At 61.6% G+C, this 54,768-nt stretch carries 62 protein-coding genes and 2 pseudogenes (1 of these 64 only partly in view); 27 read left to right on the top strand and 37 right to left on the bottom strand.

The window, feature by feature from the left end; all coding sequences use genetic code 11:
- Nucleotides 1–140, bottom strand: the beginning of a protein-coding gene (locus tag D8Z78_RS22505) for a hypothetical protein (protein WP_121632252.1). It extends 346 nt beyond the left edge of the window; only the first 140 of its 486 coding nucleotides appear in the window; the start codon lies at nt 138–140; its stop codon lies off the left edge, out of view.
- Nucleotides 141–477: 337 nt separating this feature from the next.
- Here D8Z78_RS22505 and D8Z78_RS22500 point away from each other — a divergent pair, with 337 nt between their 5' ends.
- Nucleotides 478–774 carry a hypothetical protein gene (locus tag D8Z78_RS22500; protein WP_043872243.1) on the top strand — a complete coding sequence of 99 codons (297 nt, stop codon included), beginning with the start codon at nt 478–480 and terminating at the stop codon, nt 772–774.
- A gap of 28 nt (nt 775–802) precedes the next feature.
- On the opposite strand, the gene D8Z78_RS22495 is transcribed toward D8Z78_RS22500, so the two are convergent.
- The 9 genes from D8Z78_RS22495 to D8Z78_RS22455 all read right to left on the bottom strand — a co-directional run bounded on the left by D8Z78_RS22495 (nt 803) and on the right by D8Z78_RS22455 (nt 9,625).
- Nucleotides 803–1,093: a hypothetical protein gene (locus D8Z78_RS22495; RefSeq protein ID WP_240672230.1), complete on the bottom strand. Its 291-nt coding sequence runs from the start codon at nt 1,091–1,093 to the stop codon at nt 803–805.
- A gap of 5 nt (nt 1,094–1,098) precedes the next feature.
- Complete coding sequence (locus tag D8Z78_RS22490; protein WP_043872242.1) at nt 1,099–1,800, bottom strand: VIT1/CCC1 transporter family protein; 702 nt, start codon at nt 1,798–1,800, stop codon at nt 1,099–1,101.
- Entirely contained in the window at nt 1,797–3,704 is a 1,908-nt protein-coding gene (locus D8Z78_RS22485; protein WP_121632254.1) for a heavy metal translocating P-type ATPase, read from the bottom strand. The genes D8Z78_RS22490 and D8Z78_RS22485 overlap by 4 nt, the downstream gene beginning before the upstream one ends.
- A 5-nt stretch (nt 3,705–3,709) precedes the next feature.
- On the bottom strand, nt 3,710–4,690 hold the full coding sequence (locus D8Z78_RS22480) for an FAD:protein FMN transferase (RefSeq protein WP_121632255.1): 981 nt from the start codon (nt 4,688–4,690) through the stop codon (nt 3,710–3,712).
- Nucleotides 4,671–6,878, bottom strand: a complete 2,208-nt coding sequence (locus D8Z78_RS22475) for a PepSY domain-containing protein (RefSeq protein WP_121632257.1) — start codon at nt 6,876–6,878, stop codon at nt 4,671–4,673. Before D8Z78_RS22475 ends, D8Z78_RS22480 begins: the two co-directional genes overlap by 20 nt.
- Nucleotides 6,879–6,889: 11 nt before the next feature.
- Entirely contained in the window at nt 6,890–7,360 is a 471-nt protein-coding gene (locus tag D8Z78_RS22470) for a DUF2271 domain-containing protein (protein ID WP_121632270.1), read from the bottom strand.
- Between the two features lie 44 nt (nt 7,361–7,404).
- Nucleotides 7,405–7,785, bottom strand: a complete 381-nt coding sequence (locus tag D8Z78_RS22465; protein ID WP_121632259.1) for a PepSY domain-containing protein — start codon at nt 7,783–7,785, stop codon at nt 7,405–7,407.
- Nucleotides 7,786–7,965: 180 nt separating this feature from the next.
- Entirely contained in the window at nt 7,966–9,351 is a 1,386-nt protein-coding gene (locus tag D8Z78_RS22460) for a ferredoxin reductase family protein (protein WP_121632260.1), read from the bottom strand.
- Entirely contained in the window at nt 9,308–9,625 is a 318-nt protein-coding gene (locus D8Z78_RS22455) for a PepSY domain-containing protein (RefSeq protein WP_113913009.1), read from the bottom strand. Before D8Z78_RS22455 ends, D8Z78_RS22460 begins: the two co-directional genes overlap by 44 nt.
- A 145-nt stretch (nt 9,626–9,770) precedes the next feature.
- Between D8Z78_RS22455 and D8Z78_RS22450 the strand changes: the two genes are divergently transcribed.
- Together D8Z78_RS22450 and D8Z78_RS22445 are read left to right on the top strand one after the other, a co-directional pair.
- Complete coding sequence (locus D8Z78_RS22450) at nt 9,771–10,430, top strand: response regulator transcription factor (protein ID WP_009503873.1); 660 nt, start codon at nt 9,771–9,773, stop codon at nt 10,428–10,430.
- On the top strand, nt 10,427–11,794 hold the full coding sequence (locus D8Z78_RS22445; protein WP_113913010.1) for a sensor histidine kinase: 1,368 nt from the start codon (nt 10,427–10,429) through the stop codon (nt 11,792–11,794). The genes D8Z78_RS22450 and D8Z78_RS22445 overlap by 4 nt, the downstream gene beginning before the upstream one ends.
- Nucleotides 11,795–11,950: 156 nt before the next feature.
- Here the strand turns inward: D8Z78_RS22445 and D8Z78_RS25395 are convergent, their stop codons facing one another.
- The 5 genes and pseudogenes from D8Z78_RS25395 to repA form a co-directional block, all read right to left on the bottom strand.
- Nucleotides 11,951–12,091: a hypothetical protein gene (locus D8Z78_RS25395; RefSeq protein WP_420824337.1), complete on the bottom strand. Its 141-nt coding sequence runs from the start codon at nt 12,089–12,091 to the stop codon at nt 11,951–11,953.
- A 13-nt stretch (nt 12,092–12,104) separates the two neighbouring features.
- Nucleotides 12,105–13,713: pseudogene (locus D8Z78_RS22440) on the bottom strand (ParB/RepB/Spo0J family partition protein); the annotation flags it as partial.
- 168 nt (nt 13,714–13,881) lie between these two features.
- Nucleotides 13,882–15,093: a plasmid replication protein RepC gene (gene repC, locus D8Z78_RS22435; RefSeq protein WP_121632262.1), complete on the bottom strand. Its 1,212-nt coding sequence runs from the start codon at nt 15,091–15,093 to the stop codon at nt 13,882–13,884.
- A 213-nt stretch (nt 15,094–15,306) separates the two neighbouring features.
- Nucleotides 15,307–16,239 carry a plasmid partitioning protein RepB gene (repB, locus tag D8Z78_RS22430; protein ID WP_093744212.1) on the bottom strand — a complete coding sequence of 311 codons (933 nt, stop codon included), beginning with the start codon at nt 16,237–16,239 and terminating at the stop codon, nt 15,307–15,309.
- Nucleotides 16,223–17,416 (bottom strand): plasmid partitioning protein RepA, encoded by a 1,194-nt coding sequence (gene repA / locus D8Z78_RS22425; RefSeq protein ID WP_009503867.1) that lies wholly within the window; start codon nt 17,414–17,416, stop codon nt 16,223–16,225. The genes repB and repA overlap by 17 nt, the downstream gene beginning before the upstream one ends.
- Before the next feature lie 208 nt (nt 17,417–17,624).
- Here repA and D8Z78_RS22420 point away from each other — a divergent pair, with 208 nt between their 5' ends.
- The gene (locus D8Z78_RS22420) at nt 17,625–17,852 is read left to right on the top strand and encodes an AbrB/MazE/SpoVT family DNA-binding domain-containing protein (protein ID WP_009503866.1); all 228 of its coding nucleotides are present in this window, start codon (nt 17,625–17,627) and stop codon (nt 17,850–17,852) included.
- On the top strand, nt 17,842–18,237 hold the full coding sequence (locus D8Z78_RS22415; protein ID WP_093744213.1) for a PIN domain-containing protein: 396 nt from the start codon (nt 17,842–17,844) through the stop codon (nt 18,235–18,237). The genes D8Z78_RS22420 and D8Z78_RS22415 overlap by 11 nt, the downstream gene beginning before the upstream one ends.
- 78 nt (nt 18,238–18,315) lie before the next feature.
- On the opposite strand, the gene D8Z78_RS22410 is transcribed toward D8Z78_RS22415, so the two are convergent.
- Nucleotides 18,316–19,200: a recombinase family protein gene (locus D8Z78_RS22410; RefSeq protein ID WP_093744214.1), complete on the bottom strand. Its 885-nt coding sequence runs from the start codon at nt 19,198–19,200 to the stop codon at nt 18,316–18,318.
- A gap of 226 nt (nt 19,201–19,426) precedes the next feature.
- Here D8Z78_RS22410 and D8Z78_RS22405 point away from each other — a divergent pair, with 226 nt between their 5' ends.
- Together D8Z78_RS22405 and D8Z78_RS22400 are read left to right on the top strand one after the other, a co-directional pair.
- Entirely contained in the window at nt 19,427–20,494 is a 1,068-nt protein-coding gene (locus D8Z78_RS22405) for a hypothetical protein (RefSeq protein WP_050686115.1), read from the top strand.
- A 202-nt stretch (nt 20,495–20,696) separates the two neighbouring features.
- The gene (locus D8Z78_RS22400) at nt 20,697–21,362 is read left to right on the top strand and encodes a L,D-transpeptidase (RefSeq protein ID WP_043872284.1); all 666 of its coding nucleotides are present in this window, start codon (nt 20,697–20,699) and stop codon (nt 21,360–21,362) included.
- Between the two features lie 39 nt (nt 21,363–21,401).
- Here D8Z78_RS22400 and D8Z78_RS22395 read toward each other — a convergent pair whose 3' ends face one another.
- On the bottom strand, nt 21,402–21,671 hold the full coding sequence (locus D8Z78_RS22395; RefSeq protein ID WP_050686128.1) for a hypothetical protein: 270 nt from the start codon (nt 21,669–21,671) through the stop codon (nt 21,402–21,404).
- A gap of 169 nt (nt 21,672–21,840) precedes the next feature.
- Between D8Z78_RS22395 and D8Z78_RS22385 the strand changes: the two genes are divergently transcribed.
- Both D8Z78_RS22385 and D8Z78_RS22380 read left to right on the top strand, forming a co-directional pair.
- A complete protein-coding gene (locus tag D8Z78_RS22385; RefSeq protein WP_240672229.1) occupies nt 21,841–24,237 on the top strand; it encodes a heavy metal translocating P-type ATPase in 2,397 nt (798 codons plus the stop codon).
- A 99-nt stretch (nt 24,238–24,336) separates the two neighbouring features.
- The gene (locus tag D8Z78_RS22380; protein ID WP_043872282.1) at nt 24,337–24,813 is read left to right on the top strand and encodes a L,D-transpeptidase family protein; all 477 of its coding nucleotides are present in this window, start codon (nt 24,337–24,339) and stop codon (nt 24,811–24,813) included.
- Nucleotides 24,814–24,816: 3 nt separating this feature from the next.
- Here D8Z78_RS22380 and phnE read toward each other — a convergent pair whose 3' ends face one another.
- The 4 genes from phnE to D8Z78_RS22360 are packed head-to-tail and all read right to left on the bottom strand — an operon-like array spanning nt 24,817 to nt 29,109.
- Nucleotides 24,817–25,575: a phosphonate ABC transporter, permease protein PhnE gene (gene phnE, locus D8Z78_RS22375; RefSeq protein ID WP_009820129.1), complete on the bottom strand. Its 759-nt coding sequence runs from the start codon at nt 25,573–25,575 to the stop codon at nt 24,817–24,819.
- Nucleotides 25,575–26,357: a phosphonate ABC transporter ATP-binding protein gene (locus tag D8Z78_RS22370; protein WP_052453653.1), complete on the bottom strand. Its 783-nt coding sequence runs from the start codon at nt 26,355–26,357 to the stop codon at nt 25,575–25,577. Before D8Z78_RS22370 ends, phnE begins: the two co-directional genes overlap by 1 nt.
- Entirely contained in the window at nt 26,354–27,217 is an 864-nt protein-coding gene (locus D8Z78_RS22365) for a phosphate/phosphite/phosphonate ABC transporter substrate-binding protein (RefSeq protein WP_240672228.1), read from the bottom strand. The genes D8Z78_RS22370 and D8Z78_RS22365 overlap by 4 nt, the downstream gene beginning before the upstream one ends.
- An 11-nt stretch (nt 27,218–27,228) precedes the next feature.
- Nucleotides 27,229–29,109: a cytochrome c peroxidase gene (locus tag D8Z78_RS22360; RefSeq protein WP_052453654.1), complete on the bottom strand. Its 1,881-nt coding sequence runs from the start codon at nt 29,107–29,109 to the stop codon at nt 27,229–27,231.
- 94 nt (nt 29,110–29,203) lie between these two features.
- On the opposite strand from D8Z78_RS22360, the gene mntR reads away from it, so the two are divergent.
- Nucleotides 29,204–29,674 (top strand): manganese-binding transcriptional regulator MntR, encoded by a 471-nt coding sequence (gene mntR / locus D8Z78_RS22355; RefSeq protein ID WP_009820125.1) that lies wholly within the window; start codon nt 29,204–29,206, stop codon nt 29,672–29,674.
- Between the two features lie 243 nt (nt 29,675–29,917).
- On the opposite strand, the gene D8Z78_RS22350 is transcribed toward mntR, so the two are convergent.
- The 13 genes from D8Z78_RS22350 to D8Z78_RS22295 are packed head-to-tail and all read right to left on the bottom strand — an operon-like array spanning nt 29,918 to nt 40,473.
- Entirely contained in the window at nt 29,918–30,910 is a 993-nt protein-coding gene (locus D8Z78_RS22350; RefSeq protein WP_040652273.1) for a cytochrome c oxidase assembly protein, read from the bottom strand.
- Nucleotides 30,907–32,826 carry a penicillin acylase family protein gene (locus D8Z78_RS22345; RefSeq protein WP_043872280.1) on the bottom strand — a complete coding sequence of 640 codons (1,920 nt, stop codon included), beginning with the start codon at nt 32,824–32,826 and terminating at the stop codon, nt 30,907–30,909. The genes D8Z78_RS22350 and D8Z78_RS22345 overlap by 4 nt, the downstream gene beginning before the upstream one ends.
- Before the next feature lie 24 nt (nt 32,827–32,850).
- A complete protein-coding gene (locus tag D8Z78_RS24775; protein ID WP_043872279.1) occupies nt 32,851–33,018 on the bottom strand; it encodes a hypothetical protein in 168 nt (55 codons plus the stop codon).
- A complete protein-coding gene (lnt, locus tag D8Z78_RS22340) occupies nt 33,018–34,589 on the bottom strand; it encodes an apolipoprotein N-acyltransferase (protein WP_052453652.1) in 1,572 nt (523 codons plus the stop codon). Before lnt ends, D8Z78_RS24775 begins: the two co-directional genes overlap by 1 nt.
- The gene (gene lspA / locus D8Z78_RS22335; protein WP_009820121.1) at nt 34,586–35,080 is read right to left on the bottom strand and encodes a signal peptidase II; all 495 of its coding nucleotides are present in this window, start codon (nt 35,078–35,080) and stop codon (nt 34,586–34,588) included. Before lspA ends, lnt begins: the two co-directional genes overlap by 4 nt.
- Complete coding sequence (locus D8Z78_RS22330) at nt 35,061–35,846, bottom strand: ZIP family metal transporter (protein ID WP_040652270.1); 786 nt, start codon at nt 35,844–35,846, stop codon at nt 35,061–35,063. The genes lspA and D8Z78_RS22330 overlap by 20 nt, the downstream gene beginning before the upstream one ends.
- A gap of 22 nt (nt 35,847–35,868) precedes the next feature.
- Entirely contained in the window at nt 35,869–36,327 is a 459-nt protein-coding gene (locus D8Z78_RS22325) for a DUF411 domain-containing protein (RefSeq protein ID WP_009820119.1), read from the bottom strand.
- A 3-nt stretch (nt 36,328–36,330) separates the two neighbouring features.
- A complete protein-coding gene (locus D8Z78_RS22320; protein ID WP_043872277.1) occupies nt 36,331–37,704 on the bottom strand; it encodes a M23 family metallopeptidase in 1,374 nt (457 codons plus the stop codon).
- A complete protein-coding gene (locus tag D8Z78_RS22315; RefSeq protein ID WP_043872276.1) occupies nt 37,701–38,327 on the bottom strand; it encodes an SCO family protein in 627 nt (208 codons plus the stop codon). The genes D8Z78_RS22320 and D8Z78_RS22315 overlap by 4 nt, the downstream gene beginning before the upstream one ends.
- Nucleotides 38,327–38,794 (bottom strand): copper chaperone PCu(A)C, encoded by a 468-nt coding sequence (locus tag D8Z78_RS22310; protein ID WP_040652268.1) that lies wholly within the window; start codon nt 38,792–38,794, stop codon nt 38,327–38,329. The genes D8Z78_RS22315 and D8Z78_RS22310 overlap by 1 nt, the downstream gene beginning before the upstream one ends.
- 28 nt (nt 38,795–38,822) lie before the next feature.
- A complete protein-coding gene (locus tag D8Z78_RS22305) occupies nt 38,823–39,482 on the bottom strand; it encodes a DsbA family protein (RefSeq protein WP_009820115.1) in 660 nt (219 codons plus the stop codon).
- Entirely contained in the window at nt 39,479–39,901 is a 423-nt protein-coding gene (locus D8Z78_RS22300; RefSeq protein ID WP_009820114.1) for a disulfide bond formation protein B, read from the bottom strand. Before D8Z78_RS22300 ends, D8Z78_RS22305 begins: the two co-directional genes overlap by 4 nt.
- 5 nt (nt 39,902–39,906) lie before the next feature.
- Nucleotides 39,907–40,473 (bottom strand): SCO family protein, encoded by a 567-nt coding sequence (locus D8Z78_RS22295; protein ID WP_043872275.1) that lies wholly within the window; start codon nt 40,471–40,473, stop codon nt 39,907–39,909.
- A 213-nt stretch (nt 40,474–40,686) separates the two neighbouring features.
- Between D8Z78_RS22295 and D8Z78_RS22290 the strand changes: the two genes are divergently transcribed.
- The 6 genes from D8Z78_RS22290 (at nt 40,687) to D8Z78_RS22265 (ending at nt 45,244) form a co-directional block, all read left to right on the top strand.
- Nucleotides 40,687–41,115, top strand: a complete 429-nt coding sequence (locus D8Z78_RS22290; protein WP_037239845.1) for a MerR family transcriptional regulator — start codon at nt 40,687–40,689, stop codon at nt 41,113–41,115.
- A 1-nt stretch (nt 41,116) separates the two neighbouring features.
- A complete protein-coding gene (locus tag D8Z78_RS22285; RefSeq protein ID WP_043872274.1) occupies nt 41,117–41,443 on the top strand; it encodes a YnfA family protein in 327 nt (108 codons plus the stop codon).
- A gap of 78 nt (nt 41,444–41,521) precedes the next feature.
- On the top strand, nt 41,522–42,256 hold the full coding sequence (locus D8Z78_RS22280) for a cytochrome c biogenesis CcdA family protein (RefSeq protein WP_121632266.1): 735 nt from the start codon (nt 41,522–41,524) through the stop codon (nt 42,254–42,256).
- A 93-nt stretch (nt 42,257–42,349) separates the two neighbouring features.
- Nucleotides 42,350–43,120, top strand: coding sequence for a transglutaminase-like domain-containing protein (locus D8Z78_RS22275; protein ID WP_008282972.1), 771 nt, complete (start codon nt 42,350–42,352; stop codon nt 43,118–43,120).
- Nucleotides 43,110–44,054: a cation diffusion facilitator family transporter gene (locus tag D8Z78_RS22270; RefSeq protein WP_008282971.1), complete on the top strand. Its 945-nt coding sequence runs from the start codon at nt 43,110–43,112 to the stop codon at nt 44,052–44,054. The genes D8Z78_RS22275 and D8Z78_RS22270 overlap by 11 nt, the downstream gene beginning before the upstream one ends.
- Before the next feature lie 434 nt (nt 44,055–44,488).
- Nucleotides 44,489–45,244 carry a hypothetical protein gene (locus tag D8Z78_RS22265; RefSeq protein ID WP_085976983.1) on the top strand — a complete coding sequence of 252 codons (756 nt, stop codon included), beginning with the start codon at nt 44,489–44,491 and terminating at the stop codon, nt 45,242–45,244.
- 103 nt (nt 45,245–45,347) lie between these two features.
- Here the strand turns inward: D8Z78_RS22265 and D8Z78_RS22260 are convergent, their stop codons facing one another.
- The 3 genes from D8Z78_RS22260 to D8Z78_RS22250 form a co-directional block, all read right to left on the bottom strand.
- Nucleotides 45,348–45,572 (bottom strand): hypothetical protein, encoded by a 225-nt coding sequence (locus D8Z78_RS22260; RefSeq protein ID WP_121632267.1) that lies wholly within the window; start codon nt 45,570–45,572, stop codon nt 45,348–45,350.
- Nucleotides 45,573–45,738: 166 nt separating this feature from the next.
- Nucleotides 45,739–45,996, bottom strand: a complete 258-nt coding sequence (locus D8Z78_RS22255; RefSeq protein ID WP_037275519.1) for a helix-turn-helix domain-containing protein — start codon at nt 45,994–45,996, stop codon at nt 45,739–45,741.
- A gap of 124 nt (nt 45,997–46,120) precedes the next feature.
- Entirely contained in the window at nt 46,121–46,372 is a 252-nt protein-coding gene (locus D8Z78_RS22250; RefSeq protein WP_037275520.1) for a hypothetical protein, read from the bottom strand.
- Nucleotides 46,373–46,582: 210 nt separating this feature from the next.
- Here D8Z78_RS22250 and D8Z78_RS22245 point away from each other — a divergent pair, with 210 nt between their 5' ends.
- The 11 genes and pseudogenes from D8Z78_RS22245 to D8Z78_RS22200 form a co-directional block, all read left to right on the top strand.
- Nucleotides 46,583–46,951 carry a hypothetical protein gene (locus tag D8Z78_RS22245; RefSeq protein ID WP_009807505.1) on the top strand — a complete coding sequence of 123 codons (369 nt, stop codon included), beginning with the start codon at nt 46,583–46,585 and terminating at the stop codon, nt 46,949–46,951.
- A gap of 43 nt (nt 46,952–46,994) precedes the next feature.
- Nucleotides 46,995–47,615 carry a lytic transglycosylase domain-containing protein gene (locus D8Z78_RS22240; protein WP_043872273.1) on the top strand — a complete coding sequence of 207 codons (621 nt, stop codon included), beginning with the start codon at nt 46,995–46,997 and terminating at the stop codon, nt 47,613–47,615.
- On the top strand, nt 47,612–47,905 hold the full coding sequence (locus tag D8Z78_RS22235; RefSeq protein WP_043872272.1) for a TrbC/VirB2 family protein: 294 nt from the start codon (nt 47,612–47,614) through the stop codon (nt 47,903–47,905). The genes D8Z78_RS22240 and D8Z78_RS22235 overlap by 4 nt, the downstream gene beginning before the upstream one ends.
- Nucleotides 47,898–48,176, top strand: coding sequence for a VirB3 family type IV secretion system protein (locus D8Z78_RS22230; RefSeq protein ID WP_040104433.1), 279 nt, complete (start codon nt 47,898–47,900; stop codon nt 48,174–48,176). Before D8Z78_RS22235 ends, D8Z78_RS22230 begins: the two co-directional genes overlap by 8 nt.
- Nucleotides 48,166–50,541 (top strand): VirB4 family type IV secretion/conjugal transfer ATPase, encoded by a 2,376-nt coding sequence (locus D8Z78_RS22225; protein ID WP_043872271.1) that lies wholly within the window; start codon nt 48,166–48,168, stop codon nt 50,539–50,541. Before D8Z78_RS22230 ends, D8Z78_RS22225 begins: the two co-directional genes overlap by 11 nt.
- Nucleotides 50,538–50,705 (top strand): hypothetical protein, encoded by a 168-nt coding sequence (locus D8Z78_RS24770; RefSeq protein WP_162841715.1) that lies wholly within the window; start codon nt 50,538–50,540, stop codon nt 50,703–50,705. The genes D8Z78_RS22225 and D8Z78_RS24770 overlap by 4 nt, the downstream gene beginning before the upstream one ends.
- Before the next feature lie 55 nt (nt 50,706–50,760).
- Entirely contained in the window at nt 50,761–51,849 is a 1,089-nt protein-coding gene (locus D8Z78_RS22220; RefSeq protein WP_043872270.1) for a lytic transglycosylase domain-containing protein, read from the top strand.
- Entirely contained in the window at nt 51,849–52,658 is an 810-nt protein-coding gene (locus D8Z78_RS22215) for a type IV secretion system protein (protein ID WP_043872294.1), read from the top strand. The genes D8Z78_RS22220 and D8Z78_RS22215 overlap by 1 nt, the downstream gene beginning before the upstream one ends.
- Before the next feature lie 14 nt (nt 52,659–52,672).
- The gene (locus D8Z78_RS22210) at nt 52,673–53,329 is read left to right on the top strand and encodes a VirB8 family type IV secretion system protein (RefSeq protein WP_036783978.1); all 657 of its coding nucleotides are present in this window, start codon (nt 52,673–52,675) and stop codon (nt 53,327–53,329) included.
- 28 nt (nt 53,330–53,357) lie between these two features.
- Nucleotides 53,358–54,026 (top strand): TrbG/VirB9 family P-type conjugative transfer protein, encoded by a 669-nt coding sequence (locus tag D8Z78_RS22205; protein WP_052453651.1) that lies wholly within the window; start codon nt 53,358–53,360, stop codon nt 54,024–54,026.
- Nucleotides 54,023–54,691 (top strand): annotated as a pseudogene (locus D8Z78_RS22200) (TrbI/VirB10 family protein); the annotation flags it as partial. The gene D8Z78_RS22205 and the pseudogene D8Z78_RS22200, both read left to right, overlap by 4 nt.
- Nucleotides 54,692–54,768 lie beyond the last annotated feature (77 nt).

The following is a 54,768-nucleotide window of genomic DNA, read 5'->3' as shown; positions in this document are numbered from 1 at the left end:
TCACGCAGGACGGTCTCGCGCTCGAGCCGCTGTGCCTGCCCCGTCTGGCCGGATCGGCGTAGTTCCTTGTGTCGCCACCACGAGGCAGCGGTCGCGCGCAACACGCGCAAGACACCTGTTTGCATGGGAATGCCCTTCATCAGGAACAGCAGACCGGAATCCGGCCCGGACCCATCTGAGGGACCCCAAAGGCCCTCATCCGTCAGTCACAAAACCCGAAGAACACTTTCACTCTTTAGGGATCTGATGCCGGAGAATGTTAAATGCGAAGCTCATGAGAACCTAGGATCCTGCACTTTCCGGCATCAGACCCCATTGAAGAACAGGGGCAGGCCCGGACACGCTCTTTCGGGCACCTCAAAGGCCTGATCCTCCCCGACCCTCCTCTTCCTCTCAAACCCCATGATTTGCGCAGGCGGCTTGCTTTTGTTCCTGTTATGTTCTATTCTGAAACCAAGCTATGAAGGGAGAGCCCCGATGGAAAGCACCACTTACGCCCTGCCCGCGACGCCAAAGCAGATCGCCTATGCGCGCGCGCTGGCATTGCGCAACCAGACGCTTTTGCCGTGGGAGGTTCAGCAGGACCGCCGGTCCCTGAGCGCCTGGATCGACGCACAAGCCAAGCTCACATCCGCGACAGCGCTGAACAGCCTGCCCTCGTCCAAACAGGTCGCCTTCGCCGAACGCCTCGCCCGGATCAAACGCCGCGCCGTGCCGGATGAGTGTTTCCGCGACAAGGGGCTGATGTCGAAGTGGATCGACGGGAACAAATGAAGCTGGGCTGACCCTGCGGTGATCGAGACTACTTCAGCCGATCAACAACCGATGCCCCGCCCGACTTGGCAAGCGCGATCAGGCTGGACTGGATCCTGGATGTGAAGGCGGAACTGAACGTGCCGATGGGCGTGCGGTCCTCCCAGACATAGGACCGCTCCAGAATATCGGTGTTGATCTCGTCCAGCATGACCCATTTGCGGACATGGATTTCTAACCCCACGCGCTGCGACTCGATCTTTGGCACCTCGATGATCAGCACGATGTTGACGAGCGTTGCCGCAACAAGCAGCCGGAGCGGGGTTCGGGTACACCCCATTGACTCTAGCCTACGGCGACCCCGAACAGCGCACCGACCCCGGCTGTCGCGGCCATGGCAAGCGCGCCCCATAGCGTGACCCTTGCGGCCCCACGAACGATGCCTGCGCCGCCGGCGGAAGCACCCAATCCGCCAAGAACCGCAAGGCCAAGGATCGTCGATCCCGCCACCAGGGGAGCGATCTGCGCCTCCGGGACCAGCATTACGACGATCAGGGGCAGCACCGCCCCAACGGCGAAGGTCAGTGCGGACACCAGAGCGGCCTGAATAGGGCGGGCGGCAACGGTTTCCGAAATGCCAAGTTCGTCGCGCGCATGCGATCCGAGCGCGTCGCGTTCAGTCAGTTGCACGGCAACCTTTTCCGCTAGGTCGCGGTCCAATCCCCTTTCAACATAAATCCGGGTCAGTTCCTCCAGCTCGGCCTCGGGCGTTTCCTCGAGTTCACGGCTCTCTCGGGCGAGGTCCGCCTGTTCGGCGTCGGTTTGCGAGCTGACCGAGACATACTCCCCCGCCGCCATGGACATCGCGCCAGCCATAAGCCCGGCCAGCCCGGCGATCATGACCTCGGGCTTGCCGGAGCCCGCTGCGGCGACGCCGACGACGAGGCTCGCGGTCGAGACAAGACCGTCGTTGGCGCCGAGAACGGCGGCCCGCAGCCAGCCGATGCGATGCACCATATGGATTTCAGAATGTGATAGACGGCTCATGGCGTGGCTCCTTGAACGATGTCAGCTTGCTCTGACGTGATGGCCTGTGGTTTGCCCGTAGCTGGCTCCTGCGGCGCGATGCGCAGCGCGCGCAGAGCGTTCAGGATCACGGCAACGTCGATCACTTCTTGCAGGAGCGCGCCCTGGACCGGCGTGAGGTAGCCGAAAGCGGCCGCGATCATGCCCATGACAGACAGGCCGATCCCGGCGACAACGCTTTCGACCGCTATCCGCCGCGAGGCCCGCGCGATCTCGATGCCGGGCCCCAGCCGATCGATCCGGTCGACGAGCAGCACCACGTCGGCGGCCTCGGCCGAGGCCGCGGCGCCCCGTGCCCCCATTGCCACGCCTACATCGGCTGCGGCCAGGGCGGGCGCGTCGTTGACACCATCACCCACCATCATCACCGGCCCGTGTTTACGCTCAGAGAGCACCAGCAACACCTTTTGATCCGGCGTCAGACCGGCCCGCAGCCCGTCGAGGCCCAGCCCCTCGGTCACGCGCTCGGCCACGTCCGCGCGGTCGCCAGTAGCTAGAAGGATGCGCGCGATCCCTTGACGGCGCAGACCGTCCAGCATGGCACCCGCTCCCTCGCGCAGCGGGTCGGACATGACGAGGTGCCCGGCCATGTGACCGTCAACTGCCACTGCGACAAGGACCGATCCGGCGCCCTTGGCGGGGTGATCGCCCACCATCCGCCCGACACGGGACGCCACGAAGCCGTCGCCGCCGACGATCACCTCGCGGTCCTCCACACGACCCAAGACCCCTTCGCCCGGGATCTCAGCCACTTCTGTCGGAACGGGCAGTGTGAAGCCCCGCGCCTTTGCGGCAGCGACGATGGCCTGCGCCACGGGGTGTTTCGATGCCTGATCGAGCGCGGCGGCGAGGCGGAGGATGTCGTCCTCGGTCATGCCATCGTGGCTGTCGATCGAGATGATCTGCGGACGGCCATCCGTCAGCGTCCCCGTTTTGTCGAGGATCAGCGTGCGGATCCGCGCCATCGTCTCGAGCGGCCCTGCGCCCTTGATCAGCACGCCAAAATGCGCCGCACGCGACAGGCCGGCGACCAGTGCGACCGGCACGGCAAGGATCAGCGGACAGGGCGTGGCGACCACCAGCACGGCGACCGCGCGGATCGGATCACCGGTGAACCACCACGCCGCGAAGGCGATACTGACGGTGACGACCAGAAAGCCCAGCGACCAGCGGTCGGCCAGCCGGGACATCGGCGCTTTGGACGCCTGCGCTTCCTCGACCAGGCGAACGATCCCGGCATAGGTGCTGTCCTTGGCCTCGCGCACAGCCGTCAGGTCGAAGGCCTCGCCCACGTTGGTCGAACCGCTCATGGCATCAGCCCCGCGCGCCAGCCGCACCGGCAGAGACTCACCCGTCAGCGCCGCGGTGTCGAGGAAGGCGGTGTTGGACGCCACCGTGCCGTCCACGGGAACGACATCACCCTGCCGGATCAGCAGGCGATCGCCCGGTGCGATCTCCTCGAGAGGCACATCCTCAAGACCGCCGTTCAGGTGCCGCGTCGCGGTCCGGGGTACGCGAGATAGAAGATCCTTCATCGAACGACGTGCACGGCCCTCAGCGAAGGCTTCGAGGAAGGTGCCTCCAGAATACATGACTGCGACGACAGCCGCAGCCAAGGTCTCGCCGAAGACAAGCGCCGCCGACATCGACAGCGCGGCAACGATATCGAGGCCCACCTCGCCGCGCCCAATGCTCCGGACGATTTCGACCACAAGCGCTGCCAGCGCGGGAACAACTCCTGCAATCCAGATCAGGTTCGCAATCTCTGGTTGGCCCGCAAGGTAGAATGCGAGTCCCACGATCAGCCCGGTTACGGCCATCAGCAGGAGTGCGGTCTTGAAGCGATCGGTACGGGTCTGTTCCATGCGGCTCATCTTCCCCCGGCTGAGGCGATTGCCGCTGGTTCTTCGGAAAAAAGACGCCCGACTCCCACGCCCATTGCATTCCCTTCATCATCGCGCAGAAGAAAGAGGGCGTCGAGTCCACGTTGTCTCGCGAGGTCCGCACCCCTCTCCGCACCGAGCACCATCAGCGCCGTCGCCCAGGCGTCGGCCTCGGCACAGGTGCGGGCCACCACGGTGACGGAGGCCGGCGAGGCGATCAGCGGCGCGCCACGTCTCGGATCCATGGTATGCGACAGGCGGCGCCCCTGAACCTCGACCCAATGGCGGTAGTCACCGGAGGTCGCCACGGCGGCGTCCTGCAGCGCCAGAACCGAATGCGGCGTCCGGCGATCAGGGTCCGGCGCTTCTACCGCGATGATCCATGCCTCGCCATCGGGGCGCAGGCCCATAGCACGCATCTCACCGTCGATGCCGACAAGGGCGTCGGCAATCCCATGATCGCGCAAGGTCTCGGCGAGCCGGTCGACGCCATAGCCCTTGGCGATGCCGTTCAGATCCAGCGCAATGGGCGCGGTCTTGCGCAACTGCATCCCCTCGATCTCCAGCACCTCCTGCGCCGGGCGGCGGGGGGCGTCCATCGAGGCGCGGATACCCTCGGGCGCGGCGGCCCCGGGCCCGAAACCCCAGGCCGTCACCGCATCGCCCATGCCGATATCGAAGGCCCCGCCCGAGGCGCGCCCGATCTCGAGCCCGAGGCGCAGGACCGCCCGCAGTTGCTCCGGCACCACCACCCAATCGCCCACCGGCGCCGCATTGATCCGCATGAGCGCGCTCTCCGCGTTCCACGTCGACATCTGCGTGTCCACCTCGTCGACAGCCGCCTGAAGGGCGGCACGGATTGCATCCGTGTCGCGGCCCCGATCCGCGAAGAACAGCGCCGACCAGCGCGTGCCCATGGTGGGGCCGTTCAGGGCGATGCGCGCGCGCTCAGTAGACATCTTCGACATACCGCCCCTCTGCCTTTAGGACTGCGGGCGTAAGCCCGGCAGGTGCGAGGATCTCGGCCAACGCATCGCTCACGCCCGTGGCCATGTCGCGCCCGCCGCAGACCATCACACGCGCCCCGTCGCAGATAAGTCGGGCCACCTGCGCCGCGTCGGCGCGCAAGGCGTCCTGCACATAACTGCGCCGCGCGCCGCGCGAGACGGCGGTGACAAGCCGGGTCAACCGCCCCTCAGCCTGCCAGCCGGGCATCTCTTCGCCATAGAAGAAATCGCTGTCCGCATGCCGCATGCCAAAGAACAAGTGCACGGGCCTGTGCCGCGCATTGCCGCGGATGAAGCCCGCCAGCGGCCCGAGGCCGGTGCCCGCCCCGATCAGGATCAGCGGGGTGCGACCGCGACCGGCATGAAAGCCGGGATTGCGCCGCAGGAAGGCCCGGACCGTATCGCCCGGTTCCAGCGCGGTCAGCTGGCCCGAGGCCAGACCGCCCGGATGCTTGCGCACCACGATCTCGACGAACCCGTCGCGCCGGCCCGAGGCAAGCGAGTAGAGACGTGGCACGGCGCTGCCCTGCGGCAGGACGCCGATCAGGTCGCCCGCCTGGAACCGTGCGAAGCCCGCGCCCGTCAGCCGCTGCCACGGCGTTGCGCTCGGCAGGGCAAAGCGCAGGATCGCGGCCCCCGCCTGCATCTCAGCCCCGTAGTTGCGCCGCGAGACGAGGGTCAATTGTTCGGTGCGCGGCAAGACGGGTTGGTGCGCAAGGTCAAGGGGTATGCCAAGCATCTCGCCAAGCGCGCGGCCCCAGCGCGCGAAATCCTGCGGCGATTGCCGGTCGATCGTGTCGAGCGGCAGAAGCTCGGGCCAACCTTTTGCCTTTGCCGCTGCCGTGACGTCCTTGGCGAAAGCGCAATAGGCCGGAAAACTCCGGTCGCCGAAGCCGAGAACGGCAATCGGAAAGTCGGGCGCTCGGTCTGTGGCGTTCAGCCGGTCGAGAAAGCCCTTCGCCGAGGCCGGAGCGGCACCATCGCCATAGGTCGCGGCGAGCAGGATGATGCGCTCGGCACGGGCGTAGCGCTCTGGCGCGAAGCCCGACATCGGGCCAACATGGACGCCCTGCCCCGCTGCCGTCAGCGCGGCATGCAGGGTCGCGGCGAAGCCCCAGGTGCTGCCACCCTCGCTGCCGACAAGAATGATCGTCTCGGCACGGCCCGCGGGCTGGTTGCCCCGGATGCGCGGCCGCCCGCGCCGCCCGGCAAGCCAGATCAAGACGCCGGTAACGCCCATCGCCGGCACTCCGAGCGCCATCATCCCGAGCACAAGGCCGAGCGTCGCGGCCCCCTGCCCCGTGTGCAGCATGTAAATGGTTTCCGAGACGCGCTCCCACCCGGTCAGGTCGGCCCATGCCACGAGCGCGCCGGTTCCCTGGTCAAGATAGCCGGTGCCTCGGTCGGTCTTCAGTGTGAACACGTCCGTCGCGTCGCCGGGATAGGGAAAGCTCAGCTCGCGCAACTCGGCGACGGGCGTCTGCAGCAGCGTGGCCATCTGATCGAGAGCGAACCCAATTTCTCCGCTCACGTCGGTGGGATCAGCCGGCAGGACGCTACCGTCCGGCAGAAGATCGAAGGTGGAGGCTGTCATCCAGAGGGCGGTGGTGGAGGACAGAACGAGGCCGATGACGGCGATCCGGGCGATCTCGACATGCAGCCTGCCCGCGAACGGACCGCGCAAGGACGCGAACCAGTGCCGCCATCCGCCCGCCCGTCGCGCGACCAGCGCAGCACCCGAGAGCGAGAGGACCAGCATCGCCGCGGCCCCAGCGGCCATGGCGATGCGCCCGCCATCCCCGAGGAAGAGCGAGCGATGAAAGTTGGTGAGCCAGCGAAGGGTCTGGTTCGGGTCGGCCGAGGCCACGCCCGCGCCCGTCGCCGGGTCGATCACGGCAGCACCCGGCGCGCCCTGATCGAACCAGTAGGCGGTGATCCGGCCCGAGGGCGACCGCCGGATCTGCTCGACGCCCGGATAGACGACCTGGATGCGGTCCGCGAGGGTGGCGACTGTCAGGCCGGTCTCCACCTGCGGCGCGGTGATGCGCTCGACTACCGGAAAGACCGAGAGCGCAGCGCCGCTCAGGCTCAGGATCGTGACGAGCGCGAGTGCCAGAAGACCCGGCCAGCGATGGAGTGTACGGATCATGGCCCTGCCCCTCACATGTCGTAGGAGAAGTTGGCGATGTAGCGCCGCCCGGTCACCGGAGTGCCCGCGCCATCGGTCACAAGCGGCACGGCCACCTCGTTCGGGCTGTCACGCATATCCTCGACCGCCGCGTCGATGTGCAGCGTGTAGCCCGCATCGAACAGCGCGTCGGCCAGATCGAGCGTGATCTCGAGACGGCGGCCCGCGCCGACGCTGGCGCCGGTGATACCGTTTACCTGCGCGGTATCGCCGCCCGTGGCACGGTACCAGTCGCTCAGATGCTCGTAGTACTTGGACTTGCCACCAGCCATCCAGAGACTGCCGACATAGGCGCCCGAGGCATCGGTGACGTAAAGTGCAAGATATGCGCCGTCGCCGCCGTAATTATTAAGGGTCGTGGTAAGCGTCACCGGCCTTGCCATGGCGACACCGGGAAGCGTCAGCGCAGTGCTAAGCGCGAGCGTTGCGAGAAGGGAGTTCAACTTCATCAGATTGGTCCTTGTTCGGAGATTTGTTTTGGTTCGGCTCAGTTCACTTGAGCCTGCGGCGGGGCGCCGTTCCCGAAGAGGCCGTTCTGCGGCGGGGCGACAGTGCCTGCGGGCGCGGGATTGCGGGCGCCGCCGCGGTCGTCGTCATCATCCTCGTAGTCCATCTCGACGATCTGCAGCGTCGCCGGATCGAGCTTCACCTCGATCTCGCGGCCCTCATGGTCTCGGCCTTCGATTTCGTAGCAGCCGTCGTCGATCTCGAAGTCGCGCACCGTCCAACCGTTCTGTTCGGCCATCTGCATGGCGGCCTCGCGCGGCTGCCACTGGTCACGGGGCGCATTGCAATCATCGTCGTCGGCCAGCGCAGCGCCGGCGGGCAAGAGTGCGATCAGGGCAAGGGCGGTCAGGGTCTTTTTCATGGCAAGGGGTCCTTTCGTTTGATGAGACCAATCTGGCACCCCGACCTGAGGGCATCCTGACGCCCCAGCGATTCCTGCTTCAGCTTGCCGTCAGGAAAATGGCCCCGCCGATGATGGCGGGGCCAAAAAGATGCGAGCGCAGGCTACAGGGCTGGCATGGCTATGCGCCCTGTCCCGCGTTCAGGCGAATTCGAACAGCTCGAAGCGGACACGGCGAGGCGTTTGGCCTTGTGCTTTCAAGCCCTTGAGAACCCCGTCCTTCAGACCGGTTGGGCCGCAGAACCACAGATCGGCTTGCCGGATCGCGAAAGGGACCGCGCCAATCAGGCGCTCGGCCGTGAGCCTGCCATCGCGCGTCGTGACGACCACCTCGAAACTGAACCCCGGGTTGCGGGCAGCCGCAGCGCGCAGCGTCTCTACCCCAATCGCCTCTTCTTGTGTCGGAACGCAGTAGATGAGGTGAATGTCGCGACTCTCCGCCTCTGTCAGGCTTTCCGCCCAGGCGAGGAACGGCGTGATACCGATGCCGCCGGCAAGCCATATTTGGCGCGCACCGCCCTTGCGGAAATTGAACCGTCCATATGGCCCTTCGACCTGCACGCGCGTTCCGGTCCGCAAGATGGCGGGCATGCTTCGTGTCCAGCCACCCAAGCCTCGGATGGAGAACGTCAGGGTGCCGTCAGGGCGCGGGGCGCTGGCAATCGTGAAAGGGTGCGGCTCGGACAGTCCTGCCTCTGGTGCGCGGAAGAAGGCGAATTGCCCCGGCCGCCACCGCATGGCCCGCCCCTCGGGGCGGAGGGTCAGCGTGGTGGTGTCCTTGGTCTGGCTGATCTCTGTGACGGTGAATTCTCTACGCCGCAGGTACGGGGCGACAAGCTCGGTAAATATCCACGCGATCACTCCGGCGATGCCGAATGTGTTCAGTAGCACCGAGAGCGATGGATCTACCTCTGTCGGCATGTCGACGAAGAACTGGTGAAAGACCACGATTGCAAAAAGGGCCCCCATGAAACGATGGCTGAACCGCCAGATCTGATAGGGGATTTCCAGTGGGGTGAAGGGCAATCTCCGGAACCAGCTGACAGCAACCAGGGCGAGAAGCGCGTTGAAGGCAAGTTCGCCCGCCTCTTCACCAAGTTCACCAAGGGAGGTTTCACGCACCAAACGCTCGAAATCCGGCTCGATCTGCTGGTGCAGGATCATCAGGACCATTGCGGAAATACCAAGCCACTTGTGGACCCGGTACATGCGATCGAGACCGCCGAACAATGGTTCCACCAGCGGCGGCCGTGCGGCGAGGATCAGGGTCTGTGCCATCGCGACAACTGCCGCGGCCCCGACGGCAATGCCAAGTGCTGCATCCGCGCCATAGGGCGCATAGGTGTTGAACCCGATCAGTGCCGCCAGTAGGCATGGCAACGCAACCAGCACCGGGCCCGTCAGGGCTAGAGGAGAGTTTAGGGAAAGCCGGGAGAGTCGCGGCAGGCCCGGCACCGGGACATTACCGTCGCGACGCGCTGCATCAGTCATCGTCGCGTCTCTCGTGATCCCGCTCGCGGCGATCATCCTCGTCGTCCTCGTATTCGATCTCGATTACCTCCAGCGTGGCCGGGTGGACAGTCACCTCGATCGCACGCCCCTCGGCATCCCTCCCGTCGATCTCGTAGCAGCCGTCATCGATCTTGATCCGACGCACCGTCCAACCATTTTCCTCAGCCAGCATGGCAACAGCATCGCGCGGCTGCCAGTCGGCCATCGGCACGAAGCAATCGTCGTCAGCCAGCGCCGCGCCGGCCGGAAAGACCGCCAGAAAGCCGATAATTGTCAATGTCTTCTTCATGGGGCACACTCCTAGTGGCTCGCCTCTTGATGCCATTTATGCGCCGCGAAGCTGACGGCAGCCTGAAGGGGCTCGACCCACAAGCTTCAGCTTCGTGTCAGCCAGACGGATCATGGAGGGACATCAGGAAAGGACGGGTACGACCATGCGCATATTGCTGATCGAGGACGACACGACTCTTGGCGCTGCCGTGCGCGACCAGATCGCAGCTGATGGCCAGTCAGTAGACTGGGTCACGCGGCTAGACGCGGCGGCAGACGCGATGAGCGCAACCTCCTACGACCTGCTCCTGCTCGACCTCATGCTGCCAGACGGACGTGGTATCGGGTTCCTCAAGGGCCTCAGGACGCGTGGAGACGTGACGCCGGTCATCATCCTGACGGCGCTCGACCAGGTGTCCGATAGGATCGAAGGCCTCAATGCGGGCGCTGACGACTATCTTGTGAAGCCCTTCGACCTGTCGGAACTGTCGGCACGGATCGGATCGGTCGCGCGGCGCTACAGCGGCAACCCCAACCCGATCCTGACCCACGGACCGCTCGACATCGACCTTGCCGCGCGCAGCGTCCATCGGGATGGCAGACATGTGCCGCTGACGGCGCGGGAATGGGCGCTCTTCGAGGCCTTCCTGGCGCGTCCCGGGCAGCTCCTGTCCAAGGCGCAGTTGGAGGAGAAGCTCTACGCTTTCGACGCCGAAGTCGAGAGCAACACCATCGAGGTGCACGTGAGCCGCCTGCGCAAGAAACTGGGGAGCGCCATCATCGAGACCGAGCGCGGCATGGGTTACCGGCTGGGCAAACCATGATGTGGCCCTCCAGCCTTCAGGTACGGCTCGGCTTGTCACTCGGCCTTGTGCTGACGATCCTCTGGCTCGCCGCCGCCACGGTTACTGCGGTGATCGTTCGGGGCGAGATGGACGAGGTCTTCGACAGCGCCCTGCGCGAAACCGCCGAGCGCATCCTGCCGCTGGCCGTGACCGACATCGTCGGGCGGGAAGATCAGGGTGTGACGCAGCGCCTCGCGCCGATCCGGGAGCATGACGAGTTCTTCACCTACATCGTACGCGATGCCGAGGGACGCATCCTGCTGCAATCCCATGCGGCGGACCCTGCCGTGTTCCCTCCATACGACGGGCCGGGATTTGGGCAGAACGCCACACATCGCCTCTACAGCGACGCGGCGCTCCAGGGGACGATCAGCATCACCGTGGCCGAACCGTTGGCGCATCGCGCATCGGTTGCTCGGGAAATCCAGATGGGCCTCGGCCTGCCGCTGCTGGTCGTGCTGCCGTTGGCGCTCGCGTCGATTATTCTCGCTGTGCGCTTTAGCCTCGCCCCTCTCCATCGGTTCCGTACGCGGCTTGAAGCGCGCGGCGTGCGCGACCTGTCAGAAGTACCCGCGGCCGACCTGCCGACCGAAATCGGACCGCTGGCCGCAACCTTGAACAGCCTTTTGGCTCGGTTGCGCGACGCGTTCGAGGCTGAGCGAAGTTTTGCAGCCAATGCGGCTCATGAACTAAGGACACCATTGGCGGGCGCTATCGCCCAGGCGCAGCGACTGCGGTCAGAGACCAAAGATCCGACCATCGACGCCCGTGCCGCCGAGATCGAGGCAACGCTCAAGCGTCTCACTCGGCTTTCCGAGCGTCTCCTGCAGCTTGCGCGGGCGGAAGGCGGTAGACTTCGGATGGACCAGAGCGCTGATGTCAGAACCATCACTCGGGTCGTGGTGGAAGATATCGCACGCACCACAGAGAACGGGCGCCTTACGTTGAACTTGCCGGACACGCCTGTCTTGTCTGATATCGACCCCGACGCATTGGGAATTCTGTGCCGGAATCTGGTGGAAAACGCCCTACGCCACGGGGCGCAGAATGCCCCAGTCGCGGTTACACTCACGAGCGAGGGGCAGTTGATCGTGGCAAACGAGGGCCCCGCGGTAGCAACCGAAACACTCGAACGCCTGACAGGGCGCTTCGAGAGGGCAGATGCAAAAACTGATGGTAGCGGGCTTGGCCTCGCTATCGTCTCAGCCATCGCAGAACGGATCGAAACCTCTCTCTTGCTCCAGTCACCACGTCCCGGTGAAACTTCTGGATTTCAGGCATCCGTCAGATTGCCAACTGATGCTCCAAATGCCCATGTGAAAGATCGGGAGCATTGGCCTTGAAGTCTCACGTCGCAGCGCCCCGAGGGGTGCGGTGTCGATGATGGTTGTTGTAGACATGATTCTTCATTCTGAATGCGAGTAATCGCACTCATCCCATTGATATTGTTACACTATAGGGTGATTGCGGGCGGAATCTCCGCCCCCCGCTGGATCACGTTATTCCGCGGCCAGCATCGACGCGCCTTCAACAGGCAGGTCATCCGTCAGAAATGCAGGAAGGTCAGCTTCACTGACGCTGTCAGCCGCTTCGGCATCCGCCCCCTGCCCTTCGGCATGGTCCTCATCGTCCAGCGCCACGAGATCGTTCCGGCGCATGACGCTCGTCGACCAGCTTTGCCACCACGCTGTCCTTCAGATCGCTCGCCTGCGCCGGCATGTAGACGTGACGCACTGAGGCTTCGAGACAGCTTCCCGAAGCAGAGGAAGTGCGGAAGGTATCCATCACAAGCTTCAGCAGCAGCAGAATCAACGCCACGTCGGGCGAGCGCCCGATCTCTTCACGCAGCGCCAGCGTCCGGTGGGCCGTCAACTCCATGACCAACCGCTCGGGCAGCGGCTTCACCCCCCCGTCATCCTCATCCTCTGGCAGGTCAGCTCCGATCGGCTGGCCACCCGACATGATGATGGTTCCGACATGAGCGGCACTGGCATGGCCATCGGTGAGATCACGATCATCCCCCTGCCCCGCCTCCGCAGGATCAGTAGCATCCTGGACCGCTGTCTCGTCAACGGGCTCATCCTCTGGACGCACATACCCGCGATAAACTGCCAGAGCGCCGTAGCGGTCGAGCGTGACGAACGCCCCTGCCCGCCCGATTTCCAAGGGATCGAAGATCAACGGCCGGGTCTCGATCTTTTCCATCTCCGTTTCCAAAACGCCAAGCCGCGCATCGATCTCTTCAGGGATATCATCCTGACCTGCTTATTCTTCTTCCAGCGCCCGGTACTCGGCGAGAAGCTTGGCATGGGCCGCGCCTTCGTCATCCGTCATCGGTGCCGGATCACCGGACAGCGACCGCAGCCCTTGGCTGTAGCCGTAGGGCAGGTCGAGTGCGACCTCGATCCATTTCCAGCCCTCAGCCGCAACCGTCTCAGCCTCGGCCTTGAGTTTTTCTGTCACCAGCCGATCAAACAGGGCAGGGTCTTCGAGCCAACCTCCATCATCGCCTTGGAACAGGTCATGCAGCATCGTGCCGCCCGCCGCTTCATAGTCCTCAACACCCACAAAGACCGCACGCCGGTCGGACGCTCGGACCGAGGTCTCGGTCAGCATGCGCCGGATCTGGAATGGCTCCTTGTTCCAGGATGAATGGATCACGTCCCAGACCTGCATCTGGCGGTCATGATCAGGATTGACAGTGAAGGCCATGAGCTGCTCCAGCGTCATGCCATCCTCGGCATAGATCTCAAGCAGGGCAGGGGCGACGGAGGCAAGTTTGAGGCGCTGCTTCACGATCTGCGGCGTCACGAAGAAGGCGGCAGCAATCTCCGCATCGGTCTGACCCTTGTCACGCAGGGACACAAACGCGCGGAACTGGTCGAGCGGGTGCAGGGCGACGCGCTGCATGTTTTCTGCAAGGGAATCGTCCTCGGCCAGGATGTCGGACGTAGCATCGCGCACAATGCAGGGAATGGGCGTGGTCTTTGCCAAACGCTTTTGCTTTACCAGCAAGGACAATGCTTGGGAACCGGCGGCCCCCAGCCGGGATCTCGAATTTGCCGGTCTCGCTGCCATCGTCGCCCAACACGGGCCGCACGCTCAGGCTCTGCAACAGACCGCGGCGGGCGATGTCTTCGGCCAGTTCCTCGACGGACACGCCAGCCTTGATGCGCCGCACGTTGGACTGGCTCAGCACCAGCTTGTCAAAAGGGATATCCCGGGACGGGAACAGGGTGATTTTCTGGACAGCTTTCGTCATCAGATCTTCTCCACGACGGGCGCCGGAAGCCACTCTCCCGATCTCACTTCCCGTCACCCTCAAACCAACACTCCTTTCCCTCTCGATGATCGTATGGTTGCCAAGAGGCGACTTAACAGCTGTTAAGTCATGCCAACTGAGCACCGCGGCGTTGAAACTTAACAGCTGTTAAGCCGCACTTCGCCGACCGATCAAAGCCATGACCATCGGACCGCAAGAGAATTCGCCCGCCGCGGCCTTGGACGTCAGCGCCCGCAAGTATCCACCCGGTGATCTGATGTCGGAAAAACGTTCCAGCATAGCCGCGACGACGATCGAGGCTTGCTCTGGTCCCATGCAGCGTTGCGCTTCTTCCCAAGCGGAAACACTGATCCCCATGGCCGGCCGTACATGACAAGCCGCGTCGAAAAGCTGGTGCCAGTGTCGAACGTCGCCCTGATAGAAAGTCTTGAGCGAGGGACAGCCGGCGATCACCAGGTGGAGTGGCATTTTCGGCACCCGCCTCGTGTCAGGCTCTTCAAGGTCAGCCACGGGCTCACCCGTATCATCATCAGGCGCGCGTCCCGCCGCTCCGCCTTTTTCTAAGGCAGGTTCAAGATCTATAGATTCTTTATTTGAATTATGATGGTGACGCTCAAAATGGGCATCATTGGTGTTCATTTCTTCTGTTTCAGGGCCATCAATGACATTGCGCGCCTGGTCAAGAAGGGTCTCCAGTTCAGTCCGAAATGCCGACAGATCCTCAAGCGAGAGTTTGCGGCGAAGAGCACGGGCTGTGAGGGCGGCCTTGTCGCGGAGCTGGTCCCATAGGCCAAGCCCAGGCTGGATCTCCTCGCCGAACTCCGCCAGAGCGGCCAAGTCGCGACGCATAAGGCTCACCACCTCCCTCAGTCGCCGCACACGGTCCTCGGCCTCACGCACAGCCTCTGCGGCCCGTGCAATTTCCTCTGCCCGGCAATAGAGCGGGGAGAGGTCGAAGCCGAAGGCCACCCGATCTTCGCCACGCTTGCGCACATACCGCTTCCCATTGGGGCTATCGCGCCGCATGAGCAAGCCTGCCTCGACCAACCGGGCGAGGTGACGGCGCATCGTCGAGCAAGGCATGCCGTTCAGCCGCTCGCAGATCGCCTTGTTGGATGGGAAGACGACCATTTCGGTGTTCCCGCCAAGCGCATCGTCCGGAAAGAAGCTGAGAAGTCCCTGAAGAACGGTCAGATCGCGCTCGGAAACCCCAAAGGCCGCCTGTGCCTTGGACAGCTCGCGGAGGAGCTCCCACTTGTTGACGGGCCTGCCGAGAACAGACGCCTCAGGACGCTCGACCACGCGCAGATGGGCGTGCGATATCGGCCGCATAAACGGCGAAATCGGTGTGTAATCCATGATGTCATTCACGAAGGCAAAATTTCCCTGGCCCGCGAATCGCTTTGCGCTTGCGGGAAAGGGGCCAGATCGCTACATTCAGAGGTGCGAAAACTGAAGTTTTGTAGCGGGCTGGTCCCGTGCGAAACCTAAGAAAGGTCTCGTGAAGCTTGCTTCTCGGGGCCTTTTTCTTTTCTGCCTGTCTCGTGCCTCCTTTTTGATTGTTGCTCTTCCTCAGTCTTCCGAACGCTTCCAGCGCTCGTGAAGCTCGGCGATCAGCTGCGGGGCGTTGCCCTCAAGCCAGCTGACAAAATCGCTCTCCTCGGCCTTCAACTCGAGCTTGAGTTGCTTTCCACGACGTCCGGTCGTGACAGTGGCGGCACCGACCCCCGGAATCACCGTGCCGGGCCGCCCGCGAGGGCGAGACGAGGATGTGGTCTGTTCGGGCTTCCCTGCAGCAGAGAGGACGGCCAAAAATGCATGATCGGATTTCTCGTCAATACCGCCTTGGTAGGATGTCTTGGCCTCAGCCGCCAAAGCTGCAAGCAGTTCGCGATCGGCATCCGTAGCCCCCAGCAACTTCTTGAGCTCTTCCCACCTGGGCCGACCAATGCCTGGAGCGGCACCGATGGCGAGGACCAGGTCCTCCCCAACGGTGCGGACCACGCTTAACAGCTGCGACACTCCTGCCTCGGTCAGATTGAGAACCTCGGCGACACCCTTGTTAGTGCGTTCGGATGCGCTCAGATGGTCACCGTCGAGCAAGGCTGCGGCAACAAGCGCTCGTTCGATGAAGCTTAGATCCCGCCGCTCCTGGTTCTCTAACAGCTGATCACGAAGTGCCTGATCGCCCTCCATCTCTGTGACAATGGCGCGGACCTTGATCCCAAGTTCTCTGCAAGCTTCCAGTCGACGACGGCCATAGATCAGGCTGTAGCGATCACCATCAAGCGGCCGGACGAGGATTGGTACTCGCTGTCCGTTCTTGGAAATTGACGCCTTGAGGCCCGCAGTCTCGATCTGCAGCCGGTCATCGAGCCGACCTGTGGTTTCGATTTGGTCAGGCTCGATTTCGAAAACGCCGCCGCGCAGCCTGCGCCCTTCAAGAGCGTCGGGCGCGTTGCGCAGGGTCTGCAGTGGCAGTCCCAGTTTAGGCTTTCTTGCCATTGCGTCCCCACGTGTTCTGGATGATCGCCGCGATCTCGTCGTTGACGGCGTTCATGGATTCGATTGCACGATCGAAAGTCTGACGCGTGAAGTCCTTCTTGTCGGCCTCGTAGAGCGTCTGCTTCGTCAGCCCTGCATCAGAGATCGCAGTAGACTCAACCATGTGGTTGGTCAGGACTGACCTGCCGAACAGACCCCGAATAAATGCAATGACCTCGGTCTGCGGGGCATCACCCACCTTGTAGCGGGTCGGCAGAAAGCGCAGCCAGTCGAAGCGAAGGTTTGCGCCAGCATCCCGGATGACGCCAAGCAGATCAGCGGTCATTCGCAGAAACTGCGACATGGACATCAGATCGAGCATTTGGGGGTGAACGGTAACAAGCACCCCTGAAGATGCTGAAAGGGCGGACATGGTTAAAAAACCAAGCTGCGGCGGACAGTCGATGACGACGACGTCATAGTCCGCTTCGACACTGTCGAGCGCGTCGCGCACACGGGCAAAGAATGCGCGGGCGCCGCCACGCTGAATGGCTGCCGGCGTCTCATGTTCGAATTCCATGAGCTCGAGGTTCCCGGGAATCAGGTCAAGACCACGGATGTAGGTCTTGCGGATCACATCCGAGATCGGGACCGGTTCATCGTAGCGAACCGCATCATACAGCGTGCCACCCTCCATCAGGTCCAGCTCAGGCTGGATGCCATGCAGCGCGGAAAGGGATGCCTGGGGGTCCAGATCGATCGCAAGGACACGATATCCCTTGAGAGCCAAGCGCTGTGCAAGGTGAGCGGATGTTGTCGTTTTCCCGGACCCGCCTTTGAAGTTCACAACAGAAACAATCTGAAGCTCGTCACCGGCACGACGCCCCGGAACGTAAGTTCCAGGCTTCTTCGCGTTTGCCTCAAGGGCGTGGCGAATCTCCCAGATATCATCGAGGGTATATCGCCGGTGGCTGCCCGCAGTGGTTTCGACGTCAGCGATCTTTCCTTCTCGATGAAGCTTGCGAAGGTAGGTATGATCGACGCCAAGCAACTCGGCCGCCTCGCCGCTGGTCAGGCTGCGCATGACTTTTTTGGCGTCGGGAGGGAAGTGGGCAGCACGTTGCGCATGAAGATTGGACGCAAGAAGCTCTGCGTAGTGCCCGATGGCAATGTCCAGGTCCTGCTCAGCTTCGCTCATCTCTGCCTCGATTCGTGGGCGCGTTTTTTATGTGATCGCGCGTTATTTATCGAGACTATTGCCCGAGCTATCAGATTCGTGCAAGCTCTTTCTAGATTTGGTGTCAGTCGCTGCGTCATGCACAAGAGTAGCTAGGGTTTGCGGCAGGCTTGTCTTCGGAACCCTTCGGATATACATTATAAGACGTATATCCACATGGGAGGTCACGATGCAGGTCGCAAAATGGGGTAACTCGCTGGCCGTCCGTTTGCCCGCGGAGCTCGTCCGAGAGCTTGGTCTCAAGGAGGGTGATCAGATCGACCTGGTCAAGGACGACGGTCGGGTCAGAGTCCGTCGCCTTGCTCGTGCGGATGAGGTGCTGACCGGCCTGCGCCGCTTCCGGGGCAAGTTGTCCGCAGCAGAACGTCTGAGCCGCGACGACGCACATGAGCGCTGAGTTCGCGGACACGAATGTCGTTCTTTACCTGCTCGACGACGGCCCAAAGGCCGATCGCGCCGAGGTCATTCTGGGGCAGGGGCCCCGGATCAGCGTTCAGGTTCTAAACGAGTCACTGGTGAACTGCCGCCGCAAAGCTGGCCTCGGTTGGGAGGAAGCAGCGGCCTTTCTCGAAGGCGTGCGCGCCTTGTGTCCCGTCGAAGATCTCACCGTGCAGACCCATGACGTCGGCCGCGCTTTGGCGGAACGCTACGGCTTCTCGATCTACGACGCGATGATCGTGGCCAGCGCTTTGGTTGCGGGGTGTACCACGCTGTGGAGCGAGGACATGCAAGATGGCCTGCTGGTGGAAGGCCAGCTTCGCATCGTCAACCCCTTTACATGACCAGACAGCTACTGAGCGTGGAACTGACCACAACCTTGTAATCCTTCCATGTCGTGGAGGATTTGCGAGGTAGCTCGACTACTCAAGCAGCCCCAGTCTCTCAGCCCGTTCCAGCAGCATCTTCACCGAGGAGGGTTGCCAGCTTGTCCGCCCACGGGGCGTGCGCTCGCGCATCGCCTCCAGCCGGGTGCAAATCGCCTGAAGCGTGATGTCGGGGTCCGCGCCCTTGATGGCGGCGACGATGGCGGGCAGGCGGTCGTCGGCCTCGCGGCGGCCAGCCCGGGCGAGCACAGTCTCGGGCAGAAAGCCGTCGCGGACATAGGCCTTCACGGCGCGCAAGAGACGGCTTTGGGTCCAGCGACGCGCCTCGGGCAAGGGGCCGTTGATGATGCGCACCACGTCTTCCCAGGCCAAGTCGGGGCGCAACCGGCGCACATGGGGCACCCAATCTTGTGCCGTTTCGTTCAGACGCTCCATGTAGCCGTCCTGTCGCGCTAGCCGCACCTTGCGAAGAGCGGCAGGGTCTTTGGCCCGCAGTCCAGGGTTTCCGCCCACGCGGCCCTTTGTGCGCGCGCTGGCGAGGCCGGCCTTGGTGCGCTCCCGGATCAGGGCGCGCTCGAACTCGGCCGCAGCGCCCAAGACCTGCAGCGTGAACTTGCCCTGCGGGGATCCAGTGTCGATCGGGTCCTGGATCGAGCGAAAGAACGCACCCCTGGCCTCCAGCCGCTCGATCACTTCCAGCAGATGCGACAGAGACCGCGCAAGCCGGTCGATCCTCACGACGACCAGCGTATCGCCACTCTGGATGCGTTCGAGCACACGCCCAAGCACCGGCCGCGCGCGATTGCCGCCTGAGGCGTGCTCTTCATAGATTTCGGCGCAACCCGCAGATTTCAGGGTCTGCGACTGGGGCAGGGGGGTCTGATCCTCGGTAGATACGCGGGCATAACCAATCAGGGGCATTAAAACAGTCTTTTTGCAGTTTCGCATATCATTACTAAACGACCGTTTGTAAACGAAAGCAAGTAAGTGCTCGCTCGTCGTGCTCGTCCAAAAACCCTTGGTTTCCTTGCGCTGAGCGCGATCAGAGAGCCCTCGCCGACCATCGCCCGCGCGTGCTATCTAAGAAGCGTGGGTCCACTCTGACAAAACCCTTGGGTAAAATGCAAAAATCCAGTATTTTGCACATATGAAGCCTCAAGCGCCTGCCTTTCATGATGAATCGGACGCTCTCTTTCTCGATGCTGAGGGGGTGGAACAGTCGTCCGAGGACGATCTTTGGTTCTTGCCCGGTCCCATGGAAGAGGAGCCGGATTATCTGCCGCCCGGACCACGGGCCGAACCGCGCGAAACCGAAGTCCTTGATGAATGGCGGAAAGCAGAGGCGGGTCTCGCCGCGCGTCTTGCCAGTGTAGCTGGTCGCGTCGGCGCGCTGGACGACCGCCTGAAGCGCGGCCCCGAAGGATGGCGACACAGGCTTGCCCTGATCGAGGCAGCTGACCTCAGCTGGTTTGTGGGTGATCGTATCGTCCCGGATCGCCTTGCTCTTTGGATATCCATGCGCCTGTCAGGCGTTCAGGAGGACACCGCAGCACTCGCGCGTGTCGGATGGGCAGTTCGCCGTTTGAGCGGCGGGCCGGGGCCCGAGGTGGACCTTTCCGCCTTTCTCGACCGCCGCGACCCCGAGAACCTTGGTGATGATGCCGAACCTTTCATGAATCGTGCGAGCGGCTGGCTGGATCTGATGGCGCGAGCTGTCGATCTGCATCCGATCAGCCGCGCCTGCATGGGTTTCCACCTCTGGAACCTCGCTGGTCTTGGACAGCACGGAGACGGGATGGAGGCGGCAGTCACAGCCGCAAGGATTGCGGCCGGTGAGGGAAGGGGGGCAGTCTTTGCACCTCTGGCCATGGGCGGATCAGGGGGGCTGCGCGCTGGCGGCCCACCCGCTGACCGTCTGGCGCGTTGGCTCGATGGGATGATGACAGCATCCTTGAGCGCGATGCGGCACCTAGACGACATAGAGGCATGGGCTATGCGCGCAGACGCCGAAATGGCACCGCTCTCGGGCAAGACGCCACCTGCTCTCCGCGCCTTACTGACCGAGTGGCCACTCGTCTCTGCACCGATGACCGAAATCTTGACTGGCGCCAGCCGCGCCGCCGTCCAGCGCAACCTTGGCTGGTTGGAAGCGCGGGGTCTGATCCGTGAGGTGACCGGGCAGGGGCGCTATCGGATGTGGCGTGCAACGATATAGTAGAGAAGCCTTTTTGGATTTAGCCCTTTGCTGACCCAGTTGGCGCGTGAACGTCTAGCATTGAAATCGCTATTCAACCCTCTGCTTCTCGCGGTTAAGTGAAAATTTAACCCTTGAACCTCTAGTTGCTAGACGTTTTAGCGTGGAGCAAATCGATCTGACAGATCCGACACCGAAATAGAAACTGCGCGGAGCACGATACATGCTGACAAGACGACACTTCATCCAGACGACTACCGCATTGTTCTCGGCGTCTATCTCGAGTCCGCTCCTCGCTGACACCTGGCCCACTGAAGCGGAAAAGGCTGCTTGGGATGCACAGGTTACACCGCCGGGCTATAATCCAGCCACATCAAACCCGTGGGGCCTGCATCCGCGCTTTCTGCCGCAGCGGGTTGTAGCTAAAGATGGTCTTGTGGCCGGTGACATCCATGTCGATGCTGTTGCGCGCTATCTTTACCATATCGAGGAAGGCGGAACGGCGATGCGCTATGGCGTAGCGATTGCTCGTGGCAAACTTTATGAGCCGGGTGTCTACACGATTAAGCGCAAGGTCAGGTGGCCGCATTGGCAGCCAACACAGAACATGATTGACCGCGACCCGGAGCTCTACGCCGATATCGCTGACGGTATGGAACCCGGACCTGAGAACGCGCTCGGGTCACGGGCGCTTTATCTCTTTGTCGGGGACCGAGACACCTATCTGCGCATCCATGGTACACCACAGCCGCGAAGCATCGGCGGCCGAGCAAGTTCCGGTTGCGTCCGGATGGTCATGGCGCACATAAACGATCTGTATCCGAATGTGGAGATTGGCTCGATGGCGTTCCTATATTCGGCCGAGGACAGCGTGACTCCGCAGAGTTGACCCAAGCCGCGCCGTCAATCCGACGCTTGGACGCGTCAATCAGGATTGGCGCGCGACGCAGATGGGATTGCCGCCTGCCGATCGCAACGGGACCAAGGTCGTTTCCACAGGCCCACTATGCGCATACCAATAGCAATTATCTTCGGGACGTAGCCGTGCCGTGTTGAGATCCTGGTCGGGTGCAGCGAGGGCTGCGACAGATTCTGGAATATTCCCGACCCTGAATGGATCGTTGTCTTCCTTCGGAGGTACCGCACAGCCAGCCAGGGCCAATGTTGCAACCATGATCACCGCATATTTTTGAAGCATATCTATCTCACTTTTTGGCAGGTCAGCCGCGTCCACAGACTTGGCAACGCGTTTCAAGGTTCCGCAGATCGGTGTCCTTACTTGACCAAGTTTCTGTTTTAGCTCTTGAAGCTCTAGTTACTGTAGGGGCTATCTCAATGTGGAATGAACGAATCCCGAGGTCAATCCCATGTCTTCCAATGGCCACCGCCACGACCACAAGCACAGCTCTGACTGCAGTCACGATCATGTTGATGATCACAAACATGCGAGCGTAGCTCGCTACTCTCATGGAGATGGTGCTGCGTGCTGCGGTGCTGGAGCCAACACGGGACCGGCAGAATCCATCCCGTCGAATGGGCGAAGTTTTCAAGTTTCCGGTCTGGATTGTGCCGAAGAGGTGGCAATCCTGAATAGGGTGGTCGGTCCAAAAGTCGGCGGGACTGAGCATCTGGCGTTCGATGTCATCAATGGGCGGATGACAATTCTGGATACCGCAGTCGGGATTTCGGACAACGAGATTTCGCAACTGGTCGCGAGTACCGGCATGAGCGCAAAACCGTGGGACGCCGACAACGCAGCAGAGAATCAGGCCGCGCATCTGGCACGTCAAAAGCGGTTTACCGCGCTCAGCGGCGGCTTCTGGGTGGCAGGTTTTCTCTACCACATCGTCGAAACCGGCATGGGTGGTGCGCTCGGGCTATTCGCAGGGCACGGAGAAATGCCGATGCCACTCGCGGAAGCAGGGTTATTCGCGGTGGCAATTCTCTTCGGGGTCTGGCTGGTCGCGCCCAAGGCTTGGTCTTCCGCGCGACGGTTTTCCCCTGACATGAACTTGTTGATGGTGGTCGCAGTGGCGGGTGCCATCGGGCTGGGCGAATTCTTCGAGGCCGCGACGGTTGCGTTTTTCTTCTCACTTTCGCTTTACCTTGAGAGCTGGAGTGTGGGGCGGGCCCGCAACGCGGTATCGGCCTTGCTGGATCTGGCGCCGCCGACAGCTCGGGTGATCCGATCAGATGGCAGCGAAACCGATGTGCCTGCGGCAGAGGTCGCCGTGAACGATCGCTTCATTGTGCGCGGCGGCGACCGCATCCCCCTCGACGGTGAAGTGGTGGAGGGGGCGGGAGCCGTCGATCAGGCTCCCATTACCGGAGAAAGCGCGCTCGTGCCAAAGGAGCCGGGCGATGAGGTCTATGCCGGCACGATCAACGGCGAAGGCACACTGACGGTACGAGCGACCAAGGCAGCTTCCGACACAGTGTTGGCCAAGATCATCCGTCTGGTCGGTGATGCCCATGCCCGCCGCGCGCCGGTCGAGCAATGGGTGGCGAAATTCGCGCGCATTTATACACCCATCGTGATGGCGGTGGCGATCACCATCGCGGTGGTGCCGCCACTCTTGCTCGGCGGCGCCTGGGACTATTGGTTCTACAATGCGCTGGTCCTTCTTGTCATCGCATGTCCTTGCGCACTGGTCATTTCTACGCCGGTGTCCATTGTAGCAGCGCTGGCCGCTTCGGCGCGAGCAGGGGTGCTCATCAAGGGCGGCGCTTATGTCGAAGCGCCAGGGCGCACCACAGCGCTGGCGATGGACAAGACGGGAACGATCACCATGGGCGAGCCTGAGGTGGCGGCGGTTCACCCGCTGGGTGAAGCCTCCGCTCGCGAAATCATCACGCTGGCAGCCAGTCTGGAGGCGCGGTCCTCGCACCCGCTGGCACGCGCCATCCTCGCGCGCGCAGAAAGCGATGGTGTTTCCGTGTCTGCCGCAGAGGACACGCGGACCGTGCCTGGGCGCGGGCTCGAAGGACGCGCCGACCGGCGCGCGATCTGGCTCGGATCAGATCGGTTTGCCCAAGAGAAAGGTTTCAGCAATGCCATTCCGGCGGATCTTCGGGACCGGATCGAAGGGGCAGGCAGCACCCTGGTTGCCGTGGGTGACGAGACCGGCGTGACCGGCGTGCTGGAGCTTCGTGACCGCATTTGCCCCGATGCAAAGGGTATCGTTGCGCGTCTGCACGCGCAGGGTGTGAAGACAATCGTGATGTTGACGGGCGACAACGAACGCACCGCACGTGCGGTGGCGGCCGAGGTCGGCATTGACGAGGTGCGCGCCGAACTCTTGCCAGAAGACAAGGTGAAGGCCATCGAGGAACTGGTGGAATGCCACGATATGGTGGCGATGATCGGCGACGGCGTGAACGACGCGCCCGCAATGGCGCGCGCGCATTATGCCATTGCCATGGGGGCTGTCGGATCGGATGCGGCGATCGAAACGGCAGATATTGCACTGATGACCGACGATCTGGCTCGAGTGCCGTGGCTGATTACTCACTCTCGGCGGACAATGACGATTATCCACCAGAATATCGGTATATCGCTGGCAACAAAGGCGCTGTTCGTCGGGCTGACCGCGTTCGGGATGGCCTCGATGTGGGGCGCCATCGCTGCGGATGTAGGCGTTTCCCTGTTGGTGGTCGCCAATGCGCTGCGGCTTTTGAACGGCCATCGGATCAAGGACGGGCCTTCGGGCGGTGAACCGGTGGGCGAGCAGATGGCGAAGGGAGCACTGGCGCACGGTCATTGATCCGACGTCTTCGGTAGAGTAACCTCTGGCACCAACAGACCTCGCAAAAAGGGGCGTCGAGCAGTGACAAACACCAGATTTCCACGGCGCGCCTTTTTGATGGGCGGATTGGCCTCCTTCCTGTCAGGTTGTGCCAGCAAGTTCCGGTCTTACAACGGACCCGAAGTGACCCGGCTACGCATGTATAAGGCACAGCGGTTTCTGGTTCTGGACGGGGTGGATGACGTCTTGCGGACCTATCCCATCGGATTAGGCTTCGCGCCCGAAGGTCACAAGCAGTTCGAGGGGGACGGCCGTACGCCGGAGGGCTCCTACGTGATTGATCGGCGCAACCCGGAGAGCCTCTTTCACCTGTCGATTGGCATCTCATATCCCAACGCGGCAGACATCGCTTTTGCGCAGGCTCAAGGAAAGTCGCCCGGTGGCGACATTTTCATCCACGGAGGACCGCGCAAGGGGATCGACCCAATGAATGTCCGCGACTGGACGGCAGGCTGCATCGCCGTCACTGACCGCCAGATCGAGGAAATCTATGCCATGGTCAGGGACGGGACACCGATCGACATTTACGCCTAAGGATCAGGTGAAGCGGCGCCGCAGTGCGACGTTGATCGCCTCAATGGCCATGACCATGACGACGACCGCAATCGTGACGCTGGCGGCCTTATCATACTGGAAGGATCTCACGTAGGTCTGGATGTAGAAGCCGATCCCACCCGCGCCGACGATGCCGAGGATCAGCGACTCGCGCAGGTTCAGTTCGAACCGGAAAATCGTGTCGCGGGCAATGACTGGGGCCATCTGCGGCCAGATCGCATGCCTGAGCCGCACGAGCGGTCCGGCGCCGGCGCTTTCCAGTGCTGCGATCGGCGCGCGGGACACGCCGTCGATCGCCTCGGCATAGAACTTGGCGAGCATCCCCGTTGCATGAAAGGCGACCGCGATGATGCCGGGCAGCGGCCCGAGCCCGACAGCGCCCACCATAAGCATGGCCACGAGGATCAGCGGCACGGCCCGGATAAAGGCCAGCAGCGCGCGCACAGGGCCGAACACCATGCGCGAGACCATGGTCTCGGAGGCGAGGATGGCCAGAGGGATCGACAGGATCACAGCGCCGAGGGAACCGAGGATCGCTATTCTCAGCGTTTCCGCGCTGCCCTTCCTGATCTCGGCCATCACTGTCGGATCGGGCGGGAACATCCGCCCGAGAAAGTCAGCGATCCGCGGACCGGCCGAAACGAGACGCGACAACTCGACATCGGTCGTGGCGAAGGACCAGAGGATTGCGCCTGCGATCAGGGTGCTGGTCGCGAAGCCGCCGAACCTGCGGTGGCCCATCAGGACACCGCCCGGAGGCCGGAACCGGGCATCGGCTCTGCCTCCCGGTAGAGAGCCGCCGTCGCCTCGTCCTGCAACTCGGATGTCGGCACATCGAACACGATCCGCCCGTTCCGCATGCCGATGATGCGCTGCGCGAAACGCCGCGCCAGGTCGGGCTGGTGCGAGGAAAACAGCGCCGTTGCGCCGCGCGCTTGCGCCGCCCCGGTCAGCAGCGCCAAGACCTCCCCAGCGCGGGTGGGGTCGAGGTTGCTCACCGGCTCGTCGGCGAGGATCAGCCGTGGCTCCTGCGCGAGACACCGCGCAATGGCCACGCGCTGCCGCTGGCCGCCGCTGAGACTGTCGACCCGGCGTTCGGCGAGATCGGCAATGCCGCAATCAGTGAGGGCTGTGCGCGCAATGTCGAGATCATGTGGCCTTGGCGACCCCAGCAGGGCGCGCAGGGGCGCCATCCGGCCTAGGCGGCCGTTGAGCACGTTGCGCAGAACCGTGGAGCGTTCGACCAAGGCGAATTCCTGAAATACGAAACCGGTATCAGGTCGGCTTGCGCGCGGCGGCGGTTGGTCTGGATCGAGCGGCGCACCCAAGACTGAAACGCGCCCGCGCCAGCCGTGGAGCCTGCCATCGAGCAATGCCAGCAGCGTTGTTTTTCCTGCCCCGGACGGGCCGAGCAAAGCGACGCTTTCGCCGGTCGAAATCGTAAGCGAGACTCGCTCCAGCGCCGGAACACTCCCGCCCGGATGGGCAAAGTTCAGGTCGTCGATCCGGATGGCGGTGGTCATTCCAGGAGCCCATATCGCCGTGCCATGTCGCGCACGCCGTCATAGGCGGCAGGGTCGGCCCTGACATAGCCGTCCGGCCCGTAGAGATAGCGCAGCTTGTCGCGGTTCTCGGGCTCGTTGAGCCGCAGCATCGCGTTGGTGAAGCGGTCTTGCACCTCGGCATCCAACCCGGGTCGCGCGATCACGACATGGCTGGGGATTGGCGGGCTTTCCGCGATCCATGTCACCTGTGCTTGCTGCTGCGGCGTCAGGAGCAGGTCGGCATACTGGCTGGCACCCGCAGCGTCGACCAGACCTTCGGCCATCGCCTGCATGGCCTGCTGATAGCCGCCTGCGAAGAAGACGCGGCCGAAGAATGCCTCCGCCGCGCCTGGGCCGTCGATCAGCCGAGCCTCGACGAATTCGGCGAGCGGGTAGAGATAGCCCGATTCCGAGATCGGATCGGCGAATGCGATGTCGCGTCCGCGCAGGTCTGCAAGCGCGCCGATGCCACTGTCGCGACGCACGAAAATGCGTCCCGTATAACTCGGCGCGTCGCGGTAGACCTCGGAGAGAAGCGGCACCGCGCCGATCTCGGCCTCGGCCAGAACGAAGGGCAGGGCGCCCATGAAGGAGATGTCGGCGTCGCCGTTTCTCAGCGCCTCGACCGCCGCCGCATGGTCGATGGTGACGAACCCTTCGACGGGGACGCCGATCTCACTGGCCAGCCAGCCGCTGATGGCCTCTATGTCGCCCAGGAGCTTCTCGGGGTTCTCCTGCGGGATGAAAGCCAGCCGCAACGCAGTGTCCTGCGCGGCCAGCGGGGTTGCGAGCGATACTGCGCCCGCAGCGGCCAGCGCCAACATCGTTCTGCGGTTCATATGGATCGCCATCAGAATGCCCTCTCTTCGATTGCGTCGGCTTCGGACTTGAACGCGGTCCAGCTTGTTTCGGCAGCCACCCAGTCATCAGTACGAACGGCGTCACCAACCTCGGCCAGACGTTGGGCCAACGCGTAGACTTCAGGCCGCGCAGCCAGGTTCGACATTGTGCTGGCGTCCGCCGAAAGGTCCGCGGCCACGGTGTCGGTCAGCAGCAGGATATGTTTTGCATCCCGCTGCGGCAGCAGCGTATCAAGCGTCGAGGCGAAGGTCGTCAGTTCGGAGAATGCCAGCCGGAAGGCGGTGTTCTCGGCGTCGAATGCCTCATAGGGCTCGTCCGCTGCGCCCACGGTCTCCAGATAGGCCGTCAGGTCGGCCCGTTCCGCTCCGGTCAGGCCGAGCGACTTCGATTCGTCGAACCAGTCCACGACAGCGGCCAGGGTCGGCAGCGACCCGTCGTGGAAATAGGGCGCGGTGTAGACGGTGCCGAGCAGCGTGGGTGTATCCATCGCACCGGTGCGGGCGCCATCGTAGGCCAACGCAACCGAGCCGATATCATGGGCCTGCCGGTCCAGGAAGTTCGTGTCCGGGACGTGGCAGCTGGAGCAGGAACGGTCGCCGAGCGCCGCGAAGGGTGTATTGAAGATCGCTTCGCCGCGCTGCGCTGCCTCGGGAGCGGCTTCGGTCAGCTGACCATCCGGTGTCAGCATGGAGTTGGGCAGGAAGTCGAATTCGAGCATGTAGGCGAGCAGAGCATCCAGCATGAAGGGCGTCGGTTCATCGCCGCCGAACTCGTTGACGATGACGTTGCGGGTGAAATCGCGCAAGGAGGCGAAGCGGCCATCGCGGCCGTAGGGCCCGGTGAAGCGCAGGCCACGGAGGCTGGGGATGTCAATCGGATCATCACGCCGGTCATTGAAGATCGGGTTGAAGAAGGCGCCATCGACATCGATCGCGCCTGGTTGATGGCTCGCACCCGGAATGAAAAGCCTCTGGTTAACGTCCGATCGGTTGTGACAGGTCGAACAAGCGACCCCGAGACCCTGCGCCGGATTGCCAAAGATTTGCGCGCTGTCGAATAGCATGTCGCCATAGGCCACCAATGGCAGGTCGGTCTCGTCGATGCCCTGCTCCTCGAAATTGAGGACGAGGCGCGGCAGCGGATCCTGATCGAAGATGTCAAACCCCGGCGGCAGGCTAGGCGGCACCTCGATGGTGCGGCCACTCAGGACAACAGTTTCCGGCAGCGCGCTCAGCGTCCGGCGCGGCGCGAAATCGTCAACGAGGTAATTCTCGGCGAGATAGAGGGAGATGACTTCGCGCGCGGCTTCCATGGTTTTGCGACTCGCGGGTGTGGCACCAGCACCAAGAACACCGGCGGAACCTGTGCTGCTGTTGAGTTCCAGCCAGGCGAGGCCGATGCGTCTCGAAGCGTCGGGATCAGCAGCCGCGATACCGTCCGCGAACGAGCGATAGAGTTCTCGGGCTGTCCGCACGGCCTGCTGCGCACGTGCAGGGTCGTCGGCCATGACTGCTCGGTCCAGTTCCTCGTCGATCCGGCGCGCGATCAGCCGCGTCGCCTCGGCAAAGACCGCCTGGCGGTCTTCGCGAGTGATGGCGTCCAGAAGGGGGGCGGGTCCGATGTCGCTGTTGCCGTCCAGCCATGCCAATGCACCAACAGAGAATTCCGAACCCCGGTAGGGTTCGGCCCAGGCGGTCCCGACGTCATCCCAAGGCAGCGGTTCGAGATTTCCGAGGAAGAGAGTCAGCCGGTAGGCCGCCGCCTCGGGAAGCCATGGAGCCTCCTTGGCAGGCGTCGCAGCGACAGGTCCGGACAGGACGAGCGCACTTGCGAGTGCGACAATGAACGCTCCAAGGAATTTCTGAATCACCGCAGTCTCCGAATTCAAAAGTTAGACACGGCTAATTTATCTACCCTAAGCAAACAAGTTGTCAATCCTGCAGTTTCCCTGCAAAGTCCCAACTATGACAAAGCTGCAATCACAGGAACATGAACCGTTCGAAACTGTCGACAGGGCTCCCGAAGCACAGGCTGAGGGGTTCGCGACCGTGCGTCAGGCACATGAGAGCGAAATGGCGGAAGATTACGTTGAACTGATCGCCGAACTGATCGAGTCGCGCGGAGAGGCAAGGCCGGTGGAAATCGCCGAACGTTTTGGAGTGAAGCCGCCGACCGTGACCAAGAACATCTCGCGGCTCAAAGCTGCTGGCCTGGTGCGGCGGGAACCTTACCGCGCCATATTCCTCACGGATGCCGGTCGGGAGTTGGCCGAGGCCTGCCGCCGACGACACAGGATCGTCGTCGCGTTTCTCCTCAGCCTGGGAATCGACGAAGAGACTGCGGAACGCGATGCGGAAGGGATCGAGCATCACGTCAGCACGACCACGCTGGAGGCCTTCGAACACGCCCTCCTGCAATCTCAAAGCGGCAAGTAGCGCAGCATCAAGTTCTCGCGAAATTCAGAAAAGCAAGACTCAGGAGGCGGCGGCGTCAGCAGTCAAAGGCTGGTGGGTTGGCATTTGTTCTGATGGTCAACCTTAGTGCAGAAAATCGTTCGTGTCCTCTGAGCTTGGCCAGCCCGAGATAGTGTGCCCAAAATCTCTGACTGCGACGACGGTGCAGCGAGAATGTCGATCGCGGGAAAAGACGTGGATACAACCTTTGATTTGCTCCTCTGTTCAAAGCGCATAGACAATTGTCACCACCGTCGTCATGACGATGAAGAACATGACCAAGGCACCTATGGCGAGCGTCCGGCCCATGTCGCGGTTTGGCTCTGCTACTTTCAGACGCAATTCTTCGGCCGTTTCCGGAAACTCGAGCGCCGCGGAGTTTGACCCTCGCACCAACTCGTATCGTGAATTCCAGCGACGCACCTCGGCCGCGTTCCACCCGTTCATGACCAGAATGATCGCGGCGATCATCAGCATCGAGGACGGGACCCAGATCGTGTAGCCACCCATGGTTTCGTCGGACAGGGGATCGAGAAACCCGGTTCCCGCCGTTTGGTAGGAAGCATAGAGGCTCACCTCTTTGAGTGTCGTCAAGGAACCCAGAAAAATGTTTGAAACGATCACCGCGAAACCGGAGATCAGCCTTGCGCCGCGCCTCGCGCCCTCAGGGGGATCTCTCGGGTCGAAGAGCATGCCGAAATACCAGATCCCTGCCAGCACCATCGCAAAATGGGCGAACACCTCGATCGCCGCGATGCGCTGAGCAAGTCCGTAAAGCACTGGAATCTGCCAGATAAAGAGCGACGTGATGAGCGCGGCAGTGGCGGTTACCGGATGTGCCAAGAACCGAAATGCAAAAGATTTTCCAAGAGCGTCGAGGTATCGACGCCACCGTCTGTTCAAACCGGCTTGCAATAATCGCCACGGCTGAGAGACCGCGAAGAGTAGTGGTCCTGCAAGGCGGAGGAGAAGGTGCTCCACTTGGTGCACCGAAAAGAGGCTATGCCCCAACGAAGCCAGAGGCGCATTTGTGGCCGCGAGAATGCAGGTCAAGCCAGCGAGGAACAGGGCTTGCCGCCACATAGACACCGTCCCGCGAATGCGAGCGGATCGCACGAGGCCGCGCATGTAGACCCATGCGGCCAAGCTGACGGAAACAAGGGACACTGGCGAAATCGCATACCCAAACGGGTCGAAAAGGAGGAAGTAAGTGATCATCGGCTCCTGTCATTTTGTATTGTCGGCGTATCGACGGATACCGGTGAAAGTCGGGATGTTCCCACAGCGCCACCCCGGGCCAAGGACAGATCAGTGGACATCGTGAGATATTTGCCCTGCATCCACATGAGAAAAAGGTTTTCATAGAAACGTGAGAGCGGGTGGCCGGACTGACCGGCTGGCGCGATGAAATAGGATCCGGCTTCTTCCGAAAACGACATGACCGCCTGAAAATTGGTGCCCGCGCTGGCCGCGAAGGGGCGGTCATTGTCAGAAGATAACAGCGTTGCAATCAGTGTGTATGGATCGCCCGAAGATGGGGCTTCGAGAGACAGCAGATCGCTGATGATCCCACTCGATCGGATTGGCGCCCACCCCATATTCAAAGCGTGTGCTTCGCCCCAGACCCAATCTGACGGATCGGGTCCGTAGCGGTCGACAAGCCAGCCGATGGCATCATCCAGGGCCGCACGAACCTGATCCTGGCAGGTCTCGATGCGGGTGGACGGGCGGATGTCGCACCAGATTGCGCTCCCTCCGCGATCTGAAAGCACCGCAAATAGGATATCGGCATTTGGCCTGGCCCAGACCGTTGTCGCGGATGGAAATTCATCCTGAAGTATCCGTTTTTGCAACGCGCGCGCCCAGGCCCAGAACACGAGCGGTTCCGGTGAAAAGCGATCCATGTCGCCATTCCATTGGGCAAGTTGACCCAGAATATCGCCGCGAAACTCATCTGCGCGGTTCTCTTCGAGAGCGCCTGCGGAACCCACGAACCAGAGCTCTTTTGCCATTATAGGAAGAAGCGCCCGCGCGGCAGTGCTGACCGTGTCGCGCTGCGCCGCAATCGCGCCCTCGACCGAGAATATCGGTTGCCGCACATCAAGAGCTGCCAGACGGGCGTCTCGAAACGAGAAAGGCGTTTCGACCTCCCTGTCAGGCCAGCGAGCAAGGATTTCTCGGCCGATGGCAAGAATCTCCAATCCGGCTGGTGCCAGGTTCATGCTTGCGTCCATAGCATCGTTCACATCGGCGGACCGCGCCAGACGGTCAAGCATCATCAGAAAATTGCCGGCCTTGGCAGCGGTGGGACTCACTGGCTCTTTAAGGGCAGTCAGTGACAGAGATCGGAACGCCCAAGCGACGCGTTCGCTGCGACCGACGACAATGAAGGGCACACCCGGCATTGTAGCCCCAATCGCGGCTCCGGTCGGGAGTTGAATATCCGCCAGGTACCATTCAGAAGGCAGCGATAAGGGGCCACGTATATCGGCGGCGAGAATTGGTGCTCCCGAAGCTGTTCTGTCTCCAGGCAACGCCCAAGCATCGAGGCTGACCTTGGGCGAGGTCACAAACAGCTCGGGCAAAAGAGGTCGATCTGACAAGCCGGACAGGTCACTCTGGCGTCTCTCGGGTTGAAGATCGTTCAGAAACGCTTGGGCAAGTCTGAGACTATCGACGGGTCTCCAGGCAGCGATCATTCTCTCATCCGCGATCAACAGATCGGGTGAGCCTCTGCCGCGCCCGCCTTCGGATACCAGACCAAGCCACGCGTTGACACCAGCGGCATATGCGTCGAGCGCTTGGGCTGTCGAAGGCTCGACTTCGATCGTCTGGTCAAGTGGCAACAAGGCTTGCGCTGCCCGCCTTGCCCTCAATAACTGGCCAAGCCTGTCCTGAGCGTGAACGAAACCAAGCGCGAAATAGGCGTCCGCAGCGGAGTCTGCAGAAATGTGCGGTATGGCCGCAGCATCTCGCAGAATATCGACTGGACCTTCGATTCCCGCAACACTGAAATCCTCGTCATAGTCGGGGACGGAGGCGCGCAAAAGAAAGTAGACGACACCGGATACGGCCAGTCCTGATGCAAAAATCGCCAGGAGCAAGTACAGTAATATGTTGAACAGTCGTTTCAATTCGTTGCCGGTGCCAAAGCAATCTCAAGACGTGATGCGCAAGAGGATCACCGAGGCGAAAAAAGCGAGTAGGCCGAAAGCAATACCGAAGCCTGTCGCGTATTGAAGTATATCCAGGCGGTTCCCTTTCTGCCGTTGCGCCAGATAGCCACCCCAGAGCGCCCCTCCGACAAAGCCTGCGAGCACCAGCATCACGATTCCTCCGATTTTGATTTTTCTGAATTGAAACGTCGTCTGGCCGATCCGACGGTAAAGGCTAAGGCCCAGACCGCACAGATGAGCGCCAGCGATGTCCAATCACCGAAACGTGCGTAAGGTGTAGGCGCAAGCGCTGTCGGCAGGGTGGCATCTATGACTCCAGTTTGTCCGGTCTCGAGGCGCGCGATGATCTCTCCCTTGGCGTCGATGATCGCGGAAATCCCCGTGTTGGCCGCCCGGACCACAGGAAGCCCTTCTTCGACCGCGCGCATGCGCGCGGAGGCGAGGTGCTGCTCGGGGCCGATGCTGGTACCGAACCAGGCATCATTTGTTGCGTTGAAAATCCAGTCGGGGCGAAAAAGGTCATCGACCACCTGGCCCGGAAAAATGATCTCGTAACAGATCGCCACCGCGACCAGAGGCGCACCCGGGATCGCCAGCGTGCGTGGCCCTGGTCCTGGCGTGAAATCGCCCAAACCTTCGGTGAGCCGCTCGATCGGCAGCCAGCCTCTCAGGGGCACATATTCCCCGAACGGAACAAGATGATGTTTTGCATATCCCGTCAGAATTTCGCCGTTGCCGTCATAGGCTTGAACCGTGTTGAAATATCGGGTTTCCCCATCGCCCTCTACGCGGTCAGGCACTCCTGTCAAAAGGATCCTGCCGTCTGGCAGAACCGTGGATAACCGTCTGCGCGCCAAGGCGTCCTCGTCCAGAAAACCGGGAAAGGCCGTTTCCGGCCACAGCAGCAGGTCGAAGCGTCCAGGTTGCGCAGACAAGCTCAAGTATTTTTCCAGTGTTCGCTCGCGGCTGCCCGGTGCCCACTTCTCGACTTGCGGCACATTGCCCTGGACGATGCGCAAAGCGATGTCCGTCGGCGGCACATCCGTCCCTGAACGCAGCGCGCCGCCACCCCAGAGGCCCATCACCGCAGCGGCGAAGAGCACGAGAACAGGCACGCGTCTGTTTGGTGCCGCCACAATCAACACACCGGGCAACAGCCCGATAAAGACCGTGAGAAAGCTTAGCCCATAGCTTCCGACCCAGGCGGCCGGTTGGCGCAGGGCGGCATGTTCGACAAGAGCATAAGCGGCAAGGTTCCAGGGAAACCCCGTCAGGACATGACCGCGCAGCCATTCTGCGGCAACCCAGCAGGTTGCAAGCAGAAGACCTGCCGTAATGCCGCCGACAGCACGGCGCTGCATGATGGTGGCAAATAACATCGCCGCAATCGCTGGGAATATGGCCAGTCCGGCGGACAGTCCCGCGACTGCCGGGATCGCAAGGGCACCGAAACGTTCGGCATCGACGTAGAAGCTCTCGGCGATCCAGGAAACTCCAAACCCGAACTGGCCCATTCCGAAGACCCAGCCGATGAAGAAGGCGGGCGCTGTCGAAACCTGCCGGAGGACGAGAAAGAGTGCTGAGAAGGCGACCGGAACAACGATCAGCCATGAGAATGGTGGAAGGGTTAAAACCGTTAAACCGCCCGCTGCAAAGCTAATCCCTGATCGCAGGGGAATGTAACGGCCACGACCCGTCAGTGGTCGCAAGCCCGCCATCATGTGCCAGTTTTCAACTTGGCGCTCAACCAAGGGGCTATGAGCAGTAGGCCCACGCCACTGACCACGAAAACATCCGCCATGTTGAAGGCGGGCCAATGCGTGGATCCGACATAGAAATCGAGGAAGTCCGTCACACCCCGAAACCGGATGCGGTCGAGGACGTTGCCGAGCGCGCCACCGATAATCGCACCATAGGCGATAGCCTCGGCCCGGTTGTCAGTGCGCAATAACATGACAGTCAACCAGCCGCAGACCGCGAGGGCCAACACTGTAAGGCTCCACCATGGCGCTCCACCAAGTAATCCAAATGTCACGCCATCGTTGCGCAGGTAGATGAGATTGAAACCGGGAAAGACCGGAACTCCGGCGCTCAAATCTGCCGCATTGGCGACGACAATTGCTTTTGTCACCTGATCGACAAGAAAAGCAGTTCCAGCCGCAAAGAAACCTTGGAAATGGGACTGTTTCATCTCATCCTCCCAGCCATACATCGAGGAACAACATGATCACCAGGCCAACCGCGAGACCGAGTGTCGCCCTGTTTTGATGGCCAGAACGGTGGGTTTCGGGAATGATTTCGTGGCTGATGACGTAGAGCATCGCCCCGGCGGCGAAGGCGAGGCCCCATGGCAACAGCGGCTGCGAGATGCTGATGATCCCAGCCCCAAGAAGCCCGCCTACCGGCTCGACAAGACCTGTCAGGGCGGCAATGCCCCACGCACGGCGCCTGGAATATCCCTCACCAAGCAATGAGACCGCTACGGCGAGACCCTCGGGAGCGTTTTGCAGCCCAATGCCAATCGCAAGCGGCAAGCCACCAGAAAGACCGTCAGCCCCGAACCCGACACCAACGGCGAGTCCTTCGGGGAAATTGTGGATCGTGATCGCGATGATGAAGAGCCAGACGCGGCGCAGCGAAGCAGAGTCAGGGCCTTCCCGCCCCGACTTGAAATGCTCATGCGGCAGCCGTTCGTTCATCAGAGCGACCGCGCCCATGCCAAGCAAGATAGCAACACAAACGATGGCCGCCGGGAGAGCACCGTTGTCGAACTGTCCTTCGGCTGCATCGAGAGCCGGGATGATCAGCGAGAAAAACGATGCAGCGAGCATGACACCCGCTGCAAAGCCAAGTAGCAGATCGCGTGTAGCCCGGGATGGGATGCGCCCGAAAAGAACGGGGATCGCCCCGACCGCTGTCAGCGATCCGGCGGCCAGACTTCCTAGAAAGCCAAGGGTAATTGGGGAGAGGGGTTCCAAGCGTTGAGGTCTCGTCGATACGTCAGTCAGCGGCCGAATAACTGCTAAAGATCTCGGTCGATCCATCGCCGCGGATCAGGAAGACCTCATAAGCCTCTCGATCGTCTTCCGGTCCCATGCCCGGCGATCCATAGGGCATTCCGGGCACCGCCAACCCCACTGCATCTGGACGCTCATCCAACAAACGCTGAATGTCTGATGCCGGTACATGTCCTTCGATCACGTAGCCGTCGACCAAAGCCGTATGGCAGGAGACCATGCGCTGAGGCACGCCATTGTCGAGTTTGAAGCGCACAAGAGATCCCCCGAACATGTCCTCGCCTGTCGGCGCGAATCCGCTTTCCTCGAGGTGCTTCATCCAGGACAGACAACAGCCGCAGCCGTTTGTCTTCCGGACATCAATCTGGATCGCATCGGCGACCGCTTGCGCTGCGGGAAACAAGGCCAGCGTGACTGCAAGGGCGGGAGCCAGTCGTTTCATGGATTAAAGCCTTTCGGTTGTTGTTTGCACAAATTCGCTGGTGAGCCTCTCGGCCAGTAGCGAGCGTGCCTCAGCCAATCGCTCAAGTGCAGCCGTGTCATCCGCATCCCGCTCGGCCGCCTCTGCCAGTCTGTCGTCTGAGAGAGGATCGGTCGGGCGACCATCGACTAGAACCTCATAATGGAGATTTGGGCCGGTCGCGGTGCCGGTCGCACCGACGCGACCGATCATGTCTCCGGCCAAAACGCGCTGCCCTTGTTCGAGTGTGTCCGGCACCTCGCTGAGATGTGCGTATCGTGTCAGGGTGTCGGATCCATGCGCTATCTCCACCACCCGGCCATATCCACCACGACGTCCGATGAAGCTCACGCGTCCGGGTGCTGTCGCTTTCACCGGCGTACCGCGGGCCGCAGCAAAGTCGACCCCGGTGTGCATGCGCACATTCCCATAGACCGGGTGTGTGCGACGGCCAAAGACGGAACTCAGCCGCGCTCCTTCCACCGGTTGGGCAAAAACACGCAGGACCTCTCCATCGACATAGATCGTTGCTTCACCGCTGCCGTCATCCGGCCAGACGATCTCGTAGACCGTTTCACCAAGGTCCAGTGTGGCAAAGGCAAGTTCGGGCTGACCGATCCTCTCGTTTCCGTCGCGGGCTTCGCGCCAAAGAATACGCATCGTCTCGCCACCGGAAAGTTCGCGTCGAAAATCTACTGTGCCGCCCAGCATCTGCGCCATGTCGACCGCAAAACGAGCAGGGATGCCTGCTTTGTCCAACGCCGCGAAGACAGAGCTTTCGATCACTGCCTCGCCCGCGAACGTCACCATTTCAGGGTCTGGCTCCAACACGCGTGTGACAAGTTCTTGACCAAAGACCGTTTCGATCCGCACCCCATCGTCAACTGCCAGTTCCACGCGGCTCGGATTTCCGTCCACCTTTGAGATCACAGTGATCTCATGGCCCGGGCGCAATCGGCGCAGGTCATATTCTGCACCAAGCGCGAGCGCGATTTCGGCACGCGCAGGCGCAGCGATACCCGCGTTCGCCAGGACCGCATCCAGCGTCTCGCCCGACGCGATCTCACGCGACCAAGTGATCAAAGGCGGTTCAATCTCGGGCAAGGCGGTTTCTGCGAAGACAGATTGCAAGAGCGGCAGAGGTCGCATTGGGCTAGCATTGTCGGCGTGAAATGCAGCGGGCGGTGTCACATCGTAGTCGGCGATCTGAGGCATCGAGAGCGGATCGGGAGTCCAGAGGGTCGCTTCAGCAATCGCAGGAGGCACTGGCTCTTTAGAAAGAACGCCAGAAATGGCGATGGCGGTCAGCGAAAAAGCGCCTGCGACCACAGCGCTCGCCAAAACAATTCTAATCTTCATGTTGCCCCCTCTACGTCTTCTGTCAGTGCACGCCGGATCTTCGGCACTGCGAATTCTCTTGGCTCGTGATAGTCAATCATGGTGACGAGTTCACCCTTGGCATCGAACAGGAATACGCTTGCCGTATGGTTCATTGTATAGTCGCCGCCTTCGGTCGGGACGCGCTCATACGAGGCACGAAATCCTTCTGCAGCGCGGGCAACCTGGTTTGCCGGCCCAGTCCAGCCGCGAATAGCCGGATGAAAATAGCCGACATATTCGGCCATGGCCTCGACCGTGTCCCGCTCCGGATCGACTGTGATGAAGACCACGTTCATCCGCGCGGCGTCGTCCCCGAGATCTTCAAGCCAACCTGAGATATCCGATAACGTCGTGGGGCAGACATCCGGGCAGTAGGTGAACCCGAAAAACACCATGGTCGGGCGTCCGATCAGGGTTTCCGGGCCCACTTCATTGCCTTCGTGATCGGTCAGTCGGAAATCCATCGCCGACAGGGGGAGAGGCCTTTGGCCGGCCGGTTTTGGTGCACCGGGACCATCCACCCGCCACCAACCGACGCCGAGCATCAGAGCGACAGCGCCTACACCGGCTGCACCGTATTGGACCACATGTCGACGCTGCATCAGCTCTCCGGCCCGCGCGCGGCGATCCCCAGAATTGGGACCTCAACAGTCACTTCACCACCGTCCGAGAACGTCAGTGTCAGTGGGAAGGTCTCGCCTTCGATCATCGGGTTTTGCAGCTTCATGAGCATGGCGTGCAGCCCTCCCGGTTCCAATGCTACGCTTTGGCCCGGTTCAATCGTGATTTCGTCAGCAGGCGCCATAGAACTGACGCCGTCGGCGTTGGTTTTCGTCTCATGGATCTGGGGCATCACGGCCAGTGGTGTTGTAAGCCCGGTCAGCGTGACCGTGTCTTCACCGGTGTTGCGCACAGTCATATAGGCCGCACCAGGGCGGTTGACCCCGATTGAAGCACGGGACCACGCGTTTTCGACGACCACATCCTCCGAACCGGCAAATGCCGGAGTCGACATGCCCGAGAGTAGCAAGACAAGGGGCAAACCATTGATGTAAGATCGTTTTGTCATGAAGAATTCTCCTGTATCTGGCCGAGCATCAACTTTGGCTGGCCGCAACTTCCGCAGCCACCAGTCGCCGCAGTTCGGCCTCACCGAACGGGTCTAATGGCTTGGCGTTGACGAAGAACGTGGGCGTTTGTCGCACGCCTACCGCTTCGACATCAGCGCGGTCCTGATTGAGCACCGCCACGACACCGGGGGCCAGCATCTGTGTCCGAGCAGCTTCGACATCCAGACCACCGCTTGCGGCAATCTCAAGGATCAAACCCGGTGCCGGAGTGCCATGGGACGCCCATCGCGGCTGCTCGCGCAGGACCGCTTCCAGCACGGGTTCGAACACATCCTGCATCCGCGCAGCTTCGAGAACACGGATCGCTTCCACCGAAGCGTCCCCGTGAAACGCGGTGTATCGAATTACGACACGGATCGCATCACCGTGCTCAGCCATGATCTCTTTGACCACGGGATAGAATGCGCGGCATGCCTCGCAAGCTGGATCGAAAAACTCGACAATCGTGACAGGTGCCGTTTCGGGGCCGAGGATCGGGGAATAGGGCCGGATCAGCACATCGTTCACTTCGGGCGCGACAGGGACTGCCTCTGCCATGGGTTGGGGGCGGGTGGCATACCAGGCCGCGCCGCCAAAACCTGCGGCGCCAACAGCCAGAACGGATAGAACGAGGCCGCGTCGATTCATGTTTGTTTTTCCTTCAGTGAAAGGGCCGACAGCATCCCGATCATCGTGAAGGCGACAAGCGCCAACAGCGGAATCGGAATGCCGAAGACCACCTGGTTGTCGTCGGTACAAGAGGGGCCGGTCGCCGTGCAGGGCTGGATCGCCTCGGGGATCAGCCCGACATAGAGGCCGATGTGATACAACGCCACTGCCGCCCCCCCAAGCGCTAGCGCAACGCCATAGCGCCCCACGCGGGGATCCTGCCACCACAGCCCGAGCCCAAGAACGATAGCCAGGGGGAACATGAAGGCGCGCTGGAACCAGCAAAGGACGCAAGGCGTTTGACCAAGCACCTCGCCAATAAAGAGCACGGCAAGCGATGCGATAAGCGCAATGATCCAAGCAAGAACAAGGGCCGCTTCTCCGGAAAGGCGGGTCATGGCAATCAGATCCTCTTTCTCAGATCCGCAAGGATCTCTTCGGCGGGTGTGCCGTAGGGCCAGGAATTGGCGAAGCCCGCCCGCGGATCAAAAAGAAACAGGTGCGATGTGTGCCCCATTGTGTATCCACCCGGCGCGGTGGCCTCCTCGATCCTCTCAAAGAAAATTGGGAAGGTCTCGGATGTTGCGGCGATCTGCTCCGGCGTGCCGGTCAGCCCGATGATCCCAGCGTCGAACAGGGGCACATACCCGGCAAGTGCTGTCGGCGTATCCCGCTCCGGATCAATCGTTATAAAGATCGGCTGGACCTTTGCCGCCTCGTCGCCCAAGCCCTCCATCACGGCCGCGACTTCGGACAGTGTTGTTGGACAGACGTCGGGGCAATTGGTGAAACCAAAGAAGACCAGCATCCAGCGCCCTGCGAAATCTTCGTCTGTTTGGACCATGCCGCGATGATCCGTGAGTTCGAACTGCGCAAAGAAAGGTGGTTCGGTCTCGGCTTGGGCAAGGTCGGCGCGGTAGTCCGCCCACATTAGCAGCCAGATGAAAACGAACGCCGCCGCGCCCGCCAAAACCCATAGTACTTTCTGAAGATTTGAAAGCTTCACGCGCTCCGCCCGAATTTGATTCTATATTTTCAGCGCGTTTACACCCTCTAGCTACTGTAGGTTCAAGACTTATTATGGATGGAAGAGCGATGTTCACTGACCTGTGAGATGCCAAGCGGAACTTGTGCAAAAAAACGCTTAAAGCTACACGGGCTGTAGATAGTCTGGAGAGATGATATGCTGACAATCGGCACTTTGGCAAAAAAGACCGGGACGAAGGTGCAGACGATCCGCTATTACGAGCAGATCGGACTCTTGCCCGAGCCCGGGCGATCGGCTGGCGGTCAGCGGCGCTATGGAGATAGTGAGCTTGACCGTTTGTCTTTCGTCCGGCATGCGCGGCAACTCGGGTTCTCGCTGGACGCGATCCGTGAGCTTCTCGATCTGAGCGATCATCCGGACAAGTCTTGCGCGGAGGCCGATGCCATCGCTCGCAGGCAACTTAAGCAGGTTGAGCAACGTATGGCCCGACTTGAAGCCCTTCGGACAGAATTGCAGAGGATGGTGCATGAATGCAGCGGCGGGCACACGGCCGATTGCCGTGTGCTGGAGGTGTTGCGCGACCATTCCGAGTGCCTGACGGACCACGACGAGATCGGCGCCTGAGATGACCGCAGTGCTCGTCTATCCGCTCGCGGCCTTGGCTGAGATCGCCGGATGCTTTGCCATCTGGGCATGGTGGCGTCTTGGCGCGTCCCCTCTTTGGCTTGTCCCCGGTGTAGCGGCGCTGGTGGCGTTCGGCTGGCTTCTGGCTCAGGTCGACACTGTGGCTGCGGGACGCGCCTTTGCGGCCTATGGTGGGATCTATATTGCCGCGTCCATTCTCTGGATGTGGCTCGCCGAAGGGCACCGGCCGGACAGGTGGGATCTGCTCGGCACCGCTGTATGCTTGTTGGGTGCCGCTATCATCCTCGCGGCACCCCGCGGAGCGTAAAAAACGGCATTGCTCCTACAGTAGCTTTAGCTTTTACAACGGTGCGCGTTTCACAGGCTAAAGCAAGGCAGGAATTGAATGTTCGAAATCTCAGGTGTTGGAATCGTCGCGGCTTTTCTGGGTGGCGCTATATCCTTTCTGTCGCCTTGCGTCTTGCCTCTTGCACCTGGCTACGTCTCTTACATCGCGGGACAGCCCGCCGCGAAATCCGGGGCGGCGCGCAGCATTGCCGAACGGGCGCGCAGCGTGGTCCTGAGTTTGTGGTTCGTGCTCGGGTTTTCGACAGTCTTCGTGGCGCTCGGGGCCGGGGCAAGTCTTTTGGGCGGGATGCTCTTGCGCTGGAAATACGAACTCGGGCTTGCGGGTGGCTTCTTGATCGTCTTGTTCGGACTTGTCATGATGGACGCGATCAAGATCCCCGCAATGATGCGTGACACGAGGCCCGACGTAAAAGTTGACGGCGGCAGCGCCGTTGGAGCCTACCTTTTGGGTCTTGCCTTTGCCTTTGGCTGGACGCCCTGCATAGGCCCTGTGCTTGGGTCGATCCTGGCAGTAAGCGCGACATCTGGAGCGGACGGGATGGCCTTGCTGGCAATCTACTCCGCAGGGCTTGGACTGCCGTTTCTAATCATAGCGCTCTTCACCAACGAGATTGCAGGCAGGCTAAAGCGGATCGGTGCAGCTGGTCGATGGCTCTATCGTATATCGGGCGGACTGATGGTGCTGATGGGTATCGGCGTGATGACAGGTCAGATCAGCCGCCTTGCCTTCTGGCTGCTCGAAACCTTCCCGGCCCTTGGCACTATCGGATAGAGCTGTGATCGAAAGTAACATTTGAGAAAAGGCTTGTCTCTCTAGTCACTGTAGAGATTAAGACTCCTCGTGAACGATTCGAGGAGAGACCCTGTGGCACCCACCGATTCCTATTTAACCGCAACAAGACTGCTGGATTTTGACTCGCCCTCAATCTCGAACCTGGTACGAGATCGTGGCTGGCATGACCTTGCCCGTGTCGACCGGATTGGCGCGGTTTATGACTTTGTCCGGAACGTGATTGCGTTCGGCTACAACCGCGTCGACGACATTCCCGCCTCTGCGGTGCTGACCGACGGCTACGGGCAGTGCAACACGAAAGGGACGCTTCTCATGGCACTGCTGCGCAGCGTAGGCATCCGCTGCCGACTGCACGGCTTCACCATCCACAAGGCCCTGCAGCGTGGCGTGGTGCCCGAATTGGTCTACCCCCTCGCACCGTCCGAAATTCTGCACTCGTGGGTCGAAGTCGAAACAGAAGAGGGCTGGATCAATCTCGAAGGCTTCATTCTGGACGCCCCCTTCCTGCAGTCGCTTCAGAAGGAATTCAGCGAAACAGAAAGCCTTTGCGGCTACGGCGCTGGAACGGATTGCCTGAGTGCGCCACCAGTCAGTTGGAACGGCGGCAGCACTTATATTCAGAAAACCGGTATCGTTCGTGATTTTGGAACCTTTGATGCGCCCGATGACTTTTATTTGAAATATAGTCAGAACTTCGGATTTGCGCGTGACTTTCTCTATCGCCACGTCATCCGTCACTGGATGAATGCCCGGGTTCGCCGCATCCGTCGTGGAATGTTGCCAAAGGTCCCTGGTCTCAGTCGACCGAACCACAGCCATGAGGAGAACAACCGTGCCGCATGATCATGGCCATACCCACATTGATCCTGAATCAGGTGATCGTAGGGTCTCCATCGCAATCTGGGCCAACGGGCTTCTGACCGTCGCGCAGATCGTTGGCGGCATCCTTTCCGGCAGCCTGGCGCTGATCGCAGATGCCCTACACAATTTTTCGGACATGGCGTCACTGGTGATCGCGTTCGTTGCGCGCAAAATCGCCAGACGACCCGCCGATGAACGCATGACATTCGGCTATGGTCGGATTGAAATCGTCGCGGCACTCATCAACTACACGACCCTGATCCTGATCGGTTTCTACCTGATCTATGAGGGTGGCATGCGGATGATCGACCCGCCCGAGGTCGCTGGTTGGACGGTGGTGATCCTGGGCGGTGTGGCACTCGTCGTCGACACGTTGACGGCGCTGCTCACCTATTCGATGCAGAAAGGCAGTGTGAACATCCGTGCGCTTTTCCTGCACAACCTGTCGGACGCTTTGGCCTCTGTGGCAGTCATCATTGGAGGGTCCCTGATCATCCTCTACGACATGCGATGGGTCGATCCCGCAATCACCATCGGCATTGCCCTTTACATCCTCTATCTGGCTTTCACTGAGATTGGCGGTCCGATCAGAACCCTGATGCTCGGCAGCCCACCCGACATCGACAATGCAGCCGTCGTTGAGGCGCTGCGGAGCGTCGATGGTGTAGCGGACGTTCACCACGTGCATCTGTGGCAGATGGAGGAGCACAAGGCGGCGCTGGACTGCCACGTGGTGCTGACAGCGGGCGGCTGGGGTAAAATCGAAAAGATCAAGGCAGCGATCAAGGACCGGCTGAAGGAGGACTTCAACATCGCCCATTCCAGCCTGGAGTTCGAACACGAAGACCGCGCACACGAAAACGCCGACCTCTACGGTCACGGCAAGCCTGAAGAGGAGGAGAACCGTTTTCACTGAGCTTGTGAGAGGTCATGAAGGTGTGATCGACGTCGATTGCGAGTGCAAGCTAAGCGACAGCGACCTGAAACGGGTGCACGGCCTGCTTCAAGCCAGCCTGGCCTGGTCCTCGAACTCACGAGGTTCGAAGCCTTCAAGGTTCCGTCTGCTTCTGAGCCGTTGCAGAACTGCTGAGAGCCCGAATGCGTCCTATTCGCCAAACAGATTTAGGTAGAACCGATTTAAGGGCAATTCGAGACTCATTTGACGATCGAGATGGCTCGGACGCTTTGACATGCCGTGGGATTGGCGCAGCGCGGAACGTGGCGGATGACGACGGGCGGCTCGGTCACCTCGCGATCTTGCTGACCGCCGCAACCGCAACACGCATCATCATTGTTGCAATAGTATATTTTCGTAGGTATGCTGGGTGAAGATTGTCAAGGGTCCTTGCCATGCGTTTCGAATTCAAAAACCTCCCTCTGGCGGCCTTTTTAGCTCTCGCCTTGACCGGCCCAACAGTTCCGACACAAGCACGCGCCCAAACCTATCAGATCGATTGTGCCATCCTGCTGTGTTTGTCCGGTGGATGGCCAGCTTCCGTGCCCTGCGCCCGCGCACGGGCCGAGTTCATCCGGCGCATAACTCCATGGCCGGTGGAGCCGCCGCTTCAGATTTGGCGCTGCCCGATGGGTGCGTCTTACGATGGACCTGCTAGATCGCGGCCCGCGGACCGGATCTTCGATGCCCTATATGGTGATTCAGGAACCCCTCCAAACTCTTCAACCCCGCTCTTCGATCAGGCAGCCAGGGCAGGCGGGATGCTTGGGCGCAAAGGCTCCAACGCGGCTTGGGACAACCTCGTAAGGGCTGATTACGCCCTCCAGCTCGTAAAAGACCGCGCCGACATCGATATCAGCGGGCCGGAATTCAACTTCGTGCGTTCCATCCGCGTCTTTGACGTTCGTTATGCCCGCCAGCACGAATCCGGGCGAGATGGCGACTGCAACCGCAGCGCCGCCGTTGTCCTCGGCACCTACGGGATCCAGGGCGATTTTTCTTGGAGGGTGTCGTCACCCGCAGCGCTTCCTGATGCGCATGCCGGTCTCGAGCGATGGGGCGAGCACTGCCCGAGCATTTATCACAGATCCGTCTTCGTTGAGTGGCGTGACTATAGCGGGAATTACGGTTTTGAGCAGGTCAATTACTGACTATTGAGCCGCAGCGAAGTCGCGCAGGGCCTTGTACGAAATCAAACCTGCAACGCAGGCACACTCACACAATCGAGGGCCATAAAGGCCATATTCTACCATGTCAGTCGTCGCGACAGGGCAGCTGCATGAGAGACGCGAAGTCAATTTCGGCTTTATCCGCATCGCAGAGCTCCGGGTAAATCTTTGAGACACGCTGCGGGCCATGGATGTCCCACCGGATTGCCAGAGCACCTGTGTTCCAGCGATATACCCAGCCGACAATGGCTTCTTCATCGGTTGCAATCAAATTGGCGATCGCGACGCCTTCGACCTCATTTTCGTTCACTGTTTACTGACTTCCTGCAATTTGGCGTTGCGGATAGCAGCTCAGATCCAAAGCGTTTGCTGCAACCGTGTGCCGGGCCTCGTTAAAATCGGTTACTGTTCGTCCTCGCGGTAACGAATTCACACCGGGAGAAGTCAGCTCCCGTGTTCTCGAAAGATGAAATGGATCAAATCCGGTGGTCGGGCTCCGTGGCGGCTTCAACGATCGCCAGAACCTTGAAGGGGTCAAAGCCAATGGCGCGCGCAAGGACGACCAGCTCGACGACGTCGACCCGGCGCTGGCCGCTTTCAATGCGCGCCACAAGTGATTGATGGCACTTGAGCTTGACCGCCAAGTCCTCCTGACCGAGGCCCGCCTTGATGCGGGCGTCGACCAATGCTTGGCAGAGTGCCACCTGTCCTGTGCTTCTGATTGTCTTTGCCACGCGTCACATACCTTTTGTGACGTCGCTAGCGGATGAAATCTGTTATCTAAAAAGTAGATATATGAGGGTGTTATCGGCGTCTGGTTTCCATGGGCTGCAAGTCTGATGCTCCCGAGGTTGCCCATCAATCCCCTGCCAATTGCAGAAATCGGCCATAGTCCTCGCTGACTTCGCGCGCTTCCTCGAAGGCGCGGGCGCGTTCGCTGTCGAGGCAACGGAAGTAGCTCTGGATATCCTGAATGTAATCTTCGAAATCGCCACGGATGATGTCTGCATAGTCCCGCGCTGCCTGCGAATCGCTTGGCAGGAAGGGACGGGCCGGGGCGAAGCAGGATTCCGCCAAAACTGGTCCGGGAACGCAGATCAGAAGGACCATAGCTTGCAATGGGAGCAGGCCTGTCAACCTTGGGTTTCTCAAACCTGTTATCTCCTTGATCGCAGACACTGGCCGTGACTAGTGTTTGCGTGACCAAACTACAGCTAAAGCACGATATTACATCTTGCGGTTGATAGTATACTATCGTAACTCTGGGCTTCAAGTGGGAATGCCTGGGGTCGCGCCATTGGAGAAAGCGTGAGCCGGGCCATGAACTGGGACATCGAAGCACCAAATGTGGTTACGGAAGCCAGGTTCCGCGAACTCGTGGAAAGCGGCTATAGCGCAGAAATCCTGTGCCAGGAGTCGGCACATAAGAAAGGCCCCAGCTATTACGGGGTCTGGATTATGCGCGTTGTCTCTGATGATGGCGTGGAAAAGCTCCTCGTCACCGCCCGCACGCGGACGACCTACAACGATATCAAGATCCGCGAGTTCAAGACGATCTCCGGCGTGGTGTCTTTCTTTATTGGCCTTGGCTTTGCACATGTCGACCTGCCGCTTGAGGCGGGGACAAGCCGTACGCATAAACTCGCCCCGCCAGACAAAGCGCCATCAGACAAGGGCGCTGGCAGCTAACCTCGTCTGTCTCTGGCTGGTCGCAGCACCTGCCTCAGCGCAAATGGTCCTGGTCATGGAGAGCGACGGCTCTCTGACCCCATCCCGGTCTCAGAGCAGTTTTGCTCGGAACTACAATGACGGCATCGGTCAGGGATCGGCAGCCGACGAACTTGCGATTTTCGGCAGCGATGAAACTGTGCCAGAGCGAGAAGCGATGCGCTTTGCAGCCCGTGTCGGTCCGGCACCCCTGCCCCGTGCCGATGTCCTAAACGCCATAGAGACCACGGCCCTGCGTTATGCCAGCCACCCCGGCCTAAGGCGCGCGGAGCTTTCCGTCACGGACTGGCTGAGCCTCTACCGCGCCAATATCGAGGTTGAGAGCGCCTATCGGCAGGATGCGATCTCACATGCGGGCGCCATTGGCCTTGGTCAGCTGATGCCTGACACCGCGCGTGATCTGGGCGTCGACCCGCGTGACCCCCAACAGAACCTCGACGGCTCCGCCCGCTACCTCGCGATGATGCTGGAGACGTTCGGCGATCCGCATCTGGCGTTGGCGGCCTACAACGCGGGGCCGGACGCCGTGCGCCAACACGGTGGCATTCCCCCTTACCGAGAAACCCAGAACCACGTGGCCCGCGTCATGGCTGTTACGGCCCGATTGGAAGGATCAAATTCATGAGACAGATTTCAAACCTATTCATCGCAAGTTTGGCCCTCTTTCTGGTCATTTCCGAACCCGCCCTTGCGCAAAGCATCGATCTCTCCCCGATCCAGAGCTTGTTGCAGGGCATTGTCGATGCGCTGACCGGCCCTCTTGGTGTGGTCATCGCCACACTCGCGGTCCTCGGGGTCTTTCTCAGCTGGTTCTTCAACATCATCGATCTGCGCCAAGCGCTCTGGGTCCTCGTGGGCATCGCCGGTGTTGCGGCCGCCCCCACCATCGTTGCCGCGGTATTTGCCGGTGGCTGAGCGCGCGCCTCTCTTTCTTGGGCTCGTGCGCCCGCCCAAGCTTCTTGGCCTGCCCATCATGTATGCGATGGTCTGGCTCTTCGGTTCGGTGCTCTTGTTCGTCTGGGTCCAGCACATCGCGGTGCTGGGTTTCGCGGCCCTGCTCTATCCGGTGCTGTGGAAGGCCGCAGATTGGGACCCGCGTTTCATCGACGTGATGATGACGGCCCTGCAGGAGACACCGCCCACGCGCAACAGGTCCATCCATGGCGGGGACAGCTATGCCCCGTGATGACGCCCCTGATGCTGCGCTCGATCCCCGCACGATGACGCCAGAATGGTATGCGCGCGAGACCCGCCTCGCGCATATGCTGCCCTATGTGAGCCTCGTCGACGACCAGACCGTGCGCACCCGGGTCAACGAGCTCTTCCGCTGCATCCGGCTCGAGGGGATCAACAGCTACACGACGGACGATGCCTATCTCGACAAGGTGACCGCCCTCTTTGCCCGCATCGTCGCGCAGCTCGGGCCGGAATTCAGCTATTACGTCCACAAGGTCTCCAAGGCCATCAAACCTGATCTCGACCCCATCCGTGAGGACAGCTTCGCGGGCGAGGTGGACCGGCGCTGGCGCGCGAAACTCGAGACCAGCGGGCTCCGCGACAAGACGCTGACGCTCACCGTCATTCACCGCCCGCCCCCGAAAAGCCTCCTGCCGCACCTCGGCCGCAGCGCGCCGGACCGACTGAAGGAGGAGACCCGCAAACGCCTGCAGCGCTTGGGCGAGGCCGTGAACGTCTTCCTTTCGGGGCTTACCGAGCTCAAGCCGCGCCTGCTGTCGGCTGCATCGGGGGAATTGGTGGGGTTTCTGGGCGCGCTGAACACGGGCACCGAGCTGCCGCTCTACCCTGCAAACACCTACGGCTTTTTGTCCGTCAATGTCGCCAATACCCGCGTGACGTTTCATGGCGATCATTTCGAGCTCTCTGAAGGCGTCGTGGGGCATCGCTACGGCAAAAGCTTCACCATCGGGGAATACTCCGAAGGCACCTCCTGCACCATGTTCGACATGCTGAACCTGCCGGTCGACATGATCGTGACGCACTCCTTCACGCCGATCAATTCGAACCTCATGGCCGGCCGCATCAAGCGGCAAAAGCGGCAGATGCAGGCGAGCCAGGACGCGGCCCTCTCGCTCCTGGAAGCCCTCGATATCGCCGCCGATGATCTCGAGGCCAAGCGCCAGAGCTTTGGCGAGCACCATATGGTCGTGACGCTCTTCTGCGACACGCTGGAGGAATTGCAGACCCTCAGCGCGGAGATCGTAAACGCCGCCGCGACTGAGGGCGTGAAGATGATCGGCGAGCGGGTCGCGGCCAAGGCGCATTACCTCAGCCAGCATCCCGGCAACCAGCCCAAGCGCGTCCGCGCCAGCGCCGTCACCAATCGCAACTTCGCGGATTTCGCGGCCTTCCACCGGACGCAGCTCGGAAAACCCGCAGCACTTACCCCCTGGGGCCGGGTCATCACCTATCTGCCCACGCCCGAGCAGAGCGCCTACCGGTTCTCCTATCACGAGCAAGGCTCGCCCGACAAAGAACCGACCAGCGGCCATACCCTGATCATGGGGCGCCCCGGGTCGGGCAAGTCGGTGCTGTCGGCGTTCCTGATGACCCAGGCCCGTCGCGCAGGCGCCCGGATCTTCGTTTTCGACTACCGCCTCGGGATGGAAATGGCCGTCCGGGCCAATGGCGGGCGCTACGCCTCCCTGAAAGCCGGCCAGCCCACGGGTCTGAACCCGCTCTGGACCGAAACCGATGCGCGCGGCACGGCCTGGCTGTCGGACTGGCTCACAACGCTGCTCTACCGCGCCGACAAGCCCCTGACCCCGGCGCAGACCAACCGCATCCAGGAGGTCGTGCGCCAGAATGCCCAGGCCACCAATCCGGCCCTGCGGAACTGGCGGGATTTCGCATCGCTGTTCGTCTCCACCGATGATGGCGGCGATCTGCACCAGCGCCTGCTCGAATGGACCGAGGACGGCCGCTATGGCTGGATCTTCGGCCAGAGCCTCGAGGACACGTTCTCGCTCAAGGGCGACGTCGTGGGTTTCGACCTGACCGGCATTCTCGACAGCGAGGCCGACAAGGAGCGGATGGCGGTCCTCTCCTATCTCTTTCGCCGGGTCGAGCGCGAGATCGAGGACCGCCACCCCACCATCATCGTGATCGACGAGGCCTGGAAGGCGCTCGACAACGCATATTTCGCCGAGCGGCTCTCGAACTGGCTCGTGACCGCACGCAAACAGAACACCGTCGCTGTGATGATGACGCAATACGCCAGCCAGCTCGAGCGCACCCGAACCGGCAAGACCATCGTCGAGGCGGTGCCGACGCAAATCCTGCTTCCGAACATCCGCGCCCATGCGGCCGACTACGCGATGCTGAACCTCTATGAGAAGGAACTCGACGTGCTTCTCAACACTGGCAGCGACAGCCGCTTGGCCCTCATCCGCGACGACCAGGGCTCGATCGTCATTGATGCCGATCTGAGCGCCCTCGGGCCCAATCTCACCATCCTCGGCGGCATGGAAAAAGGCGAGGCGCTCGTGGGCGCCGATTACCGCGACCGCCCAGACTTTTGGAGGCTTTCATGATTCGTACCCTGTTTCTTCTCACCGCGCTCGGCGCTTTGGCCTCCTGCGCCCAGTACCAGGAACCGCAGGCGAACTGCTTCACATTCCTCGCGTCCACGGCACCTGTCGCGCCTGATTGCACCTTTACGCCTCTAGATGCGCCGGAGGGCGACATTGAAGTCTAGCCTGCCTCATATCCTGGCACTTTGCCTGCTGCCCGGTCTCGCCTTGTCTCAGGGCGTGCCGACCAATGACAGTGGGCTGACCGCGCGTGACATCGTCGAGACTGGCGATCGCGAGGCTGACTTGGCCGTTCAGGCCGACAAGCTTGCCGTGCGCGAACTCATTGCCGAGATCGAACGGGAGCAGCTGGAAACCCTGCAACGCATCCTCGATGCCCAGACCAGCTTCGGCGGTCAGGGCCTGCCCGCCATGGTCTCGGGGCTGGAAAGCGGCAGCGGCGATCCCGACCGCGCCGTGGCGGCGGTCTATGGCACGGGCAAGATCGATCCCAATCCCGGCGGTGCGCAGATGTTCGGGGACGCCGCCGAGAACATCGAGCAGCTCATCATCCGCGTGGCTCAGGAGACCAGCGACTTTGCGGGTGTTGGACGCGCAGGACTCTCCCCCGTCCAATGGCGCGCGCTGCTGCAAGCGCTCATCTGGCAGGAAAGCCGGTTTACGATTGGGGCACGGTCTCCCGTCGGCGCCTATGGTCTCACACAGATCATGCCTGGCACGGCCAGCGATCTCGGCATCAACCCGGAATATTATGACAGCCCCTACCTACAGGTGCATGGCGGCGCGCGCTATCTCGCGACCCAGCTCAACACATTCGATGGCAACATCATCAACGCCCTCGCGGCCTATAACGCCGGACCCGGCCGGGTTTTCGAGTATGGCGGCGTGCCACCCTTCCGCGAGACCCAACATTACGTCCAGGTTATCCCGGAGCGCTACAATCTCTATCTGAGCCGTATCGGCGGGATCGACGCACTTGGCACGATCGATCCGGCGCTTCTCGCCAATGCCAACCTCTCGCTCACTGGGCACGGCGCGGCCTTCTATGGCAACAACTCACCCGCCGCGATCAGGCAAGCCGCCCTGCGTATTGCGGATATCGTCGAACAGATTTCCGAGACCGAGGATGTGCAGGAGAGCGTTGCGCTCAACACTTATGCCCGCGCCGAACTCGTGCGTCTCGTGGCCGCCCGCATCCGGCTTCAGGCCGCCCGCACCCGCGTGCTCTCCGCCGAAGAGCTGGCCCAGGCCAGCGCCCGCATGGCCGAAGGCGCGTTCATGGATTTTACGATCAGGGAGATTGAATGATGGGACATCTGCTCTTGAGGACAGCTTTGGCCACGACATTTGGCGTTGGCTTGCAGTTCAGCGTCCTACCCCCTGCCGCAGCACAAGGTGTACCGGTCGTCGACACCCAGAACATCGCGCAAAACATCCAACAGCTGCGGCAGATGATCGAAGACGAGATTTTGCAGAACGAGCAGCTGACGCAGCTCCGCGAACAGCTTGCCACACTCACGGATCAACTCGCGGAGCTGCAAAGAACCTATGAAGCGCTCACCCGACTTGCCGAGCTTCCAGAAATCATCCGCACCGAGATGGAAGACGAGTTGAACGGTCTACTCGACCAGGAGTTCGGGGACATCCTCGCCACGATTGAGGCGATCAAGACTGGGGATTTCTCCGGCCTGTCCGGTTCTGGCGCAGGCGAGATCGAAACCCAGATGGATCGGGTGCTGGCCGATCTCGGATTTGACGATGACACCCTCTCGGAAATGGCCACGAGCGGCAATCCCGGGGCCAACCGCGTGGCGACGCAGGCCACCACCGGTGCCCTTGTCTCGGCGGCGGCCCAGAACAGCTATGAGGATGCCGGCCAATCGCTCGAGCGGGTAGACCGCCTTGTCGGGCTCATTGACGACATGGAAGAGCTCAAGCAAAGCGTCGATCTCAACACGCGCGTGACAGCTGAATTGGCCATCGCTCTCGTGGCGATGTGGCAGCTGGAAGCGATTCAAACGGTGGGCGATGGCACCGGCGGCGTGATCGATGCCGCCACCATCGCCGAAGAGCAGCGCTTCATGGATTTCACGCTACCGGACCTCCGGGCAGACTGATCGTGGGGGCATGAATGGTGGCGACTGAACAAGAAATCATCGAGGAAGAACTGGTCTATGGTGCCTTACGCCGCGAACGGCTCTGGCAACGCCTTGGCCTGATGGGCCTTGTCTTCGGTATCATCGGCTGTCTGAGTGCCGCGGCTGTCTCGATCCTCGATGTCGACCCGCCCCCCGTCGTTGTTCCCTATGATCCCGCCACCGGCTTTGCACTCCCCGAGGCCTCGGTGGGCGCTTCCTCGGTGACCGCCAACCAGGCGATCATCGAGGCGGAGGTCTTCCGCTATGTGACCGACCGGGAGGTCTATAACCAGCTCGACAACGATCTGCGCATCCGCAGCGTTCTGCGCCGCTCGGACGGGGCCGCCGAGAGCGGGTTGCGCCAGATCTGGAACAGCGCCAACGAGAATTACCCGCCGACCGTCTATGGCCCCAACGCCAGGCTCGACGTGGAAATCCTCAGCATCAACCGGATCGGATCCAACCGCGCCACCGTGCGCTTGCGCAAGCGGCTGACCTCCATCAACGGCACCCAGACCGGGCTCTTCACCGCCACGCTTCTCTTCGAGTTCCGCCCCGAAACCCGTCGCTCCATCGATGAGGTCTGGACCAATCCCTTCGGCTTCACCGTCCTCGAATATTCCATCCGCTCCGACAGATTGGAGAATTAGTTTGATCAATAGGGTCTTTGTTGCTGCCATGTTTGTCTTGCTGCCCAGCCTTGCCTTTGCCGAAGCCATCCCGCGCGGTGGCCCAAATGACAGCCGCGTGCGCTTGGCCACCTACCAGGAGGGTCAGGTCTACCGTCTCAGCGTGTCGCTCACCCATGTGACCAGCATCGAGTTCGGCGAGGGCGAAAGCATCCGCTCGATCATCGCGGGCGACACCGAGGGCTTCGAGATCGACGGCGTCCCGGGCGGTCAGGCCTTCGCGATCAAGCCTGTGGCGCGCGGTGTGCATACCAATGTGACAGTCTATACGAACCGCCGGAGCTACTATTTCAACGTCGAGGAGGTCCGCAGCCCGACCTTCTATGTGGTGCAGTTCCGCTATCCTGATGACGCTGCGCGCCCGACCCGGGCCATCGCCGCCCAAGCACCAAACTACAATTACGGTGCCAGCGCGCGGACCGAGTTCACGCCAACCCGCATCTGGGATGACGGGACGTTCACGTATTTCGCCTTTCCAAGAAACGCGCCTGTGCCCGCGATCTTCCGCTACGCGGGCGGCCGCGAGCGCACGGTCAACACGCAAACTCCTGAAGACGGCGTGATCCGCGTCAGCGGCGTGAACCGCCAATGGGTCCTGCGACTGGGCGAAGAGGTGGTCTGCATCGAGGCGATCCCGCCCGCGGAGGCCACCTCATGAGCGATACCGGGAACACCGAGCTGGAAAAACGCCTCGCCGCCCTTGAGAAAGGCAGTGCCCGCGCCCCCACGGCGGCGCAGCGCCGGTCGCCCCTTCTCGCGCTGATCGTGGTCCTCGTCATCGGCGCGGGTGGTGCCCTGCTTTATCTCCTCTCACAGCCCGACGAAGAGGTAGCCTTGCCGACGGCCACCCCGGACGTCTTCCAAAACGAGGGGGACGGCTTTGGCGCCATCGAGACCTTGGCCCCGCCCGAGCCCGAGGTTGTGTTCGTCGGACCAGACCCCGTTGAGCCCAATGCCGAACTTCTGGCGCAGATCACCGCCCTGCAGGCCCAGATCGAGGAGTTGCGCAACGCCCCCGAACCGGTCGTCGAGGAAGACACCGCCGCCGCAGAGGCGATCGACGCGCTGACCGCTCAGATCGCTGCGCTACAAGCCGCCTCGGAAGCCGCACAGCAACGATTCCAGGACGAACTGACGGCGCGGGATCGCAGCCTTGAGCAACTCCGCATGGATCTGGAATTGGCCCAACTCGAGGCCAGCCGACCCCAACCCGCCCCAGCGGGCCCCACGGAGGATGAGCTGCGCGCACGCGAGCAAGAGCGACTGCGCCGCGAGGAAGAAGCCCGGCGCATGGCCGAGCTGGAGCGCCGCGCCGCGGAGGAATGAACCGCCCCGGGTTTACCGGAGAGTAAAACTCTCAAAGGATGAACCCTATGGACCAGAAGAAGCACACCCCGAAG

The sequence above is a fragment of the Tropicibacter alexandrii genome (assembly GCF_003667315.2).
In the GTDB taxonomy this organism is placed as follows: Bacteria; Pseudomonadota; Alphaproteobacteria; order Rhodobacterales; family Rhodobacteraceae; genus Tropicibacter; species Tropicibacter alexandrii.
This window is presented reverse-complemented; position numbering and strand designations above follow the sequence as displayed.

Bases quoted from the DNA above. Each gene is read 5' to 3' on its own strand.
- D8Z78_RS22455 (WP_113913009.1), bottom strand. From the start codon at position 9,625: ATGAAGAAGACATTGACAATTATCGGCTTTCTGGCGGTCTTTCCGGCC.
- D8Z78_RS22400 (WP_043872284.1), top strand. From the start codon at position 20,697: ATGCTGACAAGACGACACTTCATCCAGACGACTACCGCATTGTTCTCG.
- D8Z78_RS22460 (WP_121632260.1), bottom strand. From the start codon at position 9,351: ATGATCGCCGCGAGCGGGATCACGAGAGACGCGACGATGACTGATGCA.
- D8Z78_RS22380 (WP_043872282.1), top strand. From the start codon at position 24,337: ATGGGCGGATTGGCCTCCTTCCTGTCAGGTTGTGCCAGCAAGTTCCGG.
- D8Z78_RS22235 (WP_043872272.1), top strand. From the start codon at position 47,612: ATGAGACAGATTTCAAACCTATTCATCGCAAGTTTGGCCCTCTTTCTG.
- D8Z78_RS22305 (WP_009820115.1), bottom strand. From the start codon at position 39,482: ATGAATCGACGCGGCCTCGTTCTATCCGTTCTGGCTGTTGGCGCCGCA.
- D8Z78_RS22465 (WP_121632259.1), bottom strand. From the start codon at position 7,785: ATGAAAAAGACCCTGACCGCCCTTGCCCTGATCGCACTCTTGCCCGCC.
- D8Z78_RS22320 (WP_043872277.1), bottom strand. From the start codon at position 37,704: ATGAAGATTAGAATTGTTTTGGCGAGCGCTGTGGTCGCAGGCGCTTTT.
- D8Z78_RS22290 (WP_037239845.1), top strand. From the start codon at position 40,687: ATGCTGACAATCGGCACTTTGGCAAAAAAGACCGGGACGAAGGTGCAG.
- D8Z78_RS22420 (WP_009503866.1), top strand. From the start codon at position 17,625: ATGCAGGTCGCAAAATGGGGTAACTCGCTGGCCGTCCGTTTGCCCGCG.
- D8Z78_RS22445 (WP_113913010.1), top strand. From the start codon at position 10,427: ATGATGTGGCCCTCCAGCCTTCAGGTACGGCTCGGCTTGTCACTCGGC.
- D8Z78_RS22365 (WP_240672228.1), bottom strand. From the start codon at position 27,217: ATGAACCGCAGAACGATGTTGGCGCTGGCCGCTGCGGGCGCAGTATCG.
- D8Z78_RS22490 (WP_043872242.1), bottom strand. From the start codon at position 1,800: ATGAGCCGTCTATCACATTCTGAAATCCATATGGTGCATCGCATCGGC.
- D8Z78_RS22480 (WP_121632255.1), bottom strand. From the start codon at position 4,690: ATGTCGAAGATGTCTACTGAGCGCGCGCGCATCGCCCTGAACGGCCCC.
- D8Z78_RS22315 (WP_043872276.1), bottom strand. From the start codon at position 38,327: ATGCAGCGTCGACATGTGGTCCAATACGGTGCAGCCGGTGTAGGCGCT.
- D8Z78_RS22415 (WP_093744213.1), top strand. From the start codon at position 17,842: ATGAGCGCTGAGTTCGCGGACACGAATGTCGTTCTTTACCTGCTCGAC.
- D8Z78_RS22245 (WP_009807505.1), top strand. From the start codon at position 46,583: ATGAACTGGGACATCGAAGCACCAAATGTGGTTACGGAAGCCAGGTTC.
- D8Z78_RS22325 (WP_009820119.1), bottom strand. From the start codon at position 36,327: ATGAAACGACTGGCTCCCGCCCTTGCAGTCACGCTGGCCTTGTTTCCC.
- repB (WP_093744212.1), bottom strand. From the start codon at position 16,239: ATGGCAAGAAAGCCTAAACTGGGACTGCCACTGCAGACCCTGCGCAAC.
- D8Z78_RS22250 (WP_037275520.1), bottom strand. From the start codon at position 46,372: ATGGTCCTTCTGATCTGCGTTCCCGGACCAGTTTTGGCGGAATCCTGC.
- D8Z78_RS22350 (WP_040652273.1), bottom strand. From the start codon at position 30,910: ATGATCACTTACTTCCTCCTTTTCGACCCGTTTGGGTATGCGATTTCG.
- D8Z78_RS22225 (WP_043872271.1), top strand. From the start codon at position 48,166: ATGCCCCGTGATGACGCCCCTGATGCTGCGCTCGATCCCCGCACGATG.
- lnt (WP_052453652.1), bottom strand. From the start codon at position 34,589: ATGATGGCGGGCTTGCGACCACTGACGGGTCGTGGCCGTTACATTCCC.
- D8Z78_RS22205 (WP_052453651.1), top strand. From the start codon at position 53,358: ATGTTTGTCTTGCTGCCCAGCCTTGCCTTTGCCGAAGCCATCCCGCGC.
- D8Z78_RS22215 (WP_043872294.1), top strand. From the start codon at position 51,849: ATGGGACATCTGCTCTTGAGGACAGCTTTGGCCACGACATTTGGCGTT.
- D8Z78_RS22410 (WP_093744214.1), bottom strand. From the start codon at position 19,200: ATGCCCCTGATTGGTTATGCCCGCGTATCTACCGAGGATCAGACCCCC.
- D8Z78_RS24770 (WP_162841715.1), top strand. From the start codon at position 50,538: ATGATTCGTACCCTGTTTCTTCTCACCGCGCTCGGCGCTTTGGCCTCC.
- D8Z78_RS24775 (WP_043872279.1), bottom strand. From the start codon at position 33,018: ATGCTGGTGCTCGCAGGCTTTGTCGGAGGGGCGCTCTGGGGTGGCTAT.
- D8Z78_RS22475 (WP_121632257.1), bottom strand. From the start codon at position 6,878: ATGATCCGTACACTCCATCGCTGGCCGGGTCTTCTGGCACTCGCGCTC.
- D8Z78_RS22240 (WP_043872273.1), top strand. From the start codon at position 46,995: ATGGTCCTGGTCATGGAGAGCGACGGCTCTCTGACCCCATCCCGGTCT.
- D8Z78_RS22210 (WP_036783978.1), top strand. From the start codon at position 52,673: ATGGTGGCGACTGAACAAGAAATCATCGAGGAAGAACTGGTCTATGGT.
- phnE (WP_009820129.1), bottom strand. From the start codon at position 25,575: ATGGGCCACCGCAGGTTCGGCGGCTTCGCGACCAGCACCCTGATCGCA.
- D8Z78_RS22280 (WP_121632266.1), top strand. From the start codon at position 41,522: ATGTTCGAAATCTCAGGTGTTGGAATCGTCGCGGCTTTTCTGGGTGGC.
- repC (WP_121632262.1), bottom strand. From the start codon at position 15,093: ATGGATTACACACCGATTTCGCCGTTTATGCGGCCGATATCGCACGCC.
- repA (WP_009503867.1), bottom strand. From the start codon at position 17,416: ATGAGCGAAGCTGAGCAGGACCTGGACATTGCCATCGGGCACTACGCA.
- D8Z78_RS22310 (WP_040652268.1), bottom strand. From the start codon at position 38,794: ATGACAAAACGATCTTACATCAATGGTTTGCCCCTTGTCTTGCTACTC.
- D8Z78_RS22495 (WP_240672230.1), bottom strand. From the start codon at position 1,093: ATGGGGTGTACCCGAACCCCGCTCCGGCTGCTTGTTGCGGCAACGCTC.
- D8Z78_RS22395 (WP_050686128.1), bottom strand. From the start codon at position 21,671: ATGCTTCAAAAATATGCGGTGATCATGGTTGCAACATTGGCCCTGGCT.
- D8Z78_RS22265 (WP_085976983.1), top strand. From the start codon at position 44,489: ATGCGTTTCGAATTCAAAAACCTCCCTCTGGCGGCCTTTTTAGCTCTC.
- D8Z78_RS22450 (WP_009503873.1), top strand. From the start codon at position 9,771: ATGCGCATATTGCTGATCGAGGACGACACGACTCTTGGCGCTGCCGTG.
- D8Z78_RS22500 (WP_043872243.1), top strand. From the start codon at position 478: ATGGAAAGCACCACTTACGCCCTGCCCGCGACGCCAAAGCAGATCGCC.
- D8Z78_RS22485 (WP_121632254.1), bottom strand. From the start codon at position 3,704: ATGGAACAGACCCGTACCGATCGCTTCAAGACCGCACTCCTGCTGATG.
- D8Z78_RS22370 (WP_052453653.1), bottom strand. From the start codon at position 26,357: ATGACCACCGCCATCCGGATCGACGACCTGAACTTTGCCCATCCGGGC.
- D8Z78_RS22285 (WP_043872274.1), top strand. From the start codon at position 41,117: ATGACCGCAGTGCTCGTCTATCCGCTCGCGGCCTTGGCTGAGATCGCC.
- lspA (WP_009820121.1), bottom strand. From the start codon at position 35,080: ATGTATGGCTGGGAGGATGAGATGAAACAGTCCCATTTCCAAGGTTTC.
- D8Z78_RS22405 (WP_050686115.1), top strand. From the start codon at position 19,427: ATGAAGCCTCAAGCGCCTGCCTTTCATGATGAATCGGACGCTCTCTTT.
- D8Z78_RS22385 (WP_240672229.1), top strand. From the start codon at position 21,841: ATGTCTTCCAATGGCCACCGCCACGACCACAAGCACAGCTCTGACTGC.
- D8Z78_RS22300 (WP_009820114.1), bottom strand. From the start codon at position 39,901: ATGACCCGCCTTTCCGGAGAAGCGGCCCTTGTTCTTGCTTGGATCATT.
- mntR (WP_009820125.1), top strand. From the start codon at position 29,204: ATGACAAAGCTGCAATCACAGGAACATGAACCGTTCGAAACTGTCGAC.